Origin of the sequence: Candidatus Competibacter phosphatis, from assembly GCF_012939995.1 — a bacterium.
Lineage (GTDB): Bacteria > Pseudomonadota > Gammaproteobacteria > Competibacterales > Competibacteraceae > Competibacter > Competibacter phosphatis.
In genome coordinates, this window is sequence record NZ_SPMZ01000040.1 from 1 (window position 1) to 57,132 (window position 57,132).

Here is a 57,132-nt window from a genome sequence, read left to right on the forward strand (position 1 = left end):
ACAGCATCCGCCCTAGATAGTCAACGAGCGAAATCGATCCGTGCTGGTCGAGGGCGCGCTGGATCACCGGCGACCGCGCGCGGACTTGGGCAAGCACATGAGCGAGGTCGAGGGAATCGGATTCAAGCACCGGTTTCACTTCACGGCTTTATTGGCAGCGGTGTTTTTCCATCGCCCGGTCGAGGAGGAACGGCACTCCACCCGTCGACGGGGGAAGGGGGGTAGCGGCGGTGATGGGGAGCCAGTCATCGTGCCGACTCTGGTCCTTGAAATTCCACCGGAGAATCGAATTAACCCGTTTGCATCATGAGGCGGATCTCCGGCGCAATGCCCGCCGGGCGTAGGGTAGATCCGCCACCGGCAGCCGGCCTTGCAGTGTGGTCCCACCGATAAATGCTTCCAGCGTGCAGACTTGGCAGCGCAAGCCCGTGTCCAGTACCCAGCGGTCGTCCACCAGCAATGCGGCGTGGGCAACTCTCAGCGGCGGGCCGGCGACCAGCACGTATTCCAACCGGTCTGGGTGGTATCCCAGGTGAATCAGGCGGTCGGCCTTGGCGACGGCGTAAGCTTTGCAGTCCCAAGCGGTCAACCAGTCGAGATCGGCAACGTCTGGCCAGTCGTTCAGGCAGAGATCGCCGGGGCAGGGCCGACCCTGCCGGTTCACTGCGGCATTGACCTGAGCCAGTTCGGCTGGTACGACAGGAGATGGCTGCGGCGATGCTGCTGGCGGCGTCTGGCAGCCACCGGCGAACAGCAGCAAGGCGAGTAAGAGTAGGGAGGGGTGGTAATGGAGGCGCGACATGGATACTAGCATGATAAGTTGATCGTTTTTTTCCGACCGCTCGCCTGCTTCCCGGCACAAGACCGTCTTCGCTTCATTGACAATGGGTATCACGCAGTAGGAGCAATTCCATGCCCCAGCTTGCTTTTATCACCGGCGCCACCTCCGGGTTCGGCGCTGCTTGTGCCCGCCGCTTCGCGGTCGCCGGTTGGTCGCTGGTTTTGTGCGGCCGGCGCCAGGACCGATTGGATGCCCTGCGCGCCGAGTTAGCCGGTATTCCAGTGTACGCCTTCCCGCTCGACGTGCGCGACGGCGCGGCTGTCAAGGCCGCCATTGCTGACCTACCGCCGGAATTTACCGAGATTGATGTGTTGGTTAACAACGCCGGTTTGGCGTTGGGCTTGGAGCCTGCCCATCGTTGCGACATGGAGGATTGGGAACGGATGGTGGATACCAATATCAAGGGGTTGCTCTATTGCACACGAGCCATCCTGCCTGGCATGGTGGCTCGCGATCACGGTCATGTGATCAATATCGGTTCGGTGGCCGGCAGTTATCCCTATCCGGGTGGCAACGCTTACGGCGGCACCAAAGCATTCGTCAAACAATTTTCCCTGAATCTGCGTGCCGATCTGCTGGGCACTCGGGTGCGGGTGACCAACATCGAACCGGGTTTGGCGGAGAGCGAATTTTCCCTGGTGCGTTTCAAGGGCGACGATACCCAGGCCGCCAAAGTCTATCAGGGTACTCAGCCGCTGCGGCCGGAGGACATCGCCGACATCGTGTACTGGGCAACGAGTCGGCCGGCTCATGTCAATCTCAATAGCATCGAAGTGATGCCGGTGTGCCAAGCCTTCGCGCCGCTTGCGATCAGTCGCGAGAGCTGAATCGGGGATCAAGCAGGGTCACTAAGGCCGCAGGGGGCTGAGTACCGGTCAGGCCAGATCCGTCGCCGTGTTGTCTCGGCCCGACTCGAAAATGGAGTCAGCCGTTTTCTGCTGCTTGGTCCAGAGCCGAGTGGTGAGCCGGTAGTACAGCGCAAACATGGCAAGGAAGGTATAAAACTGCCAGTGTTCGGGTACTTTCAGCCGCCAGGCCAGGACACCGCCAGCGGCGGCGAGCGTGGCGGCAGCCAGCAGGATCGCACAAACCCGGCCATCCGTCAGGCCGAGGCCGAGCAGTAGGTGGTGAAGGTGCTGGCGATCGGCGGCGAACGGACTGCGGCCGGCGTGGATGCGGCGAGCCATCACCGCGACGGTATCCATCAACGGCAGGGCCACGATCCAGATTGCGGTGACCGGCGCCATCACCGCCTCCCGACCCTGGGACAGTTGAACCAGGAACCAGCCCAGGACAAAGCCGAGCATGGTGCTGCCGGCGTCGCCCATGAACACGCTGGCGCGAGTCCGCCAAGGATGACGCAGGTTGAAGCAAAGGAAGCCGGCAATCACCAGAACCAGTACTGACAGAGCGCCAAGTATCCCGCTCTCGGTGACCGGAGCGAGCAGGTTCAGGATGATCAGGCAAAGAGTGGCGAGCAACGCCAACCCGCCAGCGAGGCCATCAAGCCCATCGATCATATTGAAAGCGTTGATGACCCCAACCACGGCGAAGATGGTGATTGGGATCGTGAAGTTATCAAGCAGGATGTTACCCCACCCGAACAGGTCACCCAGGCTGGTCAAGGCTACGTTCCCAGCCAGCGTCATCAACAGAATGGCGCCGATCTGACACAGAAAGCGCGGAGTGGGGCGCAGGGAAAACAGGTCGTCGTAAAGGCCGACCAAGGTGAGCATGGTCATGCAGATCAGCAACACGCCAAAGGCGTGGGGTCGTTCCGCAAGCAACAATATGCTCGCGCAAAACGCCATGCACATCGCTACTCCACCAACCATGGGAACCGGATCGCGATGATGTTTGCGGTCGCTTGGTCGGTCGATCCAGCCCAGGACCCGCGCTGGCTTAATCAACAAGGCGATGAGTCCGGCGCTGTACAAGAACGCGCTTAGGAGTGGCAAATAATTCCATAACTGGTCCATAGTAACGTTCGCCTAAAGACTTTAGGGATAATTTGTCAAGTATAAAAAGCATGTCCTTATTAAGGAACATAGCAAGTGTTCCTATAAGAAGCAGTATATTTATTAATGTAATTTTTAAGTGCAGTCAAGGTCTGTAGAGTAAAAATGTTTCAGATGCCCTGAAATAGTTTGATTCTTTACGACTCGATCATCCCCTTCAGCATGACTCCCTCCACTCCGACGACCCGTAGCCGGGTTCCAGCCGGACAATCCTGCTCCACCAGGATTTTCCAGGTGCTATCGTCGACTCGAATCTTGCCGTGCCCGTTGATCACCGGCGCATCCAGGGTGAATACCCGACCAACGTACTGATGACCACGGCGATTGAGTAGTGGGTCATCAGTACGAGTCGGGTGCCGTCGTAGCCATAACCGCCAGGCGACGATGGAACCCACCGACAGTAGCGCGAATAGCAGCACCTGGTAGGTCCATGCCAGCGCCGGCAGTACAGTCAGCGTCAGCCCCACCAGTAGCGCCGCTACCCCCATCCATAGAAAGAAGAAGCCGGGAGCGATGGCCTCGATTATCATCAGCACCACACCCAGCAGCCACCAGTTCCAGTAAACCGGCTCCAACAGCCAGCCGTTCACGAGCGTGTCTCCGCCTTGCTTAAAGCCTCCCGCGTCAATTCGGCCACTCCGGCCAGCGTGCCGATCAGCCCCGAAGTGTCTAGCGGCATCAACAGTACTTTCTGGTTCGGCGCCGCCGCCAGCTTTGCCACCGCCTCTACGTATTTCTGCGCCACGAAGTAGTTGATTGCTTGCACGTCGCCTTTGCCGATGGCTTCCGATAGCATCAGAGTGGCGCGGGCCTCGGCCTGAGCCAGTCGCTCGCGGGCTTCGGCGTCGCGAAAGGCGGATTCCTTACGACCCTCGGCTTCGAGAATAGCCGCCTGTTTGAGTCCTTCGGCTTCCAGAATAGCGGCCTGGCGCGCACCTTCAGCGGTGAGAATCGACGCCCGCTTGTCCCGCTCGGCCTTCATTTGTCGTGCCATCGAGTCCACCAGATCCTTGGGAGGGGCGATGTCCTTGATCTCGATGCGAGTGACCTTGAGACCCCACGGCGTGGTGGCTTCATCGACCACGGTGAGTAGTCGGGCATTGATGTCGTCGCGCTTGGACAGCAGTTCGTCCAGGTCCATCGAGCCCATCACCGTGCGGATATTGGTCATGGTGAGGTTGAGGACGGCGAATTCCAGGTTGTTGACTTCGTAGGCGGCCTTGGCGGCGTCCAGCACTTGATAGAACACGACCCCATCCACCTGGATCATGGCGTTGTCCTTAGTGATGATCTCCTGCGAGGGGACATCTAGCACCGTTTCCATCATGTTGATTTTATGACCGATGCGGTCGATGATCGGGACGATGAGATTCAGGCCGGGCCGCATGGTTTCGGTATAGCGGCCGAAGCGTTCGACCGTGTATTCCATGCCTTGTGGCACCGCCTTGACACCCAGAACGATCAGGATGACCGCCAGCATCGCCAGCGCCACCACAAATGCGGAAAAGCCCTCCAGCATGACGATTTCCTCCAATATAAGTGGGGTAAAGCTTAAAGACTAAAGGGTGGAGAGAAAAGGACCAAGTCCAGCGCTTGGTCGATACGCCGTCGCCACTTGCTGCTGAGTTACTCTGCGCCTTCACCTGGGATCGAACCCGAGCGCGCGTCCACCACCACATGCAAAGGTTGATCTTTGTGGTCCCACGCCACCACCTGCCAGCGCATCGCGCCGGTTTCGTCCACATAGAGCGAAGCCGAGTCGAGGGAGAGGGTATCGGTGCGGGTGATCAGCGCCGCTTGGGCCACCGGCAGTACACGGTCGAGATCGTACAGCCAGGATCCCAACACCAGTGGAGTCAGCGGTGTGGTGGCGGTCAGTTCATCCCATTCGACCTCGTCGGCCATCTGCTCGAATTCCCGGTCCACGGCAGTGACCGCAAGTTGGCTGGCCGTCGGGTCAAGCAGGATGTCGAAGCTGTACAATCGCCGGATGCGCCGTTGCGGCTGATCCTCGCAGCCACGGAAGGTGTAGCGCAGCTCCCGGATCTGTGCCGCGCCTTCGGTGCCGCCGTCCAACTCCGTCACCACCGCTTCCAACACCGCGTGCGGATCGGTGTGCTGGGCCAGCGGCCGAACGATCGAATAGCCGGCGCGGACGGTGGCGATCTCGGTTCCAACTGGCAGCGACTGGCGGTCGACCAGGATAGTGGCGGCGCTGCCGACGAAGACGGACGCGTCAATCCCATGGTTGGCCAGTACTCGACGGGCGTGACGGTCGGCGGCGCGCAGGTATAGGCTGGCCAGCGGCCAAGCTTGGCGCCAGACCCCCACCAGTGCCGCCCACGGCCGCAGCCGGCTCGTCTGGCTGTCCCGATCCGTCCGCAACCAACCCTCCGCGATCAGCGCCTGAATTTCGCGGGCGTGGTTATCGGCCAGCAGGCCGGTGGGATCGTGGGTGGCTCGGCCAGATGGATTCGGGTCCACCACTTGTGCGAGGGTGGTCACCAGCGCTTGGTGCAAGGCGTATAGCGCGCGTGGGTCCCAGATGTCCTTCAGTTGCAGTCGCGCCATGTAGGCGGGTGGAGGCAAACTGTAAGGCAAATTCAGGTTGTTGGTGGCCAGTACCCGGCCATCTTGCAATTGGGTTGAGAACTCGACGAAATCGTGCGGTGGGCGGGAGCCGATCGCGAACCGAATGTGAGCGATCAGGGCGACGCTACCTTGTTCCGGTTGCGCCAGCAGGCGCAGCCACAACACTGCGCCCTGGATGAGATCATCGCTGCGGAAATCGTCACAGTGGATGAAACCGGCGGCGGTCAGTGATGCGGTAGCGTCGGCGAGTGTGAGCCAAGCAGCGTCAGGTAATTCCGTTTCCTGGATCGGAGCGAAGTGTGGCCGCAGCGGCTGACGGACACGCCACAGTGCCAATGGTGTTCCGAATAGCAGTTGCAACAACAGGGCGGGTGGAGCGATCAGCCATTTGATCAGGCGAATCAACAAGACCAGAGTGTACGATGGCAGCAGTACGACGGTACGCAGCAACAACAGTAGTAAATGGCGCACCAACGGTCCTCGCTTCAGTTCTCGTCGTCCAACTGGCCAAGGCTGAAGAATTTGCCCTCGCTCCATACACCATAATCGTGGCCACCGTTGGCCGCTGGTCGCTCCTCGCCCAGTTCGATCAGTTCCAGGAACACCGCTCGGCTCAGGAGTGCGCGCAAACCGCCGCGTACATGAATGTAGGGCGAGGGTTCGCCACCGGGGCTGCGGTATTCGACCATCAGCGGATGGGCGGAGCCGGCGCTAACCCGATCGTCCAGGTTAGTGGTGAAAAGCAACCGCTGCTCGCGGCCGGTGCCTTCGGCATCCAACCGCACCGCTAGGAACGGTGCGTCATCGACTTGAATGCGCCATTTTTCCACCGGCGTAACCAAGTAGTAATGACCGTCTGGATCGTATCGCAGGATGGAGGCGAACAGCCGAACCAGGGCTCCGCGCTGGATGGGCCTACCTTCATGGGACCAGACGCCGTTGCGGGCAATGCGCAGATCCATATCGCCGCTGAGAGGCGGGTTCCAGCGCTCAACTGGCGGTAGCGACGGGGCGGACGACAGTTGGGAGGCCAGGGTTTCCGGGTCAAGAGTGGAGCGACGCATGACTGGGGTCGGAGCTTAGGGTGCGGTTTCCCGTTCACCTTTATTATGAAGGATGAACGACCGTGCGGCGAAGCTTCATCGCTCGGAGTCCCCGTCAGTTTTGCTCAAGACGAGATTTGTGAGCTGAAACGCCGCACGCCCTTGCCCGGTTTGGGCAAGCGTGCGGGTTGACTCCTTATAGTAAGGAGCGCGAAGCGGGTTTTTCTCAGCCCTCGACGGTGACTCGTTGCAGCCCGCGGTAGATCCGAATGACCTTGTCCGGGAACGAGGAACGCGTGCCCAGGCTACCGTTGTAGTTGAGCAGCGCCCGGCGCAGGTCGCCGGAATGGTCTTCGAGATATTCCACCAGGATTTGTGAGCCGGTGTGGATGTTCTTGGCGGGGTCGAACAGCTCGCGGGTGCCGCCGATTTTCCGAATCTTACCCTTATGGGAACCCGGCATTACCTGCATCAGGCCACGGGCGCCGACCCGGCTGACGGCACGCTCTTTGAACGTCGATTCGACGGCGATGACGGCGAGGATGAGCTCCGGGTCCACATCGTGGCGCTTGCCGTTGCGAATCGCTTCGCGAACGATTCGTTGTGCCCTGGCTTCCGGGACCCGATACTTGCTCTGGATGTGGTTGGAAAGGCTGGTGACTTTCCTTTGGTCGGCCGGCTTGAGTTCGACGGCATCGGCATCGGCATCGGCATCGGCGCCGAAATCGGCGCCGAAATCGGAATTGATGGCCGCAATGATTGGGTTGGGCTCCTCGCCACGGATTGTCTCCGGCGATTGAGCCAGCGCTGCGACAGGCACTAGAAAGGCCGCGCACAGCAGTCCTGACTTAAGGGTCAGAGTAAGCCTTTCCTTGACGCATTCCGTGAACTCCATAAAAGACCTCCATCGTTGATCAGCACGAACTGATAGTGCTCAATAGGCCCATATCCTGGGTTGGCTCCGGTTCCTCCTCCCTGAACCCAGCCGGATTGCTCCGGTGCCGTGGACCCGACTAAGCAACTCCGGGAACATGGCCTGCCAGCCTGATTTCCGGTGTCGCCTGATGTTCCTAAGCCAGTATCGAGCTACGGTGCCTGGTCTATGGCAGGAACATACTGCAATACAGCATTGGTAACTATGAAAGCACGGGATCAAAATGTTTTGCAAGTATCAGATTGCCAAATAAATAATTTTTATGTATTGGGTAATTGCTTTCTGACCGCTGTTTATTTATTAAATTAATGTTAAAAAACAATATGTTAAATTAACGCGGATTCTTGTCGGTAAATTATTTAAAAATTTAATAAAAACAAATAGTTATAAAATTTTTGCAAATTGGAAAAAAAGAACATTTGCCAATCGATAGCGATTATTTTTTCGATGACAGTTTCAGTTTCAGATTAGTGTCACTTTTACAATTAATACAATTTAAATCAAATTTGGTTTAAAATTTTATTTTTCAAAGTGAGCGCTAGGCTCATGATTTATTTTTTTTAACTATTTGATAGATATATATTTTTATAAGAAACACCAGGGCTGGTTCTGATTCGATATGAAACGGGACTGTTGGTGAACGAATCCTGAACCGGTCGTTTGCGATGAGGGGAAGAGTACAATGACGATGCCCCCCCGGTCCGGGCTCAGGGTTTGTTTGGTGGCTTGGAACGAGGGGCTGGCGTGCCCCGGATGGATGGAAAACCGAGGTTCCATGGGACGGCAATTTTCCAGGTTTAGCCGCGAAAAATTTTGTGCGAACGATTGACAGAGGAGTGACGATGGGCAACCGACTTTCCAAAATCTACACGCGTACCGGGGACAAGGGGACTACCGGGTTGGGTAACGGGGATCGGGTTGCCAAGGATTGCCTACGTATCGAGGCGATCGGCGTGGTCGATGAATTGAACTGTATTGTTGGTCGGGTACTGGTTCATGATCTGCGCGAACCCATTCGCGACTGCTTGCAGGATGTGCAGCACAAGCTGTTCGATCTGGGAGGGGAGTTGAGTATTCCCGGCTACCAGGCGATTAAAGAGGATGATGTGGCGCAGTTGGAAGAGGCGCTGAATGAATTCAATGCACAGTTGCCGCCGCTCAAGGAATTCATACTACCTGGGGGCGGGCGGGCGGCGGCGGATTGCCACATGGCACGGGCGATTTGTCGACGCGCCGAGCGGCGAGTCGTATCGCTAGCGCGGACGGAACAAACCAGCGAGCATGTGCAGGTCTACCTGAACCGGTTGTCGGATCTGCTGTTCGTGCTGTGCCGGATTCTCGCCCGGGATGAGGGTGGGATCGAGGTGCTGTGGCGCAATCCAGGGCGAGGTTGAGGCAGCGGCTGGACAGATCGAACTGTTGATCCGAGCAGCCGGAAGGTACTTTTATCGCCGCTATCGCCGCGCGATTCGCCAGCAATGATGGATTTTGGGTTGGCGGGCAAAGTCGGGTGGCAGCGTGCGTCGGCTCCAATCCTCGATCCGCAGATCGGCCAGAGCATCCCGGTCCAGCCGGAACGCGCGATGGTTGGTGGAGAAAATCAGCACGCCGTCCGGCGCCAACAGCCGCAGCGTCTGACGCAGCAGGCCAACATGATCCCGCTGCACGTCGAACGATTCCGGCAATCGTTTGGAATTGGAAAAAGTCGGCGGGTCGAGAAAAATCAAGTCGTAGCATTCCCGCGCCTGATCCAGCCATTGCCGGCAGTCGGCTCGAATCAGGGCGTGGTGGGGGCCGTGGATGCCGTTCAACTCCAGATTGCGCCGGGCCCAGTCAAGATAAGTTGCCGACAGATCCACGGTGGTGGTGCTGGCCGCGCGCCCCAATGCGGCGCAAACAGTCGCCGTGCCGGTGTAGCCGAACAGGTTGAGGAAATGCCGTCCAGTTGCCAGTTCGCCCAGCTTTTGCCGGGTAATGCGGTGATCGAGGAATAGCCCGGTGTCCAGATAGTCGGTGAAATTGACCCAGAAGCGGGCCGCTCCCTCGTGAACTTCATGGAAACGTCCCTGTTCGGCCCGCTTCTGGTATTGGTTGGTTCCCCGCTGCCGCTGGCGGACCTTGAGGAAGACCTGCTCCGGTGGTAGTTCCAGTAGCGCCGGCAACACCGTGAGTACCTGCTCCAGCCGTTCGCGTGCCTTGGCGGGATCGATGCTGGCGGGGGGTGCGTATTCCTGTACGTGCAGCCATCGTTCGTAACGATCCACCGCTACCGCGTATTCCGGCAAGTCGGCATCGTACAAACGATAGCAACGCACCCCTTCCCGTTCCACCCAGCGGCCGAGATGGCGCAGGTTTTTGCGTAGTCTGTTGATGAAGCCCTCGGTGCCGCTTCCGGCCATGCGCTCCAATATCCGAGTCCGAGCACGCTGGTCGGACGCCTCCCGGTCGACGAAAAAGGTGGGTTCGATCCGAAAGCGCAGCAACCGGCATTCCAGTGGGCCGTTGTAAAAGACATGGGTTTTTTCGGCGCGCAACCCCATGCGTTTACCGAGTTCGGGATTGCCGGTGAGGATCGCGGCCCGCCAGCCGCTAAAACGGGTTTTCATCCGCTCGCCGATTTGGCGGTATAACGCAGCCAGTTCGTCCCGTTCGCCCAAGCGTTCGCCGTAGGGTGGGTTGCTGATCAATAGTCCTGGTGGACCGTCCGGTGGTTCGATGTCGGTCAGTTCTCGCCGCTCGATGTCGATCCGGTTGGCCACCCCGGCGTGGCCGGCGTTGATCAGTGCCGCCCGAACGGCCTTGGGATCGTGATCGCTGGCCAGAATCAGTGGAATACGATTTAGACCGATCTCCCATCGCTGTCGCGCTTCGGCCAGCAGGCGGTTCCACAACGCCGGCACATGGCCCAACCAACCACTGAAACCCCAGTGCTCGCGCAACAGGCCGGGTGCCCGGTCGCCGGCGATCCAGGCCGCTTCGATGGCCAGCGTACCGGAACCGCATAGCGGGTCGAGCAAGGGGCCACCGGTCGCGGCGATGGCCGGCCAGCCGGCTTTCAGCAGCAGGGCGGCGGCCAGGGTTTCCTTCAGCGGTGCCGCCACCGTGGCCGTACGATAACCGCGCCGGTGCAGGCTGTCGCCGGACAGGTCGAGGCCGATCAGGGCTTGACCGTCGTGGGCCTGAACCTGGATGCGCAGGTCCGGCCGCAGCCGGTCGACGCCGGGTCGCCGGCCGCAACACGCCAGAAACCGATCCACGATGGCGTCCTTGATCCGCTGCGCGCCGTAGTGGCTGTGATCGATACCGGTACAGGTGCCGCCGAAATCCACGGCGAGCGAGCCATCCGGGTCCAAGTGCTCTTCCCAGGGCAGTTCATGAACGCCGTTGTAGAGTTCGTCGGCGTCGGTGGCAGCGATTTCGGCCAGTACCAGCAGCACCCGGCTGGCGGTCCGTGACCACAGACAGGCGCGATAGGCGAGTTCCAGCGGTCCCTGAAAACGGATGCCGCCGCGGATGGGTCTAGTCTCCGCCGCGCCTAACCCGGTCAGTTCCGCTGTCAGCAGCGGTTCGACGCCAGCCGGTCCGGTGGCGATAAAAAGGGGTTCATCCATGGGTTAATCCTCGATGGCGACGTTGACCAATATCGGTTGGAGCAATCGCTGGACATCGGTCGACGCCAGACTGACCAGTAGACCGCGCCTGCCGCCGTTGAGATAGACCAGCGGCAATGCCAAGATGCTTTCTTCCAGGTAGACCGGCATGGATTTGCGAGTGCCGAAGGGCGAAGTTCCGCCGACCAGATAACCGCTATGTTTATGGGCCGTGGCTGGGTCGCAGGGATGAATGGTCTTGACTCCCAACAGTCGGGCCAGTTCACGGGTGGATACTTTGCGATCGCCGTGCATCAGTACGATCAGCGGTTGCCGTTGGTCATTTTCCATGATCAGGGTTTTGATGACATGGTGCTCGTCCACTCCCAGGCAGTGTGCGCTGTGAGCGGTGCCACCATGCTCTTCGTAAGAGTACGGATGTACGCTGAAGGCGACTTGGTGGTCCCGAAGGAATCGGATCGCGGGGGTCATTGAAAATTTAATTTTGCTCATTGCATTTTTTTCGTGAGGGTTTGTTGTTTATTTGTTTATTTGATAATTGTTGTAAGTAAAATAAAAATTGTATTATTTATAATAATATCCAGCGCAAAGAAATGGTAATATTAATGTATTTATATGTAAAATAACATATTTTAAATAGAACTTTTTCAATTCTAGATGAGATCTCCATTGGGTTGGTCGTTTGATGACAACATTTAATTGTTCGAGTAGATACTAAGGAATCAATTTTTTGTTGCTTAATGGCAAAAAAAATAGTGGTATGTCTGATTCTTGATTTGGCAAACTTGATTTGCTTAGATGAAGCGGAAGCTCACCAATAAGTAGTTGCTGGGAGGATTTTACGACAATGCGAACAGACGCAACGCTTCAGGGCAGCAATAATGAAGAGGGTCAGCCGGAACTGGGCAGGCGGGGATTTCTGAAACTGGCGGTGGGTGGCCTTGGCGCCTTGACCTTGATGCCAGCCCTGTTGGAGGCGGCTATCCGGCGCGATCGCTATCTGCTGTTCTACAACCCCAACACCGGCGAGAGTATCCGCCAAGTCTACTGGACCCCTCGGGACGGTTATATCCGCGAGGCCATTGGCGAGGTGAGCTGGGGATTGCGCGACCATCATAACGATCAGGTCAAGCTGTTCGATACCAACGTCCTGGATCAGCTCTACGCCCTGCAGGTGCAGATTAGCCCCGGTAGGCCGGTGCATGTCATCAGCGGCTACCGGTCGCAAAGTACCAACAGCATGCTGCGCGAGCATAGCCGACGCGTGGCCCGCAACAGCTACCATATCCAGGCCATGGCGCTCGATATTCGCCTGCCGGACGGTCGAGTATCGGATTTGTATCAAGCGGCCCGTTCGCTGGGTGCTGGAGGGGTCGGTTACTATCCCTATTCCAACTTCGTGCATGTCGACAGTGGCCCGGTGCGCTACTGGAGCTAAGTGGGCGTAACGCGCGAAAACATGCTATCGCGATTGCCGGTGCTGATTTCTTCAGTGTTGCGAGTTGGCTGACTGAGGTCACCGCCCGATATTTTGTGCAAGAGTTCCTCTACGGCATCGTTCCATCCGTTTTTAAGGGCGCAAAAACAAAGAGGCGGCAAAGGCCGCCCCTTTGTTGTGTTGCGATCCGGCCGATGCTTGCCCGTGCTAGAACAGTAGCCGTGGCAGGAACAGGCTGATCTGGGGGATGTAAGTAACGATGATCAGGAAGCTCAGCATGACCATCAGCCAGGGCAAGGCAGCTTTCACCACATCCCATAATGGCATGCCGGTGACGCCGGCGGTGACGAACAGATTCAATCCCACCGGTGGGGTGATCATGCCGATCTCCATGTTGACCACCATGATGATGCCCAAGTGGATCGGATCGATACCGAGTTGAGTGGCGATGGGGAAGAAAATCGGTGCCAGGATCAGCAGGATCGACGATGGTTCCATGAAGTTGCCGGCAACCAACAGCACGATGTTGACCACGATCAGGAATTGCCAGCCCGACAGTCCCCAGCCGACGATGGTTTCCGCCATGACCTGCGGAATGCGCTCGGTGGTCAACACATGGGCGAACAACATGGCGTTGGAAATGATGAACAGCAGCATCACCGTCACCTTGCCGGCGTCCGCGAATACTCGGGGTATGTCGCGGAAGCCCATGTCGCGGTGGATGAACAGGGCAACCACGAAGGCGTAGACTGCGGCGACCGCCGCCGCCTCGGTGGCGGTGAAGAATCCGCCGTAGATGCCGCCCAGCACCACGATGATCAGACCCAGTCCCCAGATGGCCTCTCGGGTCGCCACCAATAATTCCCGAAACGAAACCCGTGGTTGCAGCGGAATCTTCATTTTCTTCGCGCTGACGAAAATGGCGATCATCAGCATCAGGCCCAGCACGATGCCGGGCACCACCCCCGCCATGAACAATTGACCGACCGAGGTTTCGGTGGCAGCGGCATACACCACCATCACGATCGATGGCGGAATCAGAATTCCCAGGGTGCCGGCGTTGCAGATGATGCCGGCGGCGTATTTCTGCGGATAGCCGCCCTTGACCATGGCGCCGATCACGATGGAGCCAATCGCCGCAACCGTGGCCGGTGACGAACCCGACACCGCTGCGAATAACATGCAAGCCAGTACCGAGGCGATGGCCATGCCGCCGGTGATATGGCCGACCGCTGCGACGGCGAAGCGAATCAGCCGCTTGGCTACGCCACCGGTGGTCAGAAACGCCGAAGCCAGCACGAAGTAGGGAATTGCTAACAGGGTGTAGTGCTCCATGGTGTCGAACAGCTTCAACGACATGGAGGCCAGCGAATCGTTGGTGAAGAACAGAATGGTCAGGATGCTGGATAAGCCCAAAGAGAAAGCGATGGGAACGCCCATCAGCAGGAAAACGAACAGGATGGTAAATAGGAATAGCGAAGTCATGGCGCCTTCTCCTGACGGGCGGGGTCAGCGGGATGCAGAATTTCGACCGCCTCGACTACCTCGACCCCTTCGACCGATTCGATGGCTTCGCGGGCTTCGTCGGCCAGTTGCAAGCCTTCCTGCTGACCAAGGAGGGTACGCCAGCCGACTTGTAGCAGCCGTAGCAGAGCTAGGAAAAGCCCGATGGGCAACATGATGAAGGGGATCCAGCGTGGGACAGGTAAATCCTGAGCTTCGATACCCAGATCGTAGAGCTTGTAGACATAGCCGACCGAACCGACCAGCATGATGATGCAATAGGCGCAACAGGCCAGCACCCCGAGCAGGCCGATGATGCGGCGCAGCTTATGTGGAAACTGACGTACCAGCACGTCGATGCCGATGTGTGCGCCAGTCCTGATCCCGTAGGAAACGCCGAACAGCACGAGCCAGGCGAACAGATAGGTGACCAGTTCCAGTGCCCAGGTAAAGCCGGTACCAAGTACATAGCGGTTGATCACCTGAACGAAAGAGATGGTGACCATCAGCGCCAGCAGTAGGGCGATAAACCCTTCTTCCAGATGATGGACAATGCGGGCAAACATGGGAAACCCTCCGAACGGAAGCCTGAAAAACTACCCTCCCGGCGCTTGCGGTGTCGCCGGGAGGGGACGGCTTATATAGGCCCGCTGTTATTTGCCATTGCTAGCCAGAGCCGCATCGACGACATCCTTGCCGATAGCGGAAGTGAACTGGTCGTAGACCGATTTCATGGCCTTTTTCCAAGCCGCCAACTCTTCGGGGGTAAGCGCCAGGATTTCACTCTTGCCGGAGTCCTTGATCTTCTGGCGGTCGCTATCGCTGAACTCGGTGGCCCACTTATTGACCTGTACCGTAACCTCGGTGAGGATTTCTTCTAGGGTCTTGCGCACGTCGGCGGGCAGACCGTCCCAGAACTTGGTGTTAGTCACCAGCATGTAGCCCAGATAGCCGTTGTTGGTTTCGCTGATGTACTTCTGGACTTCGAAGAACTTCTGCGAATATATGTTCGACCAGGGGTTTTCGGCACCATCGACCACGCCGGTTTCCAAGGCTTGGTAAACTTCCGAGAAGGCCAGTTTTTGCGGGAAGGCGCCGACGGCCTTGAACTGTGCTTCGAGAATGTCGGAAGACTGGATACGGAACTTCATGCCCTTGGCGTCTTCGGGCTTGCGCAACGGCTTGTTGGCCGAAAGCTGCTTCATGCCGTTATCCCAATAGCCGAGACCGGTCAAACCCTTCTTTTTCATTGAGCTAAGAATGGCTTGGCCAGTCGGACCGTTCTGGAAGCGGTGGACCGCATCAATGTTCTTGAACAGGAACGGCAGGTCGAACACCTGAACCTGCTTGGTGTAGCGGTCGAACTTCGAGAGCGAGGGCGCGATCAGTTGTACGTCGCCAAGCAGCAGCGCTTCCATTTCCTTGCCATCACCGAACAGCGAGCTGTTGGGATAGACTTCCACAGTCACTTTGCCTTTCAGTCGTTCCTCGGCCAGTTTCTTGAACAACAGGGCGCCCTTGCCCTTGGGAGTGTTCTCGGCGACCACATGCGAAAATTTGATCACGATTTCCGCGTGAGCGATTCCGCTGAGTAGGGCCAAGGTGGCGCCCGCCAGCAGGGCATGAAAGAGGCTTGATTTGCGCATGAGCAGCATTCTCCTTTGGATGTCGTCTTTCTTGGTTTTAACGGTTCAAGGACTAATCGATAACATTGGTCCGATCATTCGGATTCGCGGCGGAACCGGAACCCTGGGAATAAGCATAGAAAAGAAATAGCGTTATGCGCGGATAACGCGCACAACGGCCATTTGTTGCACCTTGATGGGGAGAGAGAATTTTAACCGCGAATGCCGGTGCCCCGGCGTAGCAGCCACAAGCTGTAGCCAAACAGGACGGCGACGAACAGCAGGATGATGACGAAGGCGAAACGGATGTCGATGTCCGACACGCCCAGGATGCCGTAACGGAAGGCGTTGATCATGTAAAGGATGGGGTTGAACAGGGATGTGGTCTGCCAGAACGGTGGCAACATCTTGATGGAGTAGAAGATGCCGCCCAGATAGATCAGTGGGGTAAGCACGAACGTGGGTACCACCGAGATGTCATCGAAGCTCTTGGCGTAAATGCCGTTGAGCAATCCGGCCAGAGCGAACAGTACCGAGGTCAGGACGATCACCGCCAGCGTGACCAGCGGATGCCGCCATGGCAGGTCGGCGAAAAACAGCGAGACCGCCGCGACCACGCCGCCCACCGCCAGGCCCCGCGCCACCCCGCCGCCGACGAAGCCCAGCACGATGATGGTGTTGGGTAGGGGCGAGACCAGCATTTCCTCGATGTGCCGCTGAAACTTGGAGCTGAAGAACGAGGACACCACGTTCGAATAGGCATTGGTGATCACCGCCATCATGATCAGCCCCGGTGCGATGTACTGGGGATAGCTCAAACCTTCCACCGGCCCGATTTGGGCACCGATCAGCTTGCCGAAAATGATGAAATACAGCGCGGTGGTCACCGCCGGCGGCAGGATGGTCTGGATCCAAATACGCAGAAAACGCAGGGTTTCCTTGATGAGGATGGTTTGCAGGGCAACGAATTGGGTGCGAATGTTCATGGGGTGATTGGTTCCAGGTTGCTGACGCCCATTCCCGCTGGCAACGGCGCCATACTCTACTAATATTTCAGTTAGTTTTCATGGTTCGGACAGTGTGGCGCATACCGTGGCGCAAACGGGGCGTCGGGTGAAGACCGTCAATAATAGAGGGATGCCGGCATGTCGGACGAGAACGCGCAAACCGCAACAGGGATGCCTGAAAATTCCGAACGTGCGCCTTCCCAGGAGCACGACCCTCAGACCACGAAGCTACCGATGAGCGGCATCCGCGTCATCGACGTGGGTACCTTTCTGGCTGGCCCTTACGCGGCTTCGGTGCTGGGCGAATTCGGTGCCGAGATACTCAAGGTGGAGCATCCGCTGGCGGGCGATCCGATGCGGCGCTTCGGTACGGCGACCAAGCGTCACGATGCCACCCTGGCCTGGCTCAGCGAAGCGCGCAATAAGAAATCGGTGCTGATCGACCTGCGCCAGCAAGAGGGCGTGCAACTGTTCCTCAAGCTGGTCGGGAAATCCGACGTGCTGATCGAAAACTTTCGGCCGGGGACCATGGAAGAGTGGGGTATCGGTTGGAAGGAGCTGAGCGAGATCAATCCCGGACTGGTTTTCTTGCGGGTGTCTGGTTACGGCCAAACCGGACCCTATCGCCACCGCTCCGGCTTCGCGCACATCGCCCACGCTTTCGGTGGGCTGTCCTATCTGGCCGGTTTTCCGGGTGAGACGCCGGTCGTGCCCGGCACCGCGCCTTTGGGCGATTACCTGTCGAGCCTGTACGGTGCGATCGGCATCATGCTGGCGCTGCGCCACCGGGAGAAAACCGGGCGCGGCCAGATCGTCGATATCGGTATTTACGAGGCCGTGTTCCGCCATCTGGATGAAATCGCCGCTTCTTACGGTTTGTTCGGCAAGATCCGGGAACGCGAGGGTGCCGGCAGTTTTGTCGCGGTGCCGCACGGGCATTTCCGCACCCGGGACGATAAGTGGATCGCCATCGCCTGCACCACCGACAAGATGTTCGAGCGACTGTCCGAGGCGATGGAACGGCCGGAACTGGCTTCTTCCCGACTCTACGGCGAGCAGCGCAAGCGGCTGGCGGCGCGCGACGAAGTCAACCGGATCGTCATCGAGTGGGTGGGGTCGCTCAGCCGCGAGGAAGTGCTGAGTCGTTGCCTGGAAAAAGAAGTCCCGATCGGCAAGGTCAACAGCATCGCCGATATCTTCGAGGACGAGCATTTCCAGGCGCGCGGCAATCTGGCCCGGCTGGAAGAGCCGGGGTTGGGCGAGGTGGTGGTGCCCGGCGTGACGCCCAGGCTGTCGCTGACGCCCGGCCAGATCAACAATCTCGGGCCGCCGATGGGTAATGCGACCTATGAAGTCATGCGCGAACTGCTCGGCTTGTCGGCCGAGGAGATCAAGCAATTGCGCCAGCGCAAAATCATCTAGCGAGCGAAAGCACCATGACGACCGCAACTTCCCAGGCTGAACTGCCGCTCGCCGGCATCCGGGTCATCGATGTGGCCACGGTGATCGCGGCGCCCTATTGCGCGACCATTCTCGGCGAATTCGGCGCCGATGTGCTCAAGGTGGAGCACCCGATGGGCGGCGACGTTTGCCGCAAGTTCGGCACGCCGACTCATCGTGGCGACACGCTGGCTTGGCTTGGCGAGGCCCGCAACAAGAAATCGGTGACCATCGACCTGCATCGCCCCGACGGCGTCGAGTTGTTCAAGCGCTTGATCGAAAAGGCCGACGTACTGTGCGAAAACTTTCGGACCGGGACGCTGGAGAAATGGGGCCTGGGTTGGGAGGTGCTGCAACGGATCAATCCCGGCCTGATCATGCTGCGGGTGACCGGCTACGGCCAGACCGGCCCGTACCGGGACCGGCCCGGCTTCGCGCGCATCGCGCATGCCGTCGGCGGCATTGCCTACCTGTCCGGGATGCCCAAGGGAACCCCCGTCACGCCGGGTTCGACCACGCTGGGCGATTATCTGACCGGTCTGTACGGCTGCGTGGGTGTGCTGATGGCTTTGCGCTACCGTGAGCAAACCGGTTTGGGCCAGTACGTCGATGCCGCTCTGTACGAGTCGGTGTTCCGCTGCACCGATGAATTGGCGTCGGCCTTTGCCATGTTCGGCACCGTGCGCGAGCGACATGGGCCGACCCACAACGATTTCGCCTGTCCCTATGGTCATTTCCCGACCAAGGACGGGAAGTGGGTGGCCCTCGCTTGTGCCACCGACAAGTTGTTCGCAAGGCTGGCCGAGGCGATGGGGCGACCGGAACTGGCTTCTTCCGGGCTCTATGGCGAACAGAAGACCCGTTTGGAGAATCGTTCCGATGTCAACGAAATCGTGCGGGATTGGTGCGGGTCCCTGACTCGCGAGGAAGTACTCAAGCGCTGTTATGCGACCGGCGCACCGGCCGGTCCGCTGAACAACATCGCCGACATCTACGGTGACCGGCAGTTTCACGCCCGGCGCAATCTGGTGGCCATCGACGACGAGGATTTGGGCGAGACTATCGTTGTGCCGTCGGTCATTCCTCGGCTGTCGGAAACGCCGGGGCAAATCCGTCATCTCGGTCCCAAACTGGGGCAGCATACCGAGGAGGTGCTCAGTGAACTGCTGGGGCTGAGCCAAGAGGAAATCGGCGAGTTGAAGAAGAAGCGGGTGATCTAGTTCCTCGCCTCATGGGTCGATTGTGGATGAGACGGGGCGGGTGTTGGATGGGGTGGACTGAAGAGCTATGACGTGTTGTCATCGCTGATACCAATCATTGGCCGATTAAGGGTTGTCGTTGAAGCTATATTTAAAGACTAGTTGATTTGAACTGCTGTGTGACTATTGCATCAAAATAAATGTCGTTAATGTTTGGTTTTAGGAGGTCTTGTTTTGTGTTAAGCGTCACATGTCAGATTTACCAAAGCTCATAGGCCGCACTTGTCTGGATGCGTTCCAGCGGCTGCTGGATGAGTGTCTCAGATTCAAAGCCTCAGAACTCTACCTCGCAAAGGTTCAGTTTAGTGCGTGCCAAGATGGAGGGCTGGCTAAGGAAGCTTACGATCAGTTTGTTGAGCATCTCAAGCCCAACTACGCGTCGCCTCAAGAGTATTTCGTTGAGCGTTCATTCATCATGCTTGTGGCTTCGTTTGAGCTCTTTCTTCAGGAGTTACTTCAAGTAATCGTTACGGCATACCCGAAGAAAGTTGGACAGATTGAATTCAAGTTGTCGGAGATCATTGATGCTGGAAGCCCAGACGAGCTTGTCCGCCAAGCTATTGATACAACGCTCAATCAGCTCATGTACAAGAAACCTAATGAATACCTAACCGCAGTGGCTAACCTTCTGTCTATTGATGCTGACGCTTTGAGGGGTGAGTGGTTGATCTTCGCCGAAGCCAAGGCTCGGCGTGATCTTGCCGTTCATAATGGATGTAAGTGCAATGCAATATATCTCCGAAAGATCAAAGAAGCAGGGCTAGTATCTCAGTACAAGCTCGGTGAGAGAGTGTTCCCACCGGCTCCCGGCTATCTGGATCAAGTCTGCAAGACATTGTCAAATCTTGCGAATGTGCTGATGGACACAGTTATCGCGAAGCACAAAGCTATCTTAAATCGATCAGCGAAGTGACCCCTAACCCTTCGCTCAAGTTGAGCGCCATAAAGCACATCTGATTGATCGACCGAAAAGAAATTTCCAATGCCATACGCACGCATAATTTCCTTGACGTCGCTAGCCATGCTGGCCTTTGCGGGTAATTCACTGCTTTGTCGAGCTGCCCTCAAGCACACCAGCATTGATGCAGCCAGCTTCACAGCAATTCGATTGATCTCTGGGGCAGTGATGCTTTGGCTAGTGGTGAGAATACGGCATGGTGTAAATACTAGCCCGAGTAACTGGTTGTCGGCGATCGCACTATTTATTTATGCGGCTGGCTTTTTCTTTTGCTTATATGAGCCTGCCTGCCGGAAGTGGTGCATTACTGCTTTTTGGCGCTGTCCAGGCAACGATGATCGGCCATGGCATTTGGTCGGGGGAACGTCTAAATAAACCGCAGCTCGTCGGCCTTATGCTCGCTTTCGGGGGACTGGTTGGCCTATTGTTGCCGGGACTCTCGGCACCGCCTCTGTATGGTTCCATATTAATGTTGGGCGCTGGGGTTGCATGGGGCGTCTATTCTTTGCGAGGGAAAGGCGTGGGTGATCCCATCAAGGTTACGGCGGGTAATTTCCTACGTGCTGTTCCTATCGCGATAGCATTGAGCCTGTTAATGGTGAACAGCATCTCTGTGGATTATGCTGGATTTTGGTACGCGGTTTCGTCGGGGGCACTAGCTTCAGGAATAGGGTACGCCATTTGGTATACAGTATTACCTGCACTGAAGGCTACCAATGCTGCAACCGTGCAACTCAGTGTTCCGGTCATTGCAGCCTTGGGTGGCATCGTTTTCCTGGGTGAGCACATAACACTGCGCTTAGTGTTGGCGTCCGTAGCTACACTCGGTGGTATCGCATTGGTCATTTTGGAAAAGCAACAAGTAAATGCTGCTCAACAAATCGTTTCAGCGGATCGCCCATAATGCCCGATTCCTGAATTTCACCATTAGGTACTCCGTAAGGCAACAGTGAACACTTCCTTACTTCTCCTCGGTGTGCTTTTTGGCTCAGTCGGGCTTGGCTATTTTTTTGTATGGCAAGAAGCAGCGAGCAGTCGTGCCTCTTGTTTGTGGTCTTGCTCTCATGGTCGTTCCTTATTTCATTTCCAGCACTGCTCTTCTCGTTATGGTGGGTGCTGTGCTCTCAGGTATTCCATATTTCGTGAAAATGTGAGCCATTATGGGGATGATGAACGATGAGTGACATCAACTTACAGGATTGGGTGGGCAGAAAGGAAGAAATCCAGGATTGCATTTATCCCACGCCAGCCAAAGCACTAGCCTTGACCTTGAATGATCGGGATTTTGCGGGCAAGGAAGGCGATCCGCTACCGGAACTTTGGCACTGGCTGTATTTTTTGCCGCTGGTTGCCCGCGCGGAAATAGGTCCAGACGGTCATCCGAAACGCGGCGGTTTCTTACCGCCGGTTGCCTTGGAGCGGCGGATGTGGGCCAGCGGTCAATTGACGTTTCACCAGAATTTATGGATCGGCGAGGTAGTTACGAAAACCTCCGAGATCCTCAAGGTGGCGGAAAAGGAGGGTAAAGCCGGCCGCATGGTGTTTGTCACCGTCCAGCACACGATCGGTTCCGCCAGCGGGATCGCCATTGAGGAACAGCAGGATATCGTTTATCTACCGATGCCCAAGCAATTCGTTCCAGCAGCACCCAATCCGGTGCCTGAAGATCTCGAATGGCAAGAGGCGTATCCCATCGATCCGGTACTGTTGTTCCGTTTCTCTGCGCTAACCTTCAACGCGCACAGAATTCATTACGACATCAATTACGCTAGCGAGGTGGAAAAATATCCGGGCCTGGTGGTGCATGGTCCCTTGCAGGCTGTGTTGCTGCTGGAATCGGCGAAGCGCAACAACCCGGATCGACGACCGGCCAGCTACCGCTTTCGCGCGCTGCGACCCCTTTTCGATTTTGACCGAGTGTCGGTTTGCGGTCGGCCTAACTCGGAAGGTGGCCACGAGTTATATACGGCCAATACCGCTAACGATATTGGCATGCAGGCCACCCTATCCTGGAGATAACGTCGATGGCGGAGAAACTGGAACGTTCGATCTTACTGGTGCCGGCTTCCAACTGGAACATGATTCAAAAGACCGCTACTTCCAACGCGGATGCGGTGTGCATCGATCTGGAAGACGCGGTGACGGTGGACGAAAAGGAAGCGAGCCGAGCCAACGTGGTTCGCGCGTACAAGGAACTGGATTTCGGCAACAAGCTGAGGATGTACCGGATCAATGGGTTGGATACCCATTATGCCTACCGGGATCTGATCGAGGTGGTGGAAGCCGCCGGCGATGGCATCGATTTGATCGTGGTCCCCAAGGTCAACCGTCCCGAGGATGTCTATGTAGTGGAAACACTGCTGACGCAGATCGAGAGCTATCGGCAATTTTCGCGCCCCATCGGCATCGAGGCGCTGATCGAGACAGCGGCCGGTTGCGTCAACATTCGGGAAATCGCAGCCTGTTCCACCCGGCTGGAAGGTTTTGTGTACGGACCCGGCGATTACGCGGCGTCGGTGCGGATGCCGATGGAATCGATCGGAGAATTGGACGACAACGACGCGGCTTATCCCGGCCATCGCTGGCACCACATCATGCATTCGATCGTCAGCGCCGCCCGTGCCTATAACAAGCGCGCCATCGACGGACCTTTCGCTGGGATCAAGAATCCCGAGGGCTTGACGCAAGCCTGCAAGATCGGGCGAGCCATGGGCTTCGACGGCAAATGGTGCATTCATCCGAGTCAGATCGAAACGGTTAATCGTACCTTTGTGCCGTCGGCAAAGGATATCGAATGGGCGCAAACCGTGTTGCGCGAGTACGAGCTCGCTCGGCAAGAGGGCAGGGGCGCCCTCAGCGTCAAGGGGAAAATGATCGATGTCGCCTCGCTCAGGATCTGCCATGGCCTGGTTGAAAGGGCTAGACTGGCGGGGTTACTCAACTGAGACGATATGTCATGGCGAAAATATTGGAAGGACTGCGAATGGTCGAGGGCACCGCCTTCGTGGCCGCGCCGCTAGCCGGTATGACGCTGGCGCAGATGGGTGCGGACGTAATCCGGTTCGACCGCATCCGGGGTGGTCTGGACCATCATCGTTGGCCGGTTACCCACGACAACAAAAGTCTGTTCTGGGCTGGCTTGAACAAGGGTAAGCGCTCCCTGGCCGTGGATGTCGGCACGCCGCGCGGGCAGGAGATCGTCACCCAGTTGATCTGTGCTCCCGGCCCGAACACGGGCATTTTTCTGACTAATCTTCGGGTGCGCGGCTGGATGGATTACGAGCATCTGAAGCAGCATCGCGAAGACCTGATCATGCTGACCGTGCTGGGCAATCGGGAAGGTGGGCCAGCGGTCGATTACACCATCAACCCCGGCGTGGGTTTTCCTCATGCCACCGGGCCGGAGGGTTCCGCCGAGCCGGTCTGCCACGTTCTGCCGGCTTGGGATTGCATCACCGGCCAGATGGCGGCGCTGGGCTTGCTGGCGGCCGAGCGGCATCGCCGGTTGACCGGGCAGGGGCAGGCGGTGGAGATCGCTCTGAAGGATGTCGCCCTAGCCATGCTGGGCAATCTGGGGATCATCGGCGAGGTGATGGTCAACGATTTCGATCGGCCCAAGTACGGCAATTATCTATACGGCGCTTACGGCAACGAATTCGACACCGCCGATGGTCGCAAGGTGATGGTGGTCGGCTTGACCCGACGGCAGTGGGACGGGCTGTGCAAGATCACCGGCTTGCAGGCGGAATTCGACGCGCTGGGCGAGAAACTGGGTTTGAATTTGAATCGGGAAGGCGATCGGTTCGAAGCCCGCGCCGAGATTACCGCGTTGTTGGCGCCCTGGTTTCTGGCTAGGAAAGTGGAGGATTTCGCCCAGGCTTTCGACGAGAGCGGGGTCACTTGGTCGGTGTTTCGCAGCTTCAAAGAGGCGGTCCGGGAAGATCCCGACCTGTCGACGCGGCATCCGATGTTCAGCCTGCTCGAACAACCGGGAATCGGCGAGTATCTGGTGCCGGGTTCTCCCTTCGAGTTTGGCGAGTTCGAGCGTACTCCGCCCAAGCGGGCCGCCGTGTTGGGCGAACACACCGACGAAATTCTATCGGGCATTCTCGGCATGAGCGACGCCGAGATTTCCCGGCTGCATGAGGACAAGGTGGTGGCGGGGCCGCGCCTTTGAGTGTTTTCGCGCCGCCGGTTCAGGCGGCGACATGCCCGTTCTTATTCACCAGTCGCACGAACAATTCTTCCAGCCGGTTGGTTTTGTTGCGCAGGCTGACCACATCGATACCTTGCGCCGACAGTGCCTGAAACAGCTCGTTCAGGCCCCGATCCTTGGAGACGTCGACCTCCAAGGTCCATTCGTCCAGCCGCCGCAGCGCGTAGCCGGTGACGGCCGGCGGTTCGATCAACGGTTGGCGTAGGTTCAGCACGAAGGTTTCCAGATGCAGACGGCCGATCAGGGCACTCATCCGGTCGTTCTCGACGATCCGGCCTTGATCGATGATGGCGATGTGCCGGCACAGGCTTTCCGCTTCTTCCAGGTAGTGCGTGGTCAGAATGATGGTGGTGCCGCGGGCGTTGGTGGCGCGAAGGAAATCCCAGGTCGAGCGGCGGATCTCGATGTCCACCCCGGCGGTCGGTTCGTCCAGGATCAGCAGCTTCGGTTCGTGAACCAGCGCGCGGGCGATCATCAGCCGGCGCTTCATGCCGCCCGACAGTTCCCGCGCCATCACCCGCCGCTTTTCCCATAAACCAAGCTGCTTGAGATAGGTTGCGGCCCGCTGGTGGGCCAGTTCGCGCGGGATGCCGTAATAGCCGGCCTGGTTGACGAGGATCTCGATGACCGGCTCGAACTGATTGAAGTTGAACTCCTGCGGCACCAGCCCGATACAGGCTTTCGCCGCGCTCAATTCACGGTCGAGGTCGTGCCCGAAGACCTGAACCGAACCGCCGGATTTGCGCACCAGCGAGCAGATGATGCCGATGGTGGTGGATTTGCCGGCGCCATTGGGGCCGAGCAGGGCGAAGAACTCACCTTCCGCGACCTCCAGATCGATACCACGCAGCGCCTCGGGGCCATTGGCGTAGGTCTTGCGCAACTGGCGCAGGGTCAGGGCGGGAGCGGTCATGGCGCGGTCCGGGCAAAGTGGGGATCAGGGTTGCTGGGGTAGCAGATACGGCTCGAATTCCGGGGTGAACCGTTCCTTGAAGCCGCCGTCCGATTCGATCAGCACGAAAAACGCGGCCAGATGGTGTTCGCTGGCCAGTTGGAAACCTAGCTCCGGGCCGGCGGCGAGCAGCGCGGTGGCGGTGGCGTCGGCCACCATGGAGCGATCGCCGATCACCGTCACCGAAGCCAGGGTGTGTGGGACCGGCCAACCGGTGCGCGGGTTGATGACATGCGAGTAACGCTGACCGTTCTGCTCGAAGAAGTTGCGGTAATTCCCCGAGGTGGAGACGGTATGATCGCCGAGTCGGATCAATCGTTCGACCGAGCGCTGGCCCGCTTCCGGCTTTTCGATGGCGATGGTCCAGGGTTCGCCGCGACCGTTGCGACCCCGAGCACGGATTTCGCCGCCGATCGAGGCCAGATAGTTGCCGACGCCGGTGGTGTCGATCAAGGCGGCCATGCGATCCACGCCGTAACCCTTGGCCATGGCGGAAAGATCGACGTACAGGTCGGCGCGATCCTTTTTCAGCGCCGGTGGCTCGGCGCGGGCGTGCAGGCGCCAGTCGCCGACCCGCTCGCGAGCCTGGGCGATGGCGGCCGTGGAGGGAACCTCGTCGCGGCGTGGTTCCGGTCCAAAGCCCCAGAGATTGACCAGGGGGCCGACGGTGATATCGAACGCGCCGCCGCTGAGTTCGCCAATCCGCAAACCCTCGGCGACCACCTGTTGCAGTTCGGGAGAAACCGCGATCCAGTCGGTACTGGGATTTTTGTTGAAGCGCGACAGTTCCGAATCGGGATCGTAGGTGGACATTTGCCGGTTGACGAGGGTCAACATTGCCTCGACCCGTGCCTGAAGATCGGCGGGGACGGTCTGCCCCGGCGCCGGTACCAGTTTGAGTTCGTAGCTGGTGCCCATGGTGGCGCCGGTCAGGCGCACGGTGGGGTCGGGCGGGGTGCTGTCGCAGGCGGTCAGCACCAGTCCGACCAGCAACGGCAGAACGTGGGTTGGCCACCGACGGCGCGGCGGTCTGCAAAGGTGATTTGACATGATGGCGTTATGAAGGAGGGTTAGTGAGCCGGCGCGCGCGGGCCGAGGCGAAACCGGCGGCGCCTGCTGGGTGCCGCCGATCGTTACGAGAGAGGAGTAGCGTTCAGGTCGCTGCCGCCATCGCGGCGATGGCGTCGGCCATGCTCACCACGCGGCGGGCGCTTTCGACGTGGAGGTTCTCGACCAGCCGGCCGTTCACCACCACCACGCCCTCGCCACGCGCCGCCGCCGCCGCATGGGCTTCGATGATTTGTCGCGACCAGGCCACGTCTTCCGGCTTCGGGGTGAAGACCGTATTGCAGGGACCCACCTGCTTGGGGTGAATCAGCGTCTTGCCATCGAAACCGAATTCGCTGCCCTGGCGGCAGGCGAATTCGAAACCAGCGTCGTCGTTGAGATCGAGATAGACGCCGTCCAGGATGGCCAGCCCGGCGGCGCGAGCGGCCAGCAGACACAGCCCGAGCGAGGTGACGAACGGCAGGCGTTCGTGGGTATGGGCGCAATCCAGTTCCTTGGCCAGATCGGAGGTCCCCATCACCAGGCACTCCATGCGCGACGAGGCGCGGGCGATCCATTGCGATTCGAGGATACTGCGCGGAGTTTCCATCATCGCCCAGATCGTCATATTGGCCGGTGCACCGTTGGCGTTCATGATCGCTTCCATGTGGTGGATGGCGTCGGCGCTCTCCACCTTGGGCAGCAACAGGGCGTCGGCGCCCGACTTGGAGGCCATGGCGATGTCTTCGTAGCCCCAGCGAGTGGACAGGGCGTTGACGCGGATGATGGTTTCGCGCATGCCGAAACCGCTGGCGGCGACCGCCTCGCACACCTGCTTGCGCGCCAGTTCCTTGGCATCGGGCGCAACGGCGTCTTCCAGATCGAGAATCAGACCGTCGGCCGGCAGGGCGCGGGCCTTTTCCAGGGCGCGGGCGTTGGAGCCAGGCATATACAGCACGCTGCGGCGGGGACGCGCGGATTTGGGCATAACGGTTCTCCTGTGAGGTTGGGGGTGCGCGGGCTTGGAGCGCCCGCAAGATTCGGCAAAGATTAGCGCAACCGGGACATGGCCGAAAGCCTGTAAAGTTTATATTGTCTTTTCCCGCTCAAGGGCAAAAAAGAGGTTCATATTAGTTTTTTTTCCGCTAATTCCGTAATCTACTGTCCTTGTCCCCTTGCGGATCACGGCCGTGAACCCGACACGGCGGTGGATCGGGTCGCAAGGCGTGTCAACTCTCAGTGAGCGGAGTGAAGCTTATGATTCCCCAAGTCAAGACCATTTTGTACACCACGGCCCTAGGCAGTCACACCCGACCGGTATTTCGGTTCACCGTGGGTTTGGCCAAGCAGCTTGGCGCCAGAATCATTCTGCTGCATGTGGTCGAGCCGCTGAGTAATTCGGTGCGGTTTCTGATCGATTCCTATCTGAAGCCGGACGCGGCGAAGGATCTACACCAGCAGGCCAGCGCGGGTATGCTGGAGAAGATCCGTCAGCGGATGGAAGCGTTTTGCGCGGAGGAGCTCGGCGCCACGCTTGAGCAGACGGAGGTGATCGCGGAAGTTCGCGTGGCCAGCGGTTTGGCGTGCGAGGTAATCCTGTCCGAGGCCGATCGACACAATGTCGATCTGATCATCATGGGCACGCATACCGGTTCCGGCATGCGGACCGACCTGCTGGGTTCGACCACCCGTCGGATTACCCTGACGTCGAAGCGCCCGGTGCTGGTCGTTCCGGTCGCGGACAGCGAAAATACGGAATGGGCCAAGCCGTTGATCTGATGGATCGGTGGGTGGGAGCAAGGCGGGAGCAACCCGCCTTGCGGCGGTGGATCTAGTGCCCCAGCCCGTCCAGATACTTGTCGGCATCCAGCGCGGCCATGCAACCGCTGCCGGCGGAAGTGATGGCTTGGCGGTAAACGTGGTCGGCCACGTCACCGGCGGCGAATACCCCCGAGGTGCTGGTGGTGGTGGCGCCACCCTCGGCGCCGCCCTTGACCAGGAGATAGCCGTTGCGCATCTCCAACTGACCGGCGAAGAGATCGGTGTTCGGCTTGTGGCCGATGGCGACGAACAATCCTTGCAGGGCGATGTCCTCGGTCTGGTCGGTCTTGACGTTGCGCAACCGGATGCCGGTCACGCCGCTGTCGTCGCCGAGCACCTCGTCCAGCACGCTGTCCAGTTGCAGCCGGATCTTGCCGGCGTCAACCTTCTCCATCAGCTTGTCGACCATGATCTTCTCGGCGCGGAACTGCTGGCGGCGATGCACCAGCGTGACTTCGCTGGCGATGTTGGCCAGGTACAGCGCTTCCTCGACTGCGGTATTGCCGCCGCCGACCACCGCCACCTTCTGATTGCGATAGAAGAAACCGTCGCAGGTGGCGCAGCCGGACACGCCCTTGCCCATGAAGGCCTGTTCCGACGGCAGTCCCAGATACTGGGCCGAAGCGCCGGTGGCGATGATCAGGGCATCGCAGGTGTACTCGCCGGCATCGCCGCTCAGCCGGAACGGCCGTTGCTCCAGGCGGGCGGTGTGGATGTGATCGAACACGATCTCGGTGCCGAACCGCTCGGCGTGCCGGCGCATGCGGTCCATCAAATCCGGCCCCTGCAAGCCCTCGACGTCGCCGGGCCAGTTGTCCACTTCGGTGGTGGTGGTCAGTTGCCCGCCCATTTGCAGGCCGGTGACCATGACCGGTTGCAGATTGGCGCGGGCGGCATAGACCGCCGCCGTGTAGCCGGCCGGGCCGGAGCCCAGAATCAACAGGCGGCAGTGTTTCGGTGTATTGCTCATCGCTGAGTCTCCCCATCGTGCGTGGTGGCGGACAATGCCGGAACGCGAGCGTCCGGGTCGGGCGCTGGCGTGCGGACACTGCGGTAATCCTGACCCCTGCTTTCCTGTAAGACACCCTCTCCCGGTGAGGAGAGGGTTGGGGTCGGGTGTTGAGATTTACAGCGCGGAGGCGTTTTCGGCCAGGTAGGCGGCCACGCCATCGGCGGTGGGCTTCATGCCCTTCTGGCCTTTCTTCCAACCGGCCGGGCAGACTTCGCCGAATTCCTCGGTGAATTGCAGGGCCTCGACCAGGCGCACCATTTCATCCACTTCGCGGCCGAGCGGCAGGTTGTTGACGATCTGCGCCTGCACCACGCCCGCCTTGTCGATCAGGAAGGAACCGCGCAAGGCGACGCCGGCCGGATGTTCGATGCCGTAAGCCTGGGTGATTGCATGCTTGACGTCGGCGACCATGGGGAACTGTACCGGACCGATGCCGCCCTTTTCGGGAGGCGTATTGCGCCAGGCATAGTGCGTGAACTGCGAGTCGATGGAGACCCCCACGACTTCCACCCCGAGTTCCTTGAACTTGGCGATGCGGTGATCGTGGGCGATGATCTCGGACGGGCAGACGAAGGTGAAGTCCAGCGGCCAGAAGAACAGCACCACATACTTGCCGCGCAGATCGGACAGCTTGAAATCTTCCTTGATCGAGCCGTCCGGCATGGCGGCGGCGGCGGTGAAGTCCGGGGCGGGCTGGGTGACTAATACGCTCATGTGCATGGCTCCTTGGAGGGTTGTCGAAGGTTGGGATCAATGAACTGGGATGTAGCTTAAGCGAGGATCGCTCATTATGGAAATTGAATCATACAAACGTGGCGATAGCTATTTGCTAATTTGTTCGCCGGGCTTGTAACGTGCCTGTCATGAAGATTCCTTAATAAGGAGCTGCGGCGATCGCTCCGCCGGGAGTTTGGGACGATTCGAGTAAATTCAAGAGGACTCATGAACGCAAAGCATATTTTAATCGTGGAGGACGAGCAGCCGATCCGGGAGATGATTTCCTTCGCCTTGGCCGGGGTCGGCTACGAGGTGCGGGAAGCCGCCGACGCTCGCCAAGCGCAGGCTGCCATCTCCGAACGCCTGCCCGATCTCATCCTGCTGGACTGGATGCTACCCGGCATCAGCGGCATCGATTTTGCCCGGCGTTTGAAAAAGGAAGATTTGACGCGCGAGCTGCCGATCATCATGTTGACCGCCCGCGCCGAGGAGGAAGACAAGGTGCAGGGCCTGGAAAGCGGTACCGACGACTATATCACCAAGCCCTTTTCTCCGCGCGAGCTGGTGGCGCGCATCCGGGCGGTGCTGCGACGTGGCGGACCGGCGGCGGAGGACGAAATCCTGCATGCCAACGGACTGTCCCTGGATCTGGCCAGTCATCGGGTGAGTGCCGGCGAGGCGCTGCTGGATGTGGGGCCGACTGAATACCGGCTGCTGGAGTTTTTCATGTCTCATCCAGAGCGGGTTTACAGTCGCGGCCAGTTGCTGGATCGCGTATGGGGCAGCAACGTCTATGTCGAGGAACGCACCGTGGATGTGCATATCCGGCGGTTGCGCAAGGTATTGGAGCCCCACGGCTACGAGGTGATGATCCAAACGGTGCGCGGTGCCGGCTATCGGTTTTCGACCCGGATCTAGCGTGTCCCGTTCCTGGTGGTCGCTGCTGCGACGGCAGGCTCTGATCCTGCTGGGCGCCGCGTGGGCCGGCTGGCTGGCGGGTCATCCGCTGGGTGCTCTGCTGCTGGCCACGCTGGGCTGTCTGGCCTGGCAGATGTGGAAGCTGCGACAACTGGAGCGCTGGCTGCGCGAGGGGCGGGATGGCGGCTCGGTGCCGTTCAGCGGGTTGGTGTGGGCGGATATCGGCGCCCATGTCGCGCGCCTGCGTCGGCAGAGCCGCAAGCGCAAACGTAAGCTCAGTCGGCTGCTGAAACAGTTTCAGCAGGCCACCGCCGCGTTGCCGGACGCCGCCGTGGTGCTGAGCGAAGACGACCGGATGTTGTGGTGCAACGGCGCCGCTCACACCTTGCTCGGCTTGTCGCCGAACCGGGATATCGGCTTGCCGATCACGCACTTGATGCGCCATCCTGGTTTCGTGGCGTTCTTGACGCAGCGGCGCCAGCGCGACAGCGTGGAGTTTCCCGCGCCGGTGGATGACGACGTGCTGCTCAGTGCCCGCGTCGTGCCTTACGGCAAGAAGCAGCGGCTGCTGCTGGCGGCGGACATCACTCGGGTCCGCCAGTTGGAGCAGATGCGGCGCGATTTCGTCGCCAACGTCTCGCACGAACTGCGCACGCCGCTGACGGTGATCAGCGGTTATCTGGAGACTCTGCTCGACAGCGAAAGCCCGGCACTGGCGGCATGGCGGCAGCCATTATCGGGCATGCAACAGCAATCCAGGCGCATGTTGCACATCGTCGAGGATTTGTTGATGCTGGCACGCCTGGAAACCCAGCGCGAACGGCCGCCGCGCAAACCGGTGCCGGTGCCGGTGCTGCTGACCGATATCGCCGGGGACGCCATCGCTCTCAGCGGCGAGCAAGGCCATCGGATCGAGGTCGACGCCGACCCGGCATTGTGGCTGCTCGGTTGCGAGAAGGAATTGCGCAGCGCGTTTTCCAATCTGGCGTTCAACGCGGTGCGCCATACTCCGGCGGGCGGGCGGATCCAAATCCGCTGGTTCGCCGATACCAGCGGCCTGCATCTGGTGGTGGAGGACAACGGCGAAGGCATTGCCTCTCAGCACCTTCCGCGACTGACCGAGCGCTTCTACCGGGTCAACCGCGACCGCTCGCGCGGCAGCGGCGGCACCGGGTTGGGGCTATCCATCGTCAAGCACGTTCTGCACAATCATGGCGGCCAGTTGCGAATCACCAGCGAATTGGGCGTGGGTAGCGTGTTTACCTGCGATTTTCCAGGGGAGCTACGGGTAGAACCGGCCATCGTCACGCCGGCATGTCACGGGCCCGCCGCCCGATGTTAAGCTGACGGCGTTTTCACCGAGGAGTGTCCGATGAAATTACTGCTGGTCCGTCATGCCATCGCCGAGGATGCGGAATCGTCCGGCGCCGGTGCCGACGCGCTGCGGCCGTTGACCGAAATCGGCCGGAAAAAAATGCGCAAGGGCGCCAACCGCCTACGTTCCCAGGTGGATGGGATCGATGTTCTGGCGTGCAGCCCGCGGCTGCGGGCGCGCGAAACCGCCGGAATCATCGCCCGCGCTTTTGGCGACCTGCCAGTGCTGGAGCGTCCCGAACTGGATTTTAGCTGTCCACCCGAAGCGGCGGCGGCATGGCTGGGACAGTACCCGGCCGAGGCGGTGCTGGCGGCGGTGGGCCACGAACCGCATCTGGGTTTGCTAGCCGGCCTGCTGCTGACGGCGATACCCTGTCCGTTGATCGCCTTTCGCAAGGGTGGGGTGGCATTGCTGGAATTTCCCGGCCGGGTCGCGCCAGGCGAAGGTGTGTTGCACTGGGTATTGACCGCCGGCCAGTTGCGCGGCCTCAAGCAGGATTGAAGGGGAAGCTGCCGTGTCTACCGACGTCGTCGCCGCCATCGATCTGGGTTCCAACAGTTTCCACCTGATCGTCGCCCGGATCGCCAACGGCCATGTGCAGGTGCTGGACCGATTGCGCGAAATGGTGCAATTGGCCAGTGGTCTGGACAACCGCAACCGCCTGTCCGAGGAATCGCAGCAGCGTGCCCTGGACTGTCTGGCGCGCTTTGGCCAGCGTCTGCGCCATCTCGCTCCCGAACAATTGCGCATCGTCGGTACCAACACCCTGCGTCAGGCTCGCAACAGCACCGGGTTTTTGAGCCGCGCCGAGCAGGTGCTGGGGCACAACATCGAAATCATCAGTGGTCAGGAAGAGGCGCGACTGATCTATCTGGGGGTCGCGCACAGCGTCGCCGACATCGCCGGCCGGCGATTGGTGGTGGATATCGGTGGCGGGAGCACCGAACTGATCGTCGGCGAGAAATTCGATACCCGCTCCCTGACCAGCTTGAAGATGGGCTGTGTCAGCCTAAGCCGGGCCTGCTTCGACGACGGACGGATCAGCGAATCCCGCCTGCGCGAGGCGGAATTGTTGGTACGCTTGAAGTTGGAACCGGTTTGCGAGGAATTCCGGGCGCTGGGCTGGCAGGTGGCGACCGGCGCTTCCGGTTCGATTAAGGCGATCCATGAAGTAATCATGAAGGAAGGATGGAGTCGCGAGGGGATCACACTGGAGGCATTGCGGCGTCTGCGCGCCGCGCTGCTGGAAAGCGGACAGACGGCGGCCTTGGCCGCGCGCTGGCAACTGGAATCGGCCCGCGCCCGGGTGTTCACCGGCGGATTCGTGGTGCTGCATGGCTTGTGCGAGGCGCTGGGCGTGAGCCGAATGGAGGTGTCCGATGGCGCATTGCGGGAAGGGGTCATTTACGACCTGCTGGGCCGCATCCGCCATGAGGACGTGCGCGATCGCACCATCGCCGCGGTCATCGACCGTTACGGCCTGGATCGAGCGCAGGCCGAGCGGGTCAACGCGACCGCTCAGGCGCTGTTGAATCAGGTGCGGGATCGTTGGGGTCTGACAGCGGAAGAATGGATGCACAATCTGGATTGGGCGGCTCGCCTGCATGAGATTGGCCTGCTGCTGACGCACGATCTCCATCACAAGCATGGTGCCTATATTCTGCAACATGCCGAACTGCCGGGGTTCTCGAACAGCGATCAAACGCTGCTGGCGGCGCTGGTCCGTCGCCACCGGCGGGGATTTTCGGCGGGCGCGTTCCAGCATTTGCCCAAGGAGGTGGCGCCGCTGGCCCAGCGCTTGGGCGTGTTGCTGCGGTTGGCGGTGGTGCTGCATCGTAGCCGTAGTCGCCAGCCGCTGCCGTCGCTGGAGCTGGGCGTCAGCCAGCGCCGCCTGGATTTACGTTTCCCGGCGGGGTGGCTGGACGACCATCCGCTGACGCAGGCCGACCTGACGGCGGAAGCGCGCTATCTGAAAAAGGCCGGTTTCCGCTTGGCGTTTGGCTGAGAGCTTGTGAAAAAAATCTTTTTTCTCGGATGATCCGTAACAAACGGTAGCCGACAGGGGAAGAGGAAAAGACGGCTACCCACTCAAGGTGGGACACTTAACTGCTGCCTGCGAAGCTCAACACCCATCAGTTTATCCAAAATTAGTGGAACCAAGCATCTCAACAGGTTCTCGGCAACATGAAATCGAGCTCCAGTGCCACGGTCCAATCCCCCCATGAATATCCCTCGGAAACCTTATGACCTGCTTCGCTCGTTCTCGGCGCTCAGCCTGCTGACCATCGTCATCATCAGCACCGTGTCGGCGATCTTGCTATCCCGGTTTTTGCGAGAGACCTTGCTGGAGCGCAACGGATTGCTGACCTTGGAGTTTGTCCAGAGCATCGCTCAGTCACAAAACACCAGCCAGTATTTCAGCGAACCGGACTCGGCCAAACGTCAGGGACCACTTGACGATTTTTTCAACCGAATCGCCCACATGCCCGACGTGGTCCGCGCCAATGTCTACTCCCGCGACCGCATGGTGCTCTGGTCCACCGAAAAGCCGCTGGTGGGCCGGCAATTCCCCGAAAACAACCCGGAACTGGACGAAGCCCTGGGTGGCCATCTGGCCTTCCACACCGGACGGGTCGCAGCCCATGGCAAGAGCGAGCACATCCTGTTCGCTCCGGAAGTGGAAGAATTCGTCGAAAATTACATCCCCATCCATGGACCGGACGGTACCGTGGTCGGGGTGGTCGAACTCTATAAACTGCCGCGCATTCTCTGGGAAACCATCGCCCGGGGTCAGCGGCTGATCTGGATCAGCGCGGCGCTGGGCGGATTGTTTCTCTATGCGGTGCTGTTCTGGATCGTGCGCCGCGCCAGCCGAACGATCGTGGACCAGCAGCAAGCGCTGGTCGAGGCCGAACAGTGGGCGATGGTCGGCGAACTGGCCGCCGCGGTGGCGCACAGCCTGCGCAATCCGTTGGCGGCCATCCGCTCTTCCGCCGAATTGGCCGTTGAAAGCGAAGACGCCGCGACCCGCGAATGCCTGGGCGACATCATCGTTCAGGTGGACCGCATGGAAACCTGGATTCGTGACTTGCTGCTCTACTCGCACCAGCCCGACGGCAACGCTCAAACCGCCAATCTGAACGAAACGTTCAGGCAGAGTTTGACTGGATTCGGCGACCGCTTCGCCCGACGGGACGTCGCCTTGCAGGTCACCTTGCCGGAACCGTCGCCACAGGTGCGCGCCGATCCGCACCTGCTGGGACAGGTATTCAACAGCCTGCTCGCCAACGCCCTGGAGGCGATGCCAAACGGCGGTCAACTGCAAGTGAGCGTGGAGCGGCGCGGCCGCCAGATCACCCTGGCCATGAACGATACGGGGATCGGCCTGTCGCCCGAACAACTGGCCAGCGTTTTCAAGCCTTTCGTCAGCTACAAACAGCGGGGACTGGGCGTGGGTCTGGCGCTGGCGCGGCGCATCGTCCAGCGCTACGGCGGTCGGCTTGAACTGCGCAGCCAGCCCGGCGCGGGCGCCACCGCTTACCTGCAACTGTCCCTGGCCGAGTAAACCCCATGCCGCACGCCGTACTGATCATCGACGACGAGGAAACCCTGGCCAAGAACATCCGCGCCTATCTGACCCGTCACGGTTATGAAGCCCGCGCGGCCGGCAGCGGCGAGGAAGGACTGGCCATGCTGGACAGTTTCAATCCCGACCTGATCTTGCTGGATTTCCAGTTGCCGGGCATGGACGGCCTGGAGATCCTGCGCCGCGTCCGCACCGCCGCTCGTCATGTCAAAGTGGTGATGATGACCGCTCATGGCGGGGTGCCGGTCGCGGTGGACGCCATGAAGGCCGGCGCTTACGACTACCTGACCAAGCCGCTGGCGCTCGGTGAACTCAAATTGCTACTGGACAAGGCCATCGGTCAGGAACAGATGGAAGGCGCCCTTGCCTACTACCAGAGTCGACAGGCGGAGCGCAGCGGACTCGACAAACTGCTTGGCGAATCGCCGCCCATGCAGGCGCTCAAACGCAAAATCCGACAATTCATCGAGGCGGAAGAGCGGCTGACCGAGGGCGAACCGCCGGCGGTGCTGATCACCGGCGAAACCGGTGCCGGCAAGGAACTGGTGGCGCGCGCCTTTCATTTCGAGGGACCGCGCCGCGACCGACCCTTCGTCGAATTGAACTGCGCGTCCATCCCCACGCCACTGCTGGAGGCCGAATTGTTCGGCTTCGAGCGCGGTGCCTTCACCGATGCCAAGGAACGCAAACTGGGACTGGTGGAAACCGCTCATGGCGGCACCCTGTTTCTGGACGAAATCGGCGAGATGGAACCGGCGCTGCAAGCCAAGTTGCTTAAATTGCTGGAGGATCGCAGCCTGCGCCGGCTGGGCGGCCTGCGCGACCAGAAAGTGGATATCCGGGTGATCGCCGCTACCCATCAGCCGCTGGAGGAACGGGTCCGACAGGGGCAGTTCCGCTCCGATTTGTTCTTCCGCCTGCGCGTCATTCATATCGCATTGCCGCCACTGCGGGAGCGCGGCGAGGATATCGCGTTGCTGACTCAGGCTTTTCTGGTCAATCTGGGGCGACGCTATGGCCGCGCCGGGCTACGGCTGACACCAGTGGCCGAACAGGCGCTGCGGCGCTATACCTGGCCGGGCAATGTGCGGGAACTGCGCAACAGCATCGAACACGCGGTACTGCTGGCGGACGAAGGAGTGATCGACCTGGGCCATTTGGCCCTCTGCCCGGCGTTGTTGCCAACGCCCTCTCATGACGATTCCACCCTGCTTCCCGGCCCGGATTTTCCCGAAGAGGGCATCGACCTGGAAAAGCTGGAGCAACGGCTGATCGTGCAGGCATTGCGCAAAACCGGCTGGAATGTCACCCGCGCCGCCAAGCTGTTAAGCCTGTCGCGGGACACGCTGCGCTACCGGATGGAGAAATACCGGCTGTCGGCCGAGGAAATCTGACAGCATCGGCGCTCCACTTCCCCTTCATGCTTGTCCTGGCCTTATCCTCCACCCTGGGGCCATTCCCCCAGAGGACCGGGGCATATCCCCCACCCAGCCTCATCCTCTCCCCACCACATCGTCGATGAAAAACAGTATCTTAATTAAAAACAATAAATTATATAGATAATGTTCGCCTGATCTTATCTGGCACGCGCCTTGCGATTACCCGGTCAGATCCGATTCTTCCTCTGACCACGGGTGAAATCATCATGTACGCTCTGAAAGCCGTCGAATCCTGTATCCAATTGCTGGACTGGGCCAATCCCGCCACCGGCCATTCCGAACCCCTGACCGGAGAGCGGCTGACGCGCGCCAAGAGCGCATACAGTACCCGCCGGGTGGATCTCATGTCAGCCGTCAACCTCTTGCAAGGTGACGTGGTACAACCCCACGCAGGCGACTTGGTGTTGGCGCGGGTGGAAAAAATCGGCCAGCATTCGCGAATCGAACTGCCCAGCGGGCGACGCGCCCAACTCTACCCCGGCGACGAAATCATCGTTTGCTATGGCAATCGCTACGCCCCGGACCAGTTCGAGGCCGTGGTGCCAGACCATCTTGGCGAATGTTCGCTGGTCGCCGCCGGCGGCATCGCCGCTCAGTTGCTATCCCGGCACAGTGGCATGAAGCGCCCCACCACGATCCGGCCACTGGGCCTGTTGGCGGACATCCAAGGCCATCGGCTGAACCTGATGGATTGGGCGCTGCCGCGCATTCCTTCCTCCCTGCACCGGCCTTATACCCTGGCGGTGGTCGGCACGGCCATGAACGCCGGCAAGACGACGACTGCCGCCAACCTGATCAGGGGTCTGGTTCAGACCGGCCAGCGGGTCGGCGCGGCCAAGGTCACCGGCACCGGCGCCGGTGGCGACCGCTGGACGTTGCTGGACGCCGGGGCCGAGCGCGTGCTGGATTTCACCGACGCCGGTTATGCCTCCACCTATCAGGTGACCTTGCCGCAGGTCGAAACCATCCTGCACCAGCTCACCGCCCACCTGGCGATCGAACCGCTCGACACCTTGGTGCTGGAAGTCGCCGATGGTCTGTTCCAGACCGAAACCGCGCAACTGCTGGCCTCGCCGGCCTTCGCCCGCCGAGTGGACGGTATCGTGTTCGCCGCCGGCGACGCGCTGGGCGCACTGGCCGGCGTGGAGTGGTTGCGGCGTTTCCCCCTGCCGGTGTTGGCCGTCAGCGGCTTGTTGACTGCCTCGCCGCTGGCCTGCCGCGAGGCGGTGACCGCCACCGGTCTTCCGGTGCTGACCCAAGACCAGTTGGTTCGCGGTCAATGGCGACCGGAGCGCGACGCGGCCGAGGACGGCTGGCCGGTCTGCCGGTTTCCGCGCCGCGACGCCATCGTCGCCAGCGCCTACCGATGAAACCGCCACAGTCCCCGACTCCCTTGGGCAGCCGGTGGCGCCGCTGGCTCTGGCTGCGCTTGGCCGCGAATGGCTTGGGTCAGGCGCTGACCGCGCTCTTCGCCACGGTGCTGATCGGCCATGTCGTGGACCATTGGCTGCGCCAGTCGGCGGTGCTGACGCTGGCGCTGGCCGGTCCGGCGCTGGGATTGGTCTGCACCGCCGCCATCCATGCCTGGCTGCGGCTGCGAGAACGAGTGGATGCCGAACAGCTTGGACAGGATTACGCTTACCGGATGCGGCTGGCTCTGTTCGATCGTCTGGGCACCTTATCGCCCCGTCTAGCGCAGAGGCGTGGGCGTGGCGGATTGTTGCTGCGTTTCATCGGCGATTTGACCGCGCTGCGGCAATGGACCAGCCTGGGGTTGGCCCGGTTGAGCGTCGCGGGAACGACCGCGCTGGCTGCCTTGCTGGGATTGGCCTGGCTGGATGCGGCGCTGGCGCTGGCGATTGCCATGCCGCTGATCGCCGGCATCGGCGCGGCGCTGTGGCTCGGCGGACCGCTGCGGCGGGCGGTGCGGGAAACCCGCCGCCGGCAGTCGCGGCTGGCCAGCCAGGTTCATGAGCAGATCGCGGCCCTTTCGGTGGTGCAGGTTTGCAATCGAACCCAGAGCGAACGACGGCGGCTATCCCGACAGGGCCAGCGCCTGCGCGACGCCATGCTGGCGCGGGCGGCCATCAGCGGCCGATTGCGGGCGATCACCGAGGTGACCACCGCCCTGGCGACGTTGATGGTGCTGATGACCGGTGTGATCGAAACCGCTTATGGTTTGAGCACGCCGGGAACGGTCATCGGCGCCATGGCCATTGTTCACCTGCTGCTGCCGGGGGTGCGCGACCTGGGTCGCGCCCACGAATATTGGCACGGTTATCAAGTAGCACAGGAAAAAATCCGGCAATTCATGGAGCTGCCCAGTCTGTCGGTGGAAAGGCCCGACGCTCGGGCATTGGTTCCGGCCAACGGTCGGCTGGAGTTCGATGCCGTCGGCGTGAATGGTGTCCTGGAGGAGCTCGGTTCGAGCGCCGGGCCGGGCCGGATCATCGCCATCGTCGGTCCCAACGGCGCGGGTAAATCGACCTTGCTGAGCTTGGCGGCCCGTCTGTTCGATCCGGATCGGGGAACCGTGCGCCTGGATGGGCAAAACCTGGCCGACTGCACCTTGGCGTCGATCCGACGGACCGTCGGCATGGTCAGCGACGAACTGCCATTGCTTAGGGGCAGCATTGCCCGCAACCTGCGTTACCGCTGGCGGAACGCGCCGGATGAAGAGGTGGCGCGAGTTTGCGCCCTGTGTGGGGTGGACCAGTTGCTGCAAACCCTGCCGGCGGGCGAACGGACCGTGTTGCAGGAGCGCGGCGCCAACCTGTCGTTGGGGCAGCGGCAGCGCATTGCCCTGGCGCGGGCGGTGCTCGGCGATCCAAGCGTGCTGCTACTCGACGAGCCCGACGCTCATCTCGACACCGATTCCAGCGCTGTGCTGGATCGAGTGCTGGCGCGGTATCGCGGCACGGTATTGATGGTGACTCACCGGCGGGAACGGCTGTTTCAAGCCGATGAAATCTGGCACCTGGCGGATGGGCGGCTGGTCGAGACCGGTCCGCCGTTACGGCTGCTCAACGGCGACGGGCCAACCCGTCATTTGTTCGGGACGGAAACCCAGCCTCGGGCCGCGGTGGGGTAGGATCATGTGGTTGATGTCGTTCGACGCGCCGCCCGCTCCGGCGATTGTGGAAATAACCGTCGCGGCTCCCCCGACCTCGGCCGCTTTCCAGACCGCCTTTACGCCTTCGGCCCCGTCGCCCACCCACGGCGTTGTTCAGCGTTGGTCGAAGAGCGATCCGGCGCAAGCTTACTACCTGTACGTTCCGCCTGGAGTCGGCGGCAATGCTCCAGTGCTGGTCGTCGTTCACGGCGTGTCCCGCAACGCCGAGGAGCAGGTGCGCCGTTTTCGGCGGCTGGCTCGCCAATATGGGGTGGTGCTGGTCGCGCCACGGTTTCCCACCGACCGCTTCGCCGACTACCAGCGCCTGGGTTTGACCGGGCAGGGTGAGCGGTCCGACCAGGCGCTACAGGCGATCCTGACCGAGGTGCGGCACCAGACCGGCATCACCGGCCGCCTTTACCTGTTCGGCTACTCGGGCGGCGGCCAGTTCGTCCACCGCTACGCGATGGCCCATCCCGAGCAGGTGGCGGCGGTCGCCATCGGTGCCGCCGGTTGGTACACCTTCCCCAACCCCCAGGTTCGCTTTCCGTGCGGCTTGAAGATCAGCCGCCGGACGGGGACACGGTTTCGGCCAGAGCGGTTTCTGCGCATCCCGATGGCGGTTTTCGTCGGCGAACACGATGTTCGGCGCGGCAAGGACCGGCCGGAACTGAGGCAAACCGGCAGGGTGGATGCCCAACAGGGATTGACCCGGCTGGAGCGCGGCGATCGCTGGATCGACGCGATGCGCGCCGCCGCCCGGGATCGGGGGTTGGATACACCCTATCGCTACGAGATTCTACCCCACGCCGCTCATTCCTTCGCCGCCAGCATGAAACGGGGCGGACTCGGCGCGCGGGTGTTCGATTTTCTGTTCGGTCCGCCGCCGACCTGACTTCGATGCGGCTGACCGCGCGTCTCTCCAGCGGCCGGGTCCCAACTTGGCCGTGCGCTTGACGGCGCCAACCAGCCTGAGGTTTCGACGTCGGCGAGCTCGATCCCATTTTCCGATTACGGGAGCAGATTCGAGGGGGTGGGCGCGGATGTTGAACCGGATGCCGGGTTCAGAAACGGCTGCAGCAACAAACCGTACAGGCGGGTGGCCCGCCGGTCGCGAAAGTACTCCAGCCCGATGGTCATGCCGGCATGACCGTCGCGCGGCTGGTCGCGGTAAGTGCCGAACAGCCGGTCCCACCAGGGCAGGTTGAAGCCGAAGTTGCTATCGGTTTCCTCCGGTCGGATCGAGTGGTGGACCCGGTGCATGTCGGGCGTGACCAAGATCCAGCGCAAGGCCCGGTCCAGCCGTCGCGGCAGCCCAACGTTGCCGTGGTTGAACATGGCAGTGGCGTTCAGGATCACCTCGAACAGCATGACGGCCACCGCCGGCACGCCGAGCAGCGTGACCAGCACCAGCTTGATCAGCATCGACAGCACGATTTCCAGCGGATGAAAGCGCAGCGCGGTGGTGACGTCGAAATCCAGGTCGGTGTGGTGCATGCGGTGCAGCCGCCAGAGCACCGCTACTTTGTGGAAGACGACATGCTGGGTGTAAATCGCCAGATCCAGTATCAGCAGGGAGGCGGGCAACGCCAGCCAGAATGGCGCATTCAGCCCGTGAAACAATCCCCAGCCCCGCGCCGCCGCCAGTTCGGCCGCCCCAACCGCCAGCACCGGAAACACCAGCCGCAACACGACACTGTCCACCACGATGATGCCGAGATTGGCGGGCCAGCGCCGCGCTCGCGGCAGACTCAAGGCGCGGCGCGGTTTGCGCCGTTCCCACAGCATCATCGCCAGCAGGACGGCGAAGAAGCACGCCAATCGGATGATGGGTTCGTTGTGGTGCAATGCGGTCATGGACGGATTCCATTGAGTAACCCTCTCCTGCTCAGGGAGAGGGAAGATCGGCTTGGGCTATAATGTCGCGCCCCTATGAATACGACGATCGTTTGACCCTCCGTACCGAAGGATAATCCCATGTCTCGATTCGCTCAGATCATTCCCGGCCAGTTTCCCGGCGCTCGCCCGCGCCGGATGCGCCGCGACGATTTTTCGCGCCGGCTGGTGCGGGAAACCGTGCTGACACCCGCCGATCTGATTCAGCCCCTGTTCGTGATCGAGGGCGAGAAGCGGCGCGAACCCATCGCCTCGATGCCGGGCGTGGAGCGCCTGAGCGTGGACGAGTTGCTGTGCGAGGCCGAGACGCTGGCCACTCTCGGCGTACCGGCGGTGGCATTGTTTCCGGTAACGCCGCCCGAGGCCAAGTCGCTGGACGCCGCCGAGGCGTATAACCCGAAAGGTCTGGCGCAGCGGGCGGTGCGTGCGCTCAAGGCGGCGGTCCCGGAATTGGGCGTGATCACCGACGTAGCCCTGGACCCGTTTACCAGCCATGGCCAGGACGGGCTGGTGGACGAAACCGGCTACGTGCTGAACGACGAAACGGTGGCGGTGCTGGTGCGGCAGGCGCTGTCGCACGCCGAGGCGGGCGCGGACATCGTGGCGCCTTCGGACATGATGGACGGGCGCATCGCCGCCATCCGTGAGGTACTGGAATCCAACGATCTCATCCATACCCGGATTCTGGCCTATTCCGCCAAGTACGCCTCCAGCTTTTACGGGCCGTTTCGCGATGCGGTCGGTTCGGCCGGCGCGCTCGGCAAAGGCAACAAATACAGCTACCAGATGGACCCGGCCAACAGCGACGAGGCGCTGCGCGAAGTGGCCCTGGATCTGGAGGAGGGCGCGGACATGGTGATGATCAAGCCGGGGCTGCCTTATCTGGACATCGTGCGCCGGGTCAAGGACCAGTTCGCCGTGCCCACCTTCGTTTACCAGGTCAGCGGCGAATACGCCATGTTGATGGCGGCGGCCGGCAATGGTTGGCTGGACGAGCGAGCGGTGGCGATGGAATCGCTGCTGGCGATCAAGCGGGCCGGGGGCCGATGCGATACTGAGTTATTTCGCCGGGCGGGCGGCCGGTTGGCTGCGAACGGCATGAAAAACTGGAAAGTGCTGCTGCTGGTCGCGGCGGGCGTGGCCATGAGCGGGTTTTTCCTGGCGATCATGCGCCCGCCCGGTGGTCAATCCACCGTGCCCGGACGGGATTTGCCCTGGCAGGTGGCGGTTGGCGAGAACGGCGCGAGCTCGACCGTATTTGGCCTGACCCTGGGCCAGAGCACGCTGCGGGATGCGGTAGGCAAGCTGGGCCGGCGCTACGAGATCGGAATTTTTCAGGAGCGGGATCGGGGACTGAGCCTGGAAGCCTATTTTCGGGATGCGGTGGTTGGTGGCTTAAATGCCCGATTGGTGTTGTCGGCGCGCTTGCCCGAGGAGAGACTGGCTGCCTTCCGCGCCCATGCCGGCGCGGGTCAGCCCACTGCCAGCGGTGACCGCCGCTATTCGCTGACCGAAGCCGATCACGAGCTGGCGCTGGACGCGGTGGTGACCGCCATCACTTTCTTGCCGGTGGTCAAGTTCGACGCCGATCTGGTGCGCAAGCGTTTTGGCGAGCCGGCCGAACGTCTGCCCGTTCAGGATGGCATGCACTGGCTGTACCCGCCGCTGGGATTGGATTTGTTGCTCGGCGACAATGGCGGGGCGTTGTTGCAATACGTGCCGCCGGCCAAGTTCGAGCAACGGTTGCGGACCCCGTTGCGTGACCGAGAGAGCGAGGAACGACCATGACTGTCTTACTGGACCACTATGCCGTGATGGGCAACCCCATCGCCCACAGCAAGTCCCCACGGATTCATGCGCTGTTTGCCGCTCAAACCGGCCAGAATCTCGAATACCGCGCCATTCTGGTGGAAGCGGACGGCTTCGCGGCGGCGGCGCGAGCGTTCCGGGATGCCGGCGGCAAGGGGCTGAATGTGACCGTGCCGTTCAAGCAGGATGCCTGGGTGTTCGCCGACCTGCTCAGCGCGCGCGCCGAACGGGCCGGAGCGGTGAATACCCTGGTCTTCGATGCCACTGGAGTGCGCGGCGACAATACCGATGGACCGGGTCTGGTGCGCGATCTGACCGGCAATCATGGTTGTCCGCTGGCGGACAAGAAGATTTTGCTGCTGGGGGCGGGCGGCGCGGCGCGTGGGGTGTTGCAGCCGCTGCTAGCCGAACGGCCGGCACAACTGGTGATCGCCAACCGCACGGTGGCCAAGGCGGTGGAACTGACCTTGCGCTTCAGCGACTTGGGACGAGTATCCGGCTGCGGCTTCGCCGATCTGGCTGGGCGCCGGTTCGATCTGATCGTGAACGCCACGGCGGCGGGTTTGCACGATGCCGTGCCGCCGTTGCCGGACGGCGTGCTGGCGACGGATGGCTGGTGCTACGACCTGATGTACGGCAAGGAGCCGACCGCCTTCGTGCGCTGGGGATGGGCGCAAGGCGCCGTCCATTCCCTGGACGGGTTGGGGATGCTGGTGGAACAGGCGGCGGAATCGTTCCATCTCTGGCGCGGGGTTTGGCCGGAGACGAAGCCGGTGATCGAGGCGTTGCGGGCGCGGTGAGAGGGGGCAACGAGGCGGTGGGCAGGCTCTGGAACGACTCGCGGCGAACAGGGTCACGGTCATCCCGCCCATCCGCCGTTCCCACGAGGTGCGCGGCCTATCCTCGCCACCCCCCCGCCAGCGCCGCCGGGGGATCGGCCAGCGATTGAAACCGCGCCAGCCGTACCACGTTGCGCTGGCGATGACCCAGCAGCGGCATGATGCCCCGCGCCAGCAGCGCCTGCATGGCCCGTTCGCCGAGCAGAACTTCGGTGCCCGGCTGCATCCGCCGTTCCTCGGCTTCTCCATACACATGCGCCGGCAGATCGTCCAGCTCCAGCACGTCGCCGGGGCTGAAATCCCAGCCGTTCTCCGCGAACGCCGCCGCGATCAGCCGCGCGCAGGCGAAGGCTGGATTGCCCCATAGATAAGCGTCGGGATCGCGGCCCAGCGGCATTTCCTCGAACTCCAGTTGTTCGACCGGTTCGGTTTTCTGGCCGTAGGGCAGCCGCAGCAGCACCCGAGGCAGCGCCAGCCCCAGCCAGGGCGCGACCTCGGTCTGGCGCAGTGCCTGCCAGTGCTGTTCGGCGGCGGCGGGCAGCGGCGTCCATTGCGTGGGGTCGGCCAGCTCGGCGGCGGACGCGCAGCCCAGTGTGTTGGGATCGGCCGCCGCCAGGAACGGACCGCCGGCGTGGGCGGCCACCGATCCCAGCGCCGCCAGCAGGGCGATATCGTCTGGCGCGGCGCCGAACGCGTAGTCTCCCACCAGCAGCGACCAGGGTTGGCTGTCGGGCAACTGGACTTCCCGGTCGATCAGCAGCGTGTAGAGGCTGGTGGCGCGCGGTTGACCGGCGGCGGTGCGCAGGTCGGCGAGCAGCTCCTGCTTGGTGACGTCGAGCAGGTCGACGCGCAACAGGTCGCTGTCGAGATTGGCGACCAGGTCCCGCACGCCGCGCCAGGTCGCCTCCAGGGCCTGGAACGCCGGTTGGTGCAGGATCGCCCGCAACTGCTCGCCGATCGCCGCGTCCACCGCCTCGATCCAGGCTTCCTGGCGCGGATCGGTCCGCACGATATGCGGTTGAACCACCGCTTGCAACAGGGTGTTGATGGCCGCCGTTCCCACATCGGTCGCCGGTCGCGTCGACGGTGGCTCGGGTGTCTTGCCCAGCAGGCGTTCGAGCAGGGCAGCGTCGTCTTCCGTGGCGGCCGATTCCGGCTTGGCGGGTTCCTGGGGTGGCGCGGGGCTCAGTTCGGCGACGGCTTGGGCGAAGCTGGCCGGATTGAGCAGGCGGGCGCGGCTGCGACGCAGGGACTGAAACAGCTCCAGCCGCTGGTAAAGCGCATCGGGATGAAAGTCGTCGAGCTGGGCGAAGCCGATCGTCAGCGCCGCCCCGCCGGCCCCGCCGTTCAACGTCAGCCGCAACTTCGGCGCCAGCCGGGCCATGACCGCGTCGAGATTGTCGGCGTTGGCCGTCAACAGCGGCCGGCTGCTCAGCTCCAGCAGGGCGGAAGGGCTCTCCCGCCGCGCTCGTCCGCTGAAGTCGGCCATGACCAGCACGCGCAGCGGAGTATCGGGATCGCGGCGGTGGGACCGCGAAGCGGAACGGGGCAGTTCGAATTGAAATTCCATTCGGCCTGGCATGGCGCGAGCTCTCCGGAGCGATGACTGATGCCGCTAAGTCTAGTGCGATTTTGGTGGCTTTGGCGATGGGTGACCCGCCGCTTTTTTGCCCCGGTTTTGCTGCTACACTCAACAACGGGGCTGCGTCGCGCAGCGGGTTTGTGGAGTTCGAGGGTATGGCTACCGCCACGCAAAAACACCGGATGATCGCCGTCAACAGCGTCTTGGGCGAGGATGCGCTGTTGTTGGGACGCATGACCGTCACCGAGCACATGGGCCGGCTGTTCGAGTGCGAGTTGGAACTGTTCAGCGAGAAAACCGACATCAAGCTGGCGGACGTACTGGGCACCAACATGACGGTTCGCCTGGAACTGCCCTATAAGCAAGGTACCCGCTACTTCAATGGCCTGGTGACCCGCTTCAGCTATATCGGCACCCGGGGCCTGCGCTACGGGGCCTATCGCGCCACGCTCAGCCCCTGGCTGTGGTTTCTGACCCGCACCGCCGACTGCCGGATTTTCCAGAACAAGAAAGTGCCCGACATCATCAAGGACGTGTTCCGGGAGCAGGGTTTCACCGATTTCAAGGACGCCCTGAGCGGCAGTTACCGCGAGTGGGAGTACTGCGTGCAGTATCGGGAAACCGATTTCAATTTCGTCTGCCGGCTGATGGAGCAGGAGGGCATATACTGCTTTTTCAAGCACGAAAACGGCAAGCACATACTGGTGCTGGCCGACAACTACGGCTCCCACGAAAAATTCCCGAAATACGAAACCGTGCCTTATTTCCCGCCGGATACCCACGACCACCGCGAGCGGGATCACTTGTACGAATGGCACGTCATCCAGAACGTGCAACCGGGCGTCTATGCCCTGAACGATTACGATTTCACCGCCCCGCGCAAGAACTTGCGCTCGGTGTTGAACAAGCCCAAGAACCACGCCCTGGCAAACATGGAGATCTACGACTATCCGGGTGAATACACCGACCCCGGCGATGGCAGCAGCTATTCCAAGATCCGGCTGGAGGAATTGCTGGCCCAGCACGAGGTCGCCCGTGGGGAGGGTAACGCCGCCGGACTGGCGGCCGGTTACCTGTTCAGCCTGAGTAACTGCTCGCGCGAGGATCAGAACCGCGAATATCTGATCGTGTCCGCCGTGCATCAGCTCGAATCGGACGAGTTCGAATCCTTCCTGGAAGGCGGAATTTCCGGCAAACCGCATCGGAGCGAGATCACCGCCATCGAGGCCAAGCAGCAGTATCGCGCGCCGCGCGTCACCCCCAAGCCGGTGGTGCAGGGGCCGCAAACCGCCACCGTGGTGGGTCCCGGCGGCGAGGAAATTTACACCGATCAGTACGGGCGGGTGAAATGCCAGTTTCACTGGGACCGCTACGGCCAGGCCGACGAGAACAGCTCCTGCTGGATTCGCGTCTCGCAGATGTGGGCGGGCAAGCAATGGGGCGCGATGAACATCCCGCGCATCGGTCAGGAAGTGATCGTGGACTTCCTGGAGGGCGATCCCGATCAGCCGATCATCACCGGCCGGGTCTACAACGGCATCAACATGCCGCCCTACGGTCTGCCGGCCAAGGCCACCATGTCTACGCTCAAGAGCAATTCCAGCAAGGGCGGCAACGGCTTCAACGAGATCCGGCTGGAAGACGCCAAGGACAGCGAGCAGATGTTCATTCATGCCCAGCGCAACCAGGACATCCGGGTCAAGAAGGACACCTTCGAGTGGATCGGCAACGAGCGGCATCTGATCGTCAAGGCCGACCAGTTGGAAAAAGTGGAAGGTAATCAGCATCTGACCGTCAACGGCGATCAGAAAGCCAAGGTCGACGGCACGGCCTCGCTGAAGATCGGCGGCGATCAAAAGGAGCAAATCGGCGGTGACCAGCACCTCAAGGTCGGCAGCCGGCAGAACATCAAGGCCGGCGGCACGATTTCGGTCGATGCCGGCATGGATTTGCAGCAGAAGGCCGGCATGAAGTGCGCCGTGGACGCCGGCATGGAAGTGCATATCAAGGGCGGCATGAACGTGGTGATCGAAGCCGGGCTATCGCTGACCATCAAGGTTGGTGGCAACTTCGTCAACATCAATCCGGCGGGTGTGTTCATTCAAGGCACCTTGGTCATGCTCAACAGCGGTGGCGCGGCTGGTTCCGGCGCCGGTTGCTCGCCGGCCCCACCGTCGCCACCGGCGCCACCGACGGCACCCCAGGAAGCGGCTACCGCCGAATCCGGTCAGGTCAGCGATGCCCAGGCCGGAGCCCAGGCCCAACAGCAAAGCCAAAGTCTGGATTCGGCCAGCGTCGGTGATGTCGAACTGTTGGATGACGGGCTGCCGGCCGGCAGTGGATCGTCGGCCACGCCGCCGCCCGGCACCTCCAGCCCACCGCCACCATCGCCGCAAGCGCAGCAGCAAGCTGCGCAAGCCCAGGCGGCTCAGAATGCCAGCGATAGCGGCAAGCCTGCTTACCAACCGCCGCCACCGGCTCCGCCGCGAGGAGGGAGAACCACCAATGATTGATGAATTGGCCGTGCTGACCGACTTGCCAGAGACGCGCGTCCGCCATCGGATGGATCGGCGCGGTTGATGGTCGCCAGAGATAGCGCGCATGGCTAAGCACGATCCCTCCGATATCTTGACCCGGCACCTGTTCGCCGATGCCGGCGCCCGAGTCTATGCGGTGCTGGACGGTGCCGCCATTTCCGATCTGCCACAGGCATTACGGGAGCACCGGATGGACGCGGTCTGTTTGTATCGCGGCGAGCTGATTCCCGAACTGGCCCGAGTGGCGCCGTATCAGGTCATCCTGGAACGAGAATCTCCCTTTACGGCTTGGCTGCTCCGGCAGGGTTGGGGGCGGCATTGGGGTATCTTTGTCCTCAGCCCGGCGGAATGGCGGCCGATGCGCGAGCATTTGTGCAGTCTGACCATGGCTTACGATCCAGACTATCAGCCGCTGTATTTCCGCTACTACGATCCCCGGGTGTTGCGCATCTATCTGCCGACCTGTGACGCCGACGAGTTGCGGACGCTGTTCGGCCCGATTTCCCGCCTGCTGTGCGAGGACGAAGAAGGCAAGCTGCTGAAGTTCTGGGTCGCCGGCGGTCAGCTCGGTAGCGAACGGATCGAGCTGGAGTCGCCGGCGTGGCCTGCGGCGGGCGGGTCGGGCCAGGGCACGGAGAAGGGATAAGCGATGCTGGTGATACGCAAGTCGCAGGTGAAGGTTTTCGAACAGGTCGCGGTGCAACGCTTCGAAGCCGGCCTGTTGGATCATCTGCGAACCTTTTTTCCAGAACAGGCCGCCGCGTTGGGTACCGCCCAGTTGGGCAAGGTCGTGCGCTACGGTTTGCAGCGGGCCGAAAGCCGGGGTTTGCGGACCGAGCGCGGCCTGTATCTGTACCTCGCATTGATGTTCATGCTGGGTAGCGCGTTCGACGAAGACCCGCAACTCGCCTGGATGCCGCCGCTACAACCGCCCGCGCCGCCGCCACCCGCCGAGGAACCGCAACAAGCGACACCTCCAGTCGAGGCGGCTCCGACTCCGGCCACCGTGCCGCCACCCGAGGAAACCGAGCCCGCGCCGCCGCCGGAAACGCCCGACACCCGCATCGTGCCGTTGTACGAGCAAGCGATGGCGTTTCTGGATCGGACGGCGGGGCCGGACAACGAGTTTTTGCGGCACACGCTGAGTGTGCTGCGGCATCCGCAGGTGTTCGAGGGACTACCGGCCGCGCCCAGTTTCGGCCATCGCGTGTTGTTGCTGTTGCAAACGCTGGCCCCGGAGAAGTACAAGGCGCTCGGCGAAGGGGCGTTGCGCGCCTTGGTGCGCTCCGGTTACGAAGCCGCCAAGTATCACGGCGTCACCACCGAATCCGGCATGATGAATTACTTGGCCTTGGCCTTCGTGCTGGGCAGTGGTTTCGATCGAGATCCCCTCTATCCCTGGGCGGCGACGGTATTGACCGATCCGGCCTTGGCCGATCCGGCGCAAAGGGGGGCAGTCCTGCGGGAAACGGCCCTGAAGGCTCTGGAAAAATGTCTGCCCGCTGGTTCTCGCCGGGCCGAGCAGAGCGCCATCGCGCTGGCCAAGCCAGCCAAATCCTACCGGCGGATCGTCGAGGAGGCGCCTGATGGGTTCTCGCCACCCGTCACACCCATACTAGATCCTGCTCCGTGATGGAACAGCACCTCAGCGACATTACCCGCGTCATTCAACTCTCGGTTGCTCCGGCGTTTCTCCTGGTGGCCATGGGAACGTTGATCAACATTCTGGCGGCTCGGTTGGCGCGGATCGTGGACCGCCGGCGCGTAGTCCAAGAACGGTTATGTACGCTCACGGATGAAGCGGCGGCGGAACAGCGACAAGAGATGAGGCACTTGATCCGCCGGGGCAATCTGATCTATTTCGCCATTCTGTGCGCCGTGTTGGGCGCGCTACTGGTGTGCCTGGTGGTGGCGGGGGGCGTTTCTGGGGGCGCTGCTGTCGGTCGAGTTGGCCCAGGTCGTCGCCGGCCTGTTCGTGCTGGCGATGGTGGCGATGGTGGTTGCCTGGAGTCTGTTCCTGTACGAGGTCTCCCTGGCCGTCTGGGCGGGCACTCATAATCGCCGGTAAGCGGGTTCGATGACGGGATCGGGGTCACACCAATATCTCCACGCATGGCGGATGGCCGAGAAACGCGGTCGGGCTGGCGGTCAGCCCATAAGCGCCGGATTGGAACACCACGATCAGGTCGCCGATGTCGGCTTTCGCCAGTTCCATCCGATCGGCCAAAATATCCAGCGGCGTGCACAGCGGCCCGACCACCGAGACCGTCTCCCGTTCGGCGCCGAGCACCCGGTTACCGACCACGACCGGATAATTCTTGCGGATCACCTGGCCAAAGTTGCCGGATGCCGCCAAGTGATGATGCAAACCGCCATCGGTAATCAGGAAGGTATGGCCGCGCGATACCTTGCGGTCCACCACCTCGGCCACGTAGATACCGGCTTCGCCGACCAGATAGCGACCCAGTTCCAGTACCACTTGCGCCTGGGGTACCCGCGCCTTGACCACCGGCAGCCAGCGCTCCAGATTGGTGGCGATCGGCGCCAGATCCAGCGGCCTGTCGCCGGGGAAGTAGGGAATGCCGAAACCACCGCCGATGTTGAGCAGGCGCAGCGGTCCCGGCGCCTCGGCCGCCAGCCGCAGTGCCAGTTCGAAGCTGCGGTCGTGCGCTTCGACGATGGCCTCGGCGCGTAGATTCTGCGAGCCGGTGAAGATGTGAAAGCCCTGAAAATCCAGTCCCAATTCGCCGATTCGCCGTAGTAGGGCCGGGACCTGCTCGGCGTCCACCCCGAACGGTTTGGGTCCTCCGCCCATCTTCATCCCGGAGGTTTTCAGCTCGAAATCCGGGTTGATCCGCACCGCAACCTGGGGTTGCCGACCCTGTTCTTGTCCCAGCCGCGCCAGCGTTTCCAATTCACCGGGCGATTCCAGGTTAACGGTGATGCCGGCGGCGATGGCGGCGGTCAGTTCCACTGGGCGCTTGCCGGGACCGGCGAAGCTGATCCGGCTCGGGCTCGTCCCGCTGTCCAAGGCGATGCGCAGTTCGCCCAGCGAAGCGACGTCCAGTCCGTCCACCAATCCAGCCATGTGCTGAACCACCGCCGGCATCGGGTTGGCCTTGACGGCGTAGTGCAATTCGATGGCTGGCGGCAGCGCACCGCGCAGCAGCGCCATCTTTTGGTCCAGCAAGCGGCGCTCGTAGGCATAAAACGGCGTTTGTCCGATCCGCGCCGCCAGTTGGGTCAGCGGCATGCCGCCGACCCACAAGCAGTCGTCGACGACCGGAAACTGGCTCATGGGCCAGTGCGTGGGGCGGGTTTTACCCATCGCGCATACCCTTTCGATCCTCAGATAACCGTTTCCGGAAACAGCGTGCGGAACTCCTCGACCAGGCTCTTACGGTCGATCTTGCCGTTGGGATTGCGCGGCAGATCGTCGCGGCGGACGATCACCCGCAAAGGCACCATGAAATTGGGCAGATGTTGTTTGCAGCGGGTAATCAGCTCGCTTTCGTTGAAATCGTCGCACAGCGGCTTGATCACCGCGACCACCGCTTGGCCAAGCATCGGGTGTGGAATGCCCAACGCCGCCGCTTCGACGACCTGACCACTGCCGTAGAGCACTTCCTCGACTTCGGTGGGACTGACCCGATAGCCGGAGGTCTTGATCATGTCGTCCTTGCGGCCGATGAAATACAGGAAACCCTCCTCGTCGGCACGTACCGTATCGCCGGACCAGACCGCCGGTTCGGTCAAGGGCAGGCCAGGGTTCTGGCCGGGTGCCGGGCGGAAGCGTTCGACAGTCTTGATCGGATCGTTCCAGTAACCCAACGCCACCAGCGCGCCGCGATGCACCAGTTCGCCCGGTTCGCCGGGCGCGCAGGGCGAGCCATCCTCGCGCACCACCAGCACTTCGGCATTGGGGATGGCCTTGCCAATCGAGTCCGGCCGGCGCTCGATTTCCGCCGGGGGCAGATAGGTGGAACGGAAGGCTTCGGTCAGGCCGTACATCAGGAAAGGCGTGGTTTTCGGCAAGGCCCGGCGCAGGGCCGCCAAGGTGGCACGCGGCATGGCGCCGCCGGAGTTGGTGAAATAGCGCAAGCTGTTTACCGCCGCCGCCGGCCATTCCAGCAGCGCCAGTTGCACCCACATCGGCGGTACCGCGGCCAAGCCGGTGATCTGCTCGCGGGCAACCGTGTTGATCACGTCGCGTGGTAGTAGATAATCCATCAGTACGATGCTTGCCCCCGTGGCGAAGGCAGTGGTCGTCTGGCTGAGGCCATAATCGAAACTGAACGGTAACAACGCCAGAATACGGTCGTCGGCGCGGTTGCCCAGGTATTCGGCGACGCTGAAGGCGCCGGTCAGCATGTTGCGATGCGAAAGCACCACGCCCTTGGGTTTGCCGGTGCTGCCCGAAGTGTACAGAATGGCGGCCATGTCGATGTCGATGACCCGAGCCACCGGCCGGCGGGTATCGGCGTCCAGCAAGTCGGACCAGTCGATGATCTGGATGTGATGCAAACGACGGCTGGCGGACGAGGTGCCATCGAGCAGCACCAAGCTGTGCAAGTCCGGGCAATCGGCCAGAGTCGGTTCCAGCAAATCCGCCCGGTCGCGCGTGGTGACCAGGATTCGAACGTTACAGTCGCGCAGGATATAGGCCACCTGTTCGGCTTTCAGTAACGGATTGATCGGCACGAACGCGCCACCGGCCATTACGGTACCGAACAGAGTGGCGACGGTTTCCAGTCGTTTCGGTAGGTAGACGGCGACTCGTTCGGCCCGGTTCAGATCAAGCGCCAGCAGACCGTGGGCCGTTGCCTGAACCAGACTGGCGAGAGCGGCATAGTCCAGACTGGTCTTCCGATGAACGACCGCAACGGCGGCGGGCGCGCGTTCCGCCTGTTCGAAAATGAGTTCGTGCAGCAGTCTGGCCATGCGTGTAGGGGGTAAAGGAACCTGGTGAACGGATGATGAATGACATTATGAACGATAATAGCCGGCACTGTGGCGAATGGCGCGGTGGCGAACGCCAGCGGGATGATTTTCCGGTTGCTTGGGGGTAAGGCGCATGAGATCCCGACAGGCCGAATCGACCCTGGTGCTATACATGACGAGCGGTTGTCACCTGTGCGAACAAGCCGAGGCGTTGGTCCGGCAACAAACCGCCTGGGTCAGCGCGATCGAGATTGTCGACGATGTGGAGTTGCTGGAGCGATATGGTGTCCGCATTCCGGTCCTGCGGCGCTTGGATACCGGCAACGAGCTGGATTGGCCTTTCGATGTCGCTGGAGTCCAGCGCCTGCTGAGTGGCTACCGGCCTGATTGACCGGATTTTGCAATTTATTGGGAACTGCGTGGCCCACGCTTTCCACGGTGATGAAAGCATTCGAGTGTAGGGTATGTTTCGACAGCGACCCGAGAGGATATCCACGATGATGAGTAACGCATTATGAGTAGTAACGCGGCAGCGATGCGCCGGGTGGCGGTTCTGGGCGCCGGCGTGATGGGGGCACAGATCGCCGCTCATCTGGCCAACGCCGACGTGCCGGTGGTGTTGTTCGATCTGCCGGCCAAGGACGGCGATCCCAACAGGATCGTGACCGAGGCCATCGCCAACCTGGTCAAGCTGAATCCGGCGCCGTTTGCGGTCAAGGAGCGGGCCGAATCGATCCAGCCCGCCAACTACGACCAGCATCTGAAGGAACTGCGGAGTTGCGATCTGCTGATCGAAGCCATTGCCGAGCGCGCGGATTGGAAGGCCGATCTGTACCGGCGGATCGCGCCTTATCTCAACGAGCGGGCGATTCTAGCCACCAATACCTCCGGCTTGCCGCTGAGCTTGTTGGCTGAGTCGGTGCCGGAGACCGTGCGCGAGCGTTTCTGTGGCATCCATTTCTTCAATCCGCCGCGCTACATGGCGCTGGTGGAACTGATTCCCTGCCAGACCACCGATCCGGCCATTCTCGATCTGCTGGAAACCTTTCTGGTCAGCGTTTTGGGCAAGGGCGTGGTTCGCGCCAAGGACACACCGAACTTCGTCGCCAATCGCATCGGCGTGTTTTCCATGGTGGCGGCCATGCACCATACCCAGGCGTTGGGCTTGAGCCTGGATTTGGTGGATGCGCTGACCGGTCCGGCCATCGGTCGACCCAGGAGCGCCACCTACCGCACCGCCGACCTCGTTGGTTTGGACACCATGGATCATGTGATCCGAGGTTCGGCGCTGGCCTTGCGACAAGATCCGTGGCGGCATTATTTCACCGTTCCCGACTGGCTGAACGCGCTGCTCGAAAAAGGCGCGCTGGGCCAGAAAACCAGGGCGGGCATCTATGCCGACAAAGGCAAACAGGTATTGGACCCGGCCACCGGCGACTATCGGGACGTCGGCGCCCAAGCGGACGAGGTGGTGCGGGCGCTGCTGAAGATCAAGAGTCCCACCGAAAAATTCGCCGCGCTGCGTGCCAGCGAGCATCCGCAGGCGCAATTCCTGTGGGCCATCCACCGTGACGTGTTTCATTACGCGGCGGTGTTGCTAGCGGAAATCGCCGATACCGCTCGCGACGTGGATTTTGCCATCCGCTGGGGTTTCGGTTGGAGCATGGGGCCGTTCGAGATCTGGCAGGCGGCCGGTTGGCGGCAGATGGTGGCTTGGATCGAGGAGGACATCGCCGCCGGCAAGGCCATGACCGCGACGCCGCTGCCGGCCTGGGTCAAGCAGGTGGACGGCGTGCATCGGCCCGAGGGCTCCTACTCGGCGGCGGAGGACGCCTACAAGCCGCGTTCGACCCTGCCGGTTTACCGGCGCCAGCTTTATCCCGAGCAAGTGCTGGGCGAAGCGCCGCCTCGTTACGGCGAGGCTGCGTTCGAGAACGCGGGCGTGCGGTTGTGGAGCAGCGGCGACGGCATCGGCGTGCTGAGCTTCAAGAGCAAGCTGCACATGATCGGCGACGAGGTGCTGGAGGGAGTGCTGGAGGCTTTGCGGATCGCCGAGCAGCGTTTCGACGGTCTGGTGCTGTGGCAGACCGAAGCGCCGTTCAGTGTCGGGGCCGATTTGGCGCAAGCACTGCCGGCGCTGCAAGCCGGCGATATCGTGGCGTTCGAAAACGCCGTCGCCAAGTTTCAACGCACCACCGCCGCGCTGCGCCATGCGGCGTTGCCGGTGGTGGCGGCCACGCAAGGACTGGCGTTGGGGGGTGGTTGCGAGTTTCTGATGCACTGCGACCGGGTGGTGGCGGCGCTGGAAAGCCATATCGGGCTGGTCGAGGTCGGGGTCGGGCTGATCCCGGCCGGCGGCGGCTGCAAGGAGTTCGCGCTGCGGGCCATGCGCGAAGCCAAGGGCGGCGATCTGCTGCCGTTCCTGCGCCCGTATTTCGAGGCCATGGCCATGGCCAAGGTTTCGCGCAGCGCCGAGGAGGCCAAGCAACTGGGTTACTTGAGAACCGCCGACGTGATCGTGTTCAATCCCCGCGAACTATTGTACGTCGCCAAGACGCAGGCGCGGGCGCTGGCCGAGGCCGGTTATCGGCCGCCGCAGCCGCGTAAGATCCGGGTGGCGGGCCGCGCCGGCATCGCCGCCTGTCAGATGATGCTGGTCAACATGCGCGACGGCGGGTTTATCTCGCCCCACGATTACCGCTTGGGCCTGAGCATCGCCCACGCCCTGTGCGGCGGCGACGTCGATGCCAATGCGCTGGTGGACGAAGACTGGTTGCTTGGGTTGGAACGCAGGCGCTTCGTCGAGCTGGCCCAGACCCCGCTGACCCAGGCCCGGATCGAGCACATGCTCAAGACCGGCAAGCCGCTGCGCAACTGATCGACCGGAGAAGCCATTGATGAGCAAGCAAATCCAGGATGCTTACATCGTCGCCGCCGCGCGGACGCCGGTCGGCAAGGCGCGCGGCGCGTTTCGCAACACCCGCCCGGACGATTTGTTGGCCCATGTGCTGCGTGGGGTGATGGATCGCTGTCCGGGCTTGGACCCGAAGCGAATTAGCGACGT

Annotated in this window: 50 protein-coding genes and 4 pseudogenes (1 of these 54 only partly in view); 32 read left to right on the forward strand and 22 right to left on the reverse strand. The window is 61.4% G+C overall.

From position 1 onward, the window contains the following. Window positions 1-304: 304 nt before the first annotated feature. Window positions 305-814, reverse strand: coding sequence for a hypothetical protein (locus E4P82_RS13750; protein ID WP_169249422.1), 510 nt, complete (start codon window positions 812-814; stop codon window positions 305-307). Between the two features lie 98 nt (window positions 815-912). On the opposite strand from E4P82_RS13750, the gene E4P82_RS13755 reads away from it, so the two are divergent. Next, window positions 913-1,668 carry an SDR family oxidoreductase gene (locus E4P82_RS13755; RefSeq protein WP_169249423.1) on the forward strand — a complete coding sequence of 252 codons (756 nt, stop codon included), beginning with the start codon at window positions 913-915 and terminating at the stop codon, window positions 1,666-1,668. Window positions 1,669-1,716: 48 nt separating this feature from the next. Here E4P82_RS13755 and E4P82_RS13760 read toward each other — a convergent pair whose 3' ends face one another. From E4P82_RS13760 to E4P82_RS13785, 6 genes are all read right to left on the reverse strand, one after another. Next, window positions 1,717-2,754 (reverse strand): MraY family glycosyltransferase, encoded by a 1,038-nt coding sequence (locus E4P82_RS13760; RefSeq protein ID WP_169249424.1) that lies wholly within the window; start codon window positions 2,752-2,754, stop codon window positions 1,717-1,719. Window positions 2,755-2,996: 242 nt separating this feature from the next. Further along, window positions 2,997-3,449 carry an NfeD family protein gene (locus E4P82_RS13765; RefSeq protein WP_312915097.1) on the reverse strand — a complete coding sequence of 151 codons (453 nt, stop codon included), beginning with the start codon at window positions 3,447-3,449 and terminating at the stop codon, window positions 2,997-2,999. Further along, on the reverse strand, window positions 3,446-4,378 hold the full coding sequence (locus E4P82_RS13770; protein WP_420887118.1) for an SPFH domain-containing protein: 933 nt from the start codon (window positions 4,376-4,378) through the stop codon (window positions 3,446-3,448). The genes E4P82_RS13765 and E4P82_RS13770 overlap by 4 nt, the downstream gene beginning before the upstream one ends. A 107-nt stretch (window positions 4,379-4,485) precedes the next feature. Continuing rightward, a complete protein-coding gene (locus E4P82_RS13775; protein WP_169249425.1) occupies window positions 4,486-5,922 on the reverse strand; it encodes a hypothetical protein in 1,437 nt (478 codons plus the stop codon). A 14-nt stretch (window positions 5,923-5,936) separates the two neighbouring features. Next, entirely contained in the window at window positions 5,937-6,515 is a 579-nt protein-coding gene (locus tag E4P82_RS13780) for a DUF1285 domain-containing protein (RefSeq protein ID WP_169249426.1), read from the reverse strand. 205 nt (window positions 6,516-6,720) lie between these two features. Then, the gene (locus tag E4P82_RS13785; protein ID WP_169249427.1) at window positions 6,721-7,389 is read right to left on the reverse strand and encodes a lytic transglycosylase domain-containing protein; all 669 of its coding nucleotides are present in this window, start codon (window positions 7,387-7,389) and stop codon (window positions 6,721-6,723) included. 881 nt (window positions 7,390-8,270) lie between these two features. On the opposite strand from E4P82_RS13785, the gene E4P82_RS13790 reads away from it, so the two are divergent. After that, complete coding sequence (locus E4P82_RS13790; protein WP_169249428.1) at window positions 8,271-8,822, forward strand: cob(I)yrinic acid a,c-diamide adenosyltransferase; 552 nt, start codon at window positions 8,271-8,273, stop codon at window positions 8,820-8,822. A gap of 60 nt (window positions 8,823-8,882) precedes the next feature. On the opposite strand, the gene rlmKL is transcribed toward E4P82_RS13790, so the two are convergent. Both rlmKL and ybaK read right to left on the reverse strand, forming a co-directional pair. Next, a complete protein-coding gene (rlmKL, locus tag E4P82_RS13795) occupies window positions 8,883-11,039 on the reverse strand; it encodes a bifunctional 23S rRNA (guanine(2069)-N(7))-methyltransferase RlmK/23S rRNA (guanine(2445)-N(2))-methyltransferase RlmL (protein WP_169249429.1) in 2,157 nt (718 codons plus the stop codon). 3 nt (window positions 11,040-11,042) lie between these two features. Then, window positions 11,043-11,531 (reverse strand): Cys-tRNA(Pro) deacylase, encoded by a 489-nt coding sequence (gene ybaK, locus E4P82_RS13800; RefSeq protein ID WP_169249430.1) that lies wholly within the window; start codon window positions 11,529-11,531, stop codon window positions 11,043-11,045. 355 nt (window positions 11,532-11,886) lie between these two features. Here ybaK and E4P82_RS13805 point away from each other — a divergent pair, with 355 nt between their 5' ends. Further along, complete coding sequence (locus E4P82_RS13805) at window positions 11,887-12,477, forward strand: YcbK family protein (RefSeq protein WP_169249431.1); 591 nt, start codon at window positions 11,887-11,889, stop codon at window positions 12,475-12,477. A gap of 207 nt (window positions 12,478-12,684) precedes the next feature. Here E4P82_RS13805 and E4P82_RS13810 read toward each other — a convergent pair whose 3' ends face one another. The 4 genes from E4P82_RS13810 to E4P82_RS13825 all read right to left on the reverse strand — a co-directional run bounded on the left by E4P82_RS13810 (window position 12,685) and on the right by E4P82_RS13825 (window position 16,591). Beyond that, complete coding sequence (locus tag E4P82_RS13810) at window positions 12,685-13,962, reverse strand: TRAP transporter large permease (protein WP_169249432.1); 1,278 nt, start codon at window positions 13,960-13,962, stop codon at window positions 12,685-12,687. Beyond that, window positions 13,959-14,546, reverse strand: coding sequence for a TRAP transporter small permease (locus E4P82_RS13815; protein WP_169249433.1), 588 nt, complete (start codon window positions 14,544-14,546; stop codon window positions 13,959-13,961). The genes E4P82_RS13810 and E4P82_RS13815 overlap by 4 nt, the downstream gene beginning before the upstream one ends. 87 nt (window positions 14,547-14,633) lie before the next feature. Continuing rightward, a complete protein-coding gene (locus E4P82_RS13820; RefSeq protein WP_169249434.1) occupies window positions 14,634-15,626 on the reverse strand; it encodes a TRAP transporter substrate-binding protein in 993 nt (330 codons plus the stop codon). A 191-nt stretch (window positions 15,627-15,817) separates the two neighbouring features. After that, entirely contained in the window at window positions 15,818-16,591 is a 774-nt protein-coding gene (locus tag E4P82_RS13825; RefSeq protein ID WP_169249435.1) for an ABC transporter permease, read from the reverse strand. Between the two features lie 192 nt (window positions 16,592-16,783). Between E4P82_RS13825 and E4P82_RS13830 the strand changes: the two genes are divergently transcribed. From E4P82_RS13830 to E4P82_RS13860, 8 genes and pseudogenes are all read left to right on the forward strand, one after another. Further along, window positions 16,784-18,034: a CaiB/BaiF CoA transferase family protein gene (locus E4P82_RS13830; protein WP_246327591.1), complete on the forward strand. Its 1,251-nt coding sequence runs from the start codon at window positions 16,784-16,786 to the stop codon at window positions 18,032-18,034. A gap of 14 nt (window positions 18,035-18,048) precedes the next feature. Beyond that, the gene (locus tag E4P82_RS13835; protein WP_169249437.1) at window positions 18,049-19,272 is read left to right on the forward strand and encodes a CaiB/BaiF CoA transferase family protein; all 1,224 of its coding nucleotides are present in this window, start codon (window positions 18,049-18,051) and stop codon (window positions 19,270-19,272) included. 229 nt (window positions 19,273-19,501) lie between these two features. Then, entirely contained in the window at window positions 19,502-20,224 is a 723-nt protein-coding gene (locus tag E4P82_RS13840; protein WP_169249438.1) for a hypothetical protein, read from the forward strand. A 69-nt stretch (window positions 20,225-20,293) separates the two neighbouring features. Continuing rightward, window positions 20,294-21,173: pseudogene (locus tag E4P82_RS13845) on the forward strand (DMT family transporter). Between the two features lie 45 nt (window positions 21,174-21,218). Beyond that, window positions 21,219-21,423 (forward strand): annotated as a pseudogene (locus tag E4P82_RS22235) (hypothetical protein). A gap of 22 nt (window positions 21,424-21,445) precedes the next feature. Beyond that, window positions 21,446-22,288 carry an HTD2 family dehydratase gene (locus tag E4P82_RS13850; RefSeq protein WP_169249439.1) on the forward strand — a complete coding sequence of 281 codons (843 nt, stop codon included), beginning with the start codon at window positions 21,446-21,448 and terminating at the stop codon, window positions 22,286-22,288. Window positions 22,289-22,293: 5 nt separating this feature from the next. Then, window positions 22,294-23,214: an HpcH/HpaI aldolase/citrate lyase family protein gene (locus E4P82_RS13855; protein ID WP_169249440.1), complete on the forward strand. Its 921-nt coding sequence runs from the start codon at window positions 22,294-22,296 to the stop codon at window positions 23,212-23,214. Window positions 23,215-23,225: 11 nt separating this feature from the next. Continuing rightward, window positions 23,226-24,446 carry a CoA transferase gene (locus E4P82_RS13860; protein ID WP_169249441.1) on the forward strand — a complete coding sequence of 407 codons (1,221 nt, stop codon included), beginning with the start codon at window positions 23,226-23,228 and terminating at the stop codon, window positions 24,444-24,446. A gap of 19 nt (window positions 24,447-24,465) precedes the next feature. Here the strand turns inward: E4P82_RS13860 and E4P82_RS13865 are convergent, their stop codons facing one another. From E4P82_RS13865 to E4P82_RS13875, 3 genes are all read right to left on the reverse strand, one after another. After that, the gene (locus E4P82_RS13865) at window positions 24,466-25,398 is read right to left on the reverse strand and encodes an ABC transporter ATP-binding protein (protein WP_169249442.1); all 933 of its coding nucleotides are present in this window, start codon (window positions 25,396-25,398) and stop codon (window positions 24,466-24,468) included. 24 nt (window positions 25,399-25,422) lie between these two features. Beyond that, complete coding sequence (locus E4P82_RS13870) at window positions 25,423-26,430, reverse strand: FAD:protein FMN transferase (RefSeq protein WP_246327589.1); 1,008 nt, start codon at window positions 26,428-26,430, stop codon at window positions 25,423-25,425. Window positions 26,431-26,590: 160 nt separating this feature from the next. Beyond that, window positions 26,591-27,472 carry an HpcH/HpaI aldolase/citrate lyase family protein gene (locus E4P82_RS13875; RefSeq protein WP_169249444.1) on the reverse strand — a complete coding sequence of 294 codons (882 nt, stop codon included), beginning with the start codon at window positions 27,470-27,472 and terminating at the stop codon, window positions 26,591-26,593. A 269-nt stretch (window positions 27,473-27,741) separates the two neighbouring features. Here E4P82_RS13875 and E4P82_RS13880 point away from each other — a divergent pair, with 269 nt between their 5' ends. Further along, on the forward strand, window positions 27,742-28,263 hold the full coding sequence (locus E4P82_RS13880) for a universal stress protein (protein ID WP_169249445.1): 522 nt from the start codon (window positions 27,742-27,744) through the stop codon (window positions 28,261-28,263). Window positions 28,264-28,315: 52 nt separating this feature from the next. Here E4P82_RS13880 and trxB read toward each other — a convergent pair whose 3' ends face one another. Further along, window positions 28,316-29,275: a thioredoxin-disulfide reductase gene (trxB, locus tag E4P82_RS13885; protein WP_169249446.1), complete on the reverse strand. Its 960-nt coding sequence runs from the start codon at window positions 29,273-29,275 to the stop codon at window positions 28,316-28,318. A gap of 156 nt (window positions 29,276-29,431) precedes the next feature. Then, on the reverse strand, window positions 29,432-30,031 hold the full coding sequence (locus E4P82_RS13890) for a peroxiredoxin (protein ID WP_169249447.1): 600 nt from the start codon (window positions 30,029-30,031) through the stop codon (window positions 29,432-29,434). A gap of 228 nt (window positions 30,032-30,259) precedes the next feature. Between E4P82_RS13890 and phoB the strand changes: the two genes are divergently transcribed. From phoB to E4P82_RS13935, 9 genes are all read left to right on the forward strand, one after another. Next, window positions 30,260-30,952 carry a phosphate regulon transcriptional regulator PhoB gene (gene phoB / locus E4P82_RS13895; protein WP_169249448.1) on the forward strand — a complete coding sequence of 231 codons (693 nt, stop codon included), beginning with the start codon at window positions 30,260-30,262 and terminating at the stop codon, window positions 30,950-30,952. A gap of 1 nt (window position 30,953) precedes the next feature. Next, window positions 30,954-32,294 (forward strand): phosphate regulon sensor histidine kinase PhoR, encoded by a 1,341-nt coding sequence (phoR, locus tag E4P82_RS13900; protein WP_169249449.1) that lies wholly within the window; start codon window positions 30,954-30,956, stop codon window positions 32,292-32,294. Window positions 32,295-32,324: 30 nt separating this feature from the next. Next, window positions 32,325-32,828 carry a SixA phosphatase family protein gene (locus E4P82_RS13905; protein ID WP_169249450.1) on the forward strand — a complete coding sequence of 168 codons (504 nt, stop codon included), beginning with the start codon at window positions 32,325-32,327 and terminating at the stop codon, window positions 32,826-32,828. 13 nt (window positions 32,829-32,841) lie between these two features. Beyond that, complete coding sequence (gene ppx, locus E4P82_RS13910; RefSeq protein ID WP_169249451.1) at window positions 32,842-34,332, forward strand: exopolyphosphatase; 1,491 nt, start codon at window positions 32,842-32,844, stop codon at window positions 34,330-34,332. Between the two features lie 216 nt (window positions 34,333-34,548). Further along, window positions 34,549-35,892, forward strand: coding sequence for a sensor histidine kinase (locus E4P82_RS13915; protein ID WP_169249452.1), 1,344 nt, complete (start codon window positions 34,549-34,551; stop codon window positions 35,890-35,892). Between the two features lie 5 nt (window positions 35,893-35,897). Then, a complete protein-coding gene (locus E4P82_RS13920; RefSeq protein ID WP_169249453.1) occupies window positions 35,898-37,307 on the forward strand; it encodes a sigma-54-dependent transcriptional regulator in 1,410 nt (469 codons plus the stop codon). Window positions 37,308-37,558: 251 nt separating this feature from the next. Further along, on the forward strand, window positions 37,559-38,722 hold the full coding sequence (locus tag E4P82_RS13925) for a DUF1611 domain-containing protein (RefSeq protein ID WP_169249454.1): 1,164 nt from the start codon (window positions 37,559-37,561) through the stop codon (window positions 38,720-38,722). Then, on the forward strand, window positions 38,632-40,443 hold the full coding sequence (locus tag E4P82_RS13930; protein ID WP_246327590.1) for an ABC transporter ATP-binding protein: 1,812 nt from the start codon (window positions 38,632-38,634) through the stop codon (window positions 40,441-40,443). The genes E4P82_RS13925 and E4P82_RS13930 overlap by 91 nt, the downstream gene beginning before the upstream one ends. Window positions 40,444-40,456: 13 nt before the next feature. Further along, complete coding sequence (locus tag E4P82_RS13935) at window positions 40,457-41,359, forward strand: PHB depolymerase family esterase (protein ID WP_211203152.1); 903 nt, start codon at window positions 40,457-40,459, stop codon at window positions 41,357-41,359. A 116-nt stretch (window positions 41,360-41,475) separates the two neighbouring features. Here E4P82_RS13935 and E4P82_RS13940 read toward each other — a convergent pair whose 3' ends face one another. Next, window positions 41,476-42,321, reverse strand: coding sequence for a sterol desaturase family protein (locus E4P82_RS13940; protein WP_169249456.1), 846 nt, complete (start codon window positions 42,319-42,321; stop codon window positions 41,476-41,478). A gap of 120 nt (window positions 42,322-42,441) precedes the next feature. On the opposite strand from E4P82_RS13940, the pseudogene hemB reads away from it, so the two are divergent. The 3 genes and pseudogenes from hemB to aroE all read left to right on the forward strand — a co-directional run bounded on the left by hemB (window position 42,442) and on the right by aroE (window position 44,969). Continuing rightward, window positions 42,442-43,462: pseudogene (gene hemB / locus E4P82_RS21500) on the forward strand (porphobilinogen synthase). Beyond that, window positions 43,459-44,148: a hypothetical protein gene (locus tag E4P82_RS21505; RefSeq protein ID WP_211203153.1), complete on the forward strand. Its 690-nt coding sequence runs from the start codon at window positions 43,459-43,461 to the stop codon at window positions 44,146-44,148. The pseudogene hemB and the gene E4P82_RS21505 overlap by 4 nt, the downstream one beginning before the upstream one ends. Continuing rightward, complete coding sequence (gene aroE, locus E4P82_RS13950) at window positions 44,145-44,969, forward strand: shikimate dehydrogenase (protein ID WP_169249458.1); 825 nt, start codon at window positions 44,145-44,147, stop codon at window positions 44,967-44,969. The genes E4P82_RS21505 and aroE overlap by 4 nt, the downstream gene beginning before the upstream one ends. Window positions 44,970-45,066: 97 nt before the next feature. Here aroE and E4P82_RS13955 read toward each other — a convergent pair whose 3' ends face one another. Next, complete coding sequence (locus tag E4P82_RS13955; RefSeq protein ID WP_169249459.1) at window positions 45,067-46,590, reverse strand: type VI secretion system contractile sheath domain-containing protein; 1,524 nt, start codon at window positions 46,588-46,590, stop codon at window positions 45,067-45,069. A gap of 155 nt (window positions 46,591-46,745) precedes the next feature. On the opposite strand from E4P82_RS13955, the gene E4P82_RS13960 reads away from it, so the two are divergent. The 5 genes and pseudogenes from E4P82_RS13960 to E4P82_RS22875 all read left to right on the forward strand — a co-directional run bounded on the left by E4P82_RS13960 (window position 46,746) and on the right by E4P82_RS22875 (window position 51,195). Further along, on the forward strand, window positions 46,746-49,103 hold the full coding sequence (locus E4P82_RS13960; RefSeq protein ID WP_169249460.1) for a type VI secretion system Vgr family protein: 2,358 nt from the start codon (window positions 46,746-46,748) through the stop codon (window positions 49,101-49,103). Window positions 49,104-49,191: 88 nt separating this feature from the next. Continuing rightward, entirely contained in the window at window positions 49,192-49,773 is a 582-nt protein-coding gene (locus tag E4P82_RS13965; RefSeq protein WP_169249461.1) for a DUF4123 domain-containing protein, read from the forward strand. Between the two features lie 3 nt (window positions 49,774-49,776). Continuing rightward, on the forward strand, window positions 49,777-50,760 hold the full coding sequence (locus E4P82_RS13970) for a hypothetical protein (protein WP_169249462.1): 984 nt from the start codon (window positions 49,777-49,779) through the stop codon (window positions 50,758-50,760). 71 nt (window positions 50,761-50,831) lie between these two features. Further along, a pseudogene (locus E4P82_RS22870) lies at window positions 50,832-50,981 on the forward strand (DUF2721 domain-containing protein); the annotation flags it as partial. Between the two features lie 121 nt (window positions 50,982-51,102). After that, window positions 51,103-51,195 (forward strand): hypothetical protein, encoded by a 93-nt coding sequence (locus tag E4P82_RS22875; protein ID WP_312915123.1) that lies wholly within the window; start codon window positions 51,103-51,105, stop codon window positions 51,193-51,195. 24 nt (window positions 51,196-51,219) lie between these two features. On the opposite strand, the gene E4P82_RS13980 is transcribed toward E4P82_RS22875, so the two are convergent. Both E4P82_RS13980 and E4P82_RS13985 read right to left on the reverse strand, forming a co-directional pair. Further along, window positions 51,220-52,455 (reverse strand): pyridoxal-dependent decarboxylase, exosortase A system-associated, encoded by a 1,236-nt coding sequence (locus E4P82_RS13980; RefSeq protein WP_169249463.1) that lies wholly within the window; start codon window positions 52,453-52,455, stop codon window positions 51,220-51,222. A 20-nt stretch (window positions 52,456-52,475) separates the two neighbouring features. Continuing rightward, window positions 52,476-54,068: an acyl-CoA ligase (AMP-forming), exosortase A system-associated gene (locus E4P82_RS13985; protein WP_169249464.1), complete on the reverse strand. Its 1,593-nt coding sequence runs from the start codon at window positions 54,066-54,068 to the stop codon at window positions 52,476-52,478. 133 nt (window positions 54,069-54,201) lie between these two features. Between E4P82_RS13985 and E4P82_RS13990 the strand changes: the two genes are divergently transcribed. The 3 genes from E4P82_RS13990 to E4P82_RS14000 form a co-directional block, all read left to right on the forward strand. Then, window positions 54,202-54,459: a glutaredoxin family protein gene (locus E4P82_RS13990; protein ID WP_169249465.1), complete on the forward strand. Its 258-nt coding sequence runs from the start codon at window positions 54,202-54,204 to the stop codon at window positions 54,457-54,459. Window positions 54,460-54,582: 123 nt separating this feature from the next. Further along, complete coding sequence (locus tag E4P82_RS13995) at window positions 54,583-56,946, forward strand: 3-hydroxyacyl-CoA dehydrogenase/enoyl-CoA hydratase family protein (protein WP_169249466.1); 2,364 nt, start codon at window positions 54,583-54,585, stop codon at window positions 56,944-56,946. Between the two features lie 19 nt (window positions 56,947-56,965). Further along, window positions 56,966-57,132 carry the start of an acetyl-CoA C-acyltransferase gene (locus E4P82_RS14000; RefSeq protein ID WP_169249467.1) on the forward strand. It continues 1,030 nt past the right edge of the window, so only the first 167 of its 1,197 coding nucleotides appear in the window; the start codon lies at window positions 56,966-56,968; its stop codon lies off the right edge, out of view.

Excerpts from the sequence above, each read along its gene's own strand:
- E4P82_RS13785 (WP_169249427.1), bottom strand. The coding sequence starts at position 7,389 with ATGGAGTTCACGGAATGCGTCAAGGAAAGGCTTACTCTGACCCTTAAG.
- E4P82_RS13770 (WP_420887118.1), bottom strand. The coding sequence starts at position 4,378 with ATGCTGGAGGGCTTTTCCGCATTTGTGGTGGCGCTGGCGATGCTGGCG.
- E4P82_RS13810 (WP_169249432.1), bottom strand. The coding sequence starts at position 13,962 with ATGACTTCGCTATTCCTATTTACCATCCTGTTCGTTTTCCTGCTGATG.
- E4P82_RS13940 (WP_169249456.1), bottom strand. The coding sequence starts at position 42,321 with ATGACCGCATTGCACCACAACGAACCCATCATCCGATTGGCGTGCTTC.
- E4P82_RS13835 (WP_169249437.1), top strand. The coding sequence starts at position 18,049 with ATGACGACCGCAACTTCCCAGGCTGAACTGCCGCTCGCCGGCATCCGG.
- E4P82_RS13915 (WP_169249452.1), top strand. The coding sequence starts at position 34,549 with ATGAATATCCCTCGGAAACCTTATGACCTGCTTCGCTCGTTCTCGGCG.
- E4P82_RS13865 (WP_169249442.1), bottom strand. The coding sequence starts at position 25,398 with ATGACCGCTCCCGCCCTGACCCTGCGCCAGTTGCGCAAGACCTACGCC.
- phoB (WP_169249448.1), top strand. The coding sequence starts at position 30,260 with ATGAACGCAAAGCATATTTTAATCGTGGAGGACGAGCAGCCGATCCGG.
- E4P82_RS13960 (WP_169249460.1), top strand. The coding sequence starts at position 46,746 with ATGGCTACCGCCACGCAAAAACACCGGATGATCGCCGTCAACAGCGTC.
- E4P82_RS13890 (WP_169249447.1), bottom strand. The coding sequence starts at position 30,031 with ATGAGCGTATTAGTCACCCAGCCCGCCCCGGACTTCACCGCCGCCGCC.
- ybaK (WP_169249430.1), bottom strand. The coding sequence starts at position 11,531 with ATGAGCAAAATTAAATTTTCAATGACCCCCGCGATCCGATTCCTTCGG.
- E4P82_RS13820 (WP_169249434.1), bottom strand. The coding sequence starts at position 15,626 with ATGCGCAAATCAAGCCTCTTTCATGCCCTGCTGGCGGGCGCCACCTTG.
- E4P82_RS13880 (WP_169249445.1), top strand. The coding sequence starts at position 27,742 with ATGATTCCCCAAGTCAAGACCATTTTGTACACCACGGCCCTAGGCAGT.
- E4P82_RS13925 (WP_169249454.1), top strand. The coding sequence starts at position 37,559 with ATGTACGCTCTGAAAGCCGTCGAATCCTGTATCCAATTGCTGGACTGG.
- rlmKL (WP_169249429.1), bottom strand. The coding sequence starts at position 11,039 with ATGGATGAACCCCTTTTTATCGCCACCGGACCGGCTGGCGTCGAACCG.
- E4P82_RS13980 (WP_169249463.1), bottom strand. The coding sequence starts at position 52,455 with ATGGGTAAAACCCGCCCCACGCACTGGCCCATGAGCCAGTTTCCGGTC.
- E4P82_RS13790 (WP_169249428.1), top strand. The coding sequence starts at position 8,271 with ATGGGCAACCGACTTTCCAAAATCTACACGCGTACCGGGGACAAGGGG.
- E4P82_RS13755 (WP_169249423.1), top strand. The coding sequence starts at position 913 with ATGCCCCAGCTTGCTTTTATCACCGGCGCCACCTCCGGGTTCGGCGCT.
- aroE (WP_169249458.1), top strand. The coding sequence starts at position 44,145 with ATGACTGTCTTACTGGACCACTATGCCGTGATGGGCAACCCCATCGCC.
- E4P82_RS13935 (WP_211203152.1), top strand. The coding sequence starts at position 40,457 with ATGTCGTTCGACGCGCCGCCCGCTCCGGCGATTGTGGAAATAACCGTC.
- E4P82_RS13920 (WP_169249453.1), top strand. The coding sequence starts at position 35,898 with ATGCCGCACGCCGTACTGATCATCGACGACGAGGAAACCCTGGCCAAG.
- E4P82_RS13825 (WP_169249435.1), bottom strand. The coding sequence starts at position 16,591 with ATGAACATTCGCACCCAATTCGTTGCCCTGCAAACCATCCTCATCAAG.
- E4P82_RS13855 (WP_169249440.1), top strand. The coding sequence starts at position 22,294 with ATGGCGGAGAAACTGGAACGTTCGATCTTACTGGTGCCGGCTTCCAAC.
- E4P82_RS13780 (WP_169249426.1), bottom strand. The coding sequence starts at position 6,515 with ATGCGTCGCTCCACTCTTGACCCGGAAACCCTGGCCTCCCAACTGTCG.
- E4P82_RS21505 (WP_211203153.1), top strand. The coding sequence starts at position 43,459 with ATGAAAAACTGGAAAGTGCTGCTGCTGGTCGCGGCGGGCGTGGCCATG.
- E4P82_RS13905 (WP_169249450.1), top strand. The coding sequence starts at position 32,325 with ATGAAATTACTGCTGGTCCGTCATGCCATCGCCGAGGATGCGGAATCG.
- E4P82_RS13970 (WP_169249462.1), top strand. The coding sequence starts at position 49,777 with ATGCTGGTGATACGCAAGTCGCAGGTGAAGGTTTTCGAACAGGTCGCG.
- E4P82_RS13985 (WP_169249464.1), bottom strand. The coding sequence starts at position 54,068 with ATGGCCAGACTGCTGCACGAACTCATTTTCGAACAGGCGGAACGCGCG.
- E4P82_RS13840 (WP_169249438.1), top strand. The coding sequence starts at position 19,502 with ATGTCAGATTTACCAAAGCTCATAGGCCGCACTTGTCTGGATGCGTTC.
- E4P82_RS13750 (WP_169249422.1), bottom strand. The coding sequence starts at position 814 with ATGCTAGTATCCATGTCGCGCCTCCATTACCACCCCTCCCTACTCTTA.
- trxB (WP_169249446.1), bottom strand. The coding sequence starts at position 29,275 with ATGAGCAATACACCGAAACACTGCCGCCTGTTGATTCTGGGCTCCGGC.
- E4P82_RS13990 (WP_169249465.1), top strand. The coding sequence starts at position 54,202 with ATGAGATCCCGACAGGCCGAATCGACCCTGGTGCTATACATGACGAGC.
- E4P82_RS13930 (WP_246327590.1), top strand. The coding sequence starts at position 38,632 with ATGGCGACCGGAGCGCGACGCGGCCGAGGACGGCTGGCCGGTCTGCCG.
- E4P82_RS13955 (WP_169249459.1), bottom strand. The coding sequence starts at position 46,590 with ATGCCAGGCCGAATGGAATTTCAATTCGAACTGCCCCGTTCCGCTTCG.
- E4P82_RS13995 (WP_169249466.1), top strand. The coding sequence starts at position 54,583 with ATGAGTAGTAACGCGGCAGCGATGCGCCGGGTGGCGGTTCTGGGCGCC.
- E4P82_RS13815 (WP_169249433.1), bottom strand. The coding sequence starts at position 14,546 with ATGTTTGCCCGCATTGTCCATCATCTGGAAGAAGGGTTTATCGCCCTA.
- E4P82_RS13805 (WP_169249431.1), top strand. The coding sequence starts at position 11,887 with ATGCGAACAGACGCAACGCTTCAGGGCAGCAATAATGAAGAGGGTCAG.
- E4P82_RS13860 (WP_169249441.1), top strand. The coding sequence starts at position 23,226 with ATGGCGAAAATATTGGAAGGACTGCGAATGGTCGAGGGCACCGCCTTC.
- E4P82_RS13830 (WP_246327591.1), top strand. The coding sequence starts at position 16,784 with ATGCCTGAAAATTCCGAACGTGCGCCTTCCCAGGAGCACGACCCTCAG.
- E4P82_RS13965 (WP_169249461.1), top strand. The coding sequence starts at position 49,192 with ATGGCTAAGCACGATCCCTCCGATATCTTGACCCGGCACCTGTTCGCC.
- E4P82_RS13850 (WP_169249439.1), top strand. The coding sequence starts at position 21,446 with ATGAGTGACATCAACTTACAGGATTGGGTGGGCAGAAAGGAAGAAATC.
- E4P82_RS13875 (WP_169249444.1), bottom strand. The coding sequence starts at position 27,472 with ATGCCCAAATCCGCGCGTCCCCGCCGCAGCGTGCTGTATATGCCTGGC.